Below are 57671 nucleotides of genomic sequence, written 5' to 3' on the forward strand. Positions count from 1 at the left end.
AATACGACCGCAGCATCGCCGAACGGTCGGTGCTGTCGGCTCGGCTCGATACCATCGCGAAGTATCTACGCGCGATCCCGATCCTTGCCGATATCCGACGTAAGGAAGCCCAACTGGCTGACTTGCCTGAGATCGCTTCACCGTCACGGACCTGGACGGGCAGCGTCGCCGACATGATCGAGACCGACGCCAGTCTGAGAACACGGCTATCTGCGAGTGTGGACGAGCTCGAGCGGGTGACGACCAAAATCGCCTCGGTCGATGTGGACGCGGTGATCCTGGCGATTTCCGAACGGGTTCGCGGTCTGGCCGACCGCAAGGTGCGCTACGTCTCGGCCGGTCTGGACCTGCCAAGTCGCAGGACCGAGCTGCAGATCCTCAACAATGCCGTGACGAGCTGCCTTGCTGCCCTCGGACGATCCTGCGAGCCAGAACCTGCCAGACTGCTCTTGCCTGCTGCAACCATCGGGGCTGTCCGCACCATGGTCGAGCAGCGATCCGGGATCGTTACTAGCGTGCGCGTCGCGCGCGACGAGGCTGCGGCAGCCGCTGATGCGCTTCAGGCGGCACGCGAGCGGGTTGGCGAAGAACGGGCCGTGCCCGAGCCTGCCAGGGCAAGACTGGCCTCGGCTGTGTCGACGGCAAGGGCGAGTGGGCACTTGAGGGAAATCAAGGCGGCACGCGAGGCCGTGGATGCCGGCGCAATTCGATGGGAGGCCGCGATCGCGCGCTTGCATCCCTGGTCGGGAGATGCTCAGGCATTGGCCAGGGTCGCCATTCCGAATGCTGGACAGCTTGGCGCATGGAAGGCGCTTGCAGCAGAGCTCGGAAAGAGCAGGGGCGTCGTTTCCGAACGTCTTGCCGAGCACCAGGACAATCACGACTTGCTTTCGGTGCGGCTGGATGCCCTTCGCTCCTCGGTCGATGTCAGCGACGATAAATCCGCCGCCGTCATTCGTCGCGCCCGGGAAGAGGCCTGGGCACGGCATCGCGATGACCTCACTGGGGACACGGCGGACGAGTTCGCGGCAGCACTGGCTCGAGATGACAGTGTCGGAGCAGGCCGTCTGGCCAACGCACGGGAGCTCGTTGAGATTCGCACGGCAAGCCGCAGCCTCGCTGAAACCGCTGCCACCATCGCGCATGCGCGCGCCCAACTTGCACGCAACAGCTCGGACCGGGAGGTCGTACTCTCGGAAATTCGCGCAGCGGCAAGAGAGCTATTCGGAGAGTGCCTGGAAATTTCCTCCGAACGACTGATTGAGCTGATCGAGAATCGCATTGCTGCCCGGATCGCAGCGCTCGTGACCTGGGACGAGATCGAGCTTGCCCGCAAGAAGGCCGAGCGGGCGGTTGATGAGAGGGACCAAATACGCCTGGAGCTGAGCGGGGCTCTGGCGAGTGTCGGCGTTGGTTCAGATCCCGCCGACAGCCTTGAGACGGTCATGGCCGTGGCAGAGTTGTTCCTTGACAGGCAATTCAAGGTGGACGCCGAGCGTACCGAGACGCTCAAAACGGTTAGCACACGGCACGAGGATCTTGCCGCCAGGCAGCGAGCCGTCGACGTTTCAGAGCGACGTGAGGACGAATGGCTGGCCGGCGTTGCCGAAGCGCTCAAGGGCACCTGGCTCGAGAGCGGCATATCGGCGGCCGGCGTCGGCAGCGTCCTCGATCAATTGGCTGAACTGTCCAAGAGTCTTCAAGACCGGCACGCCATGCAGCTCCGCATCGAGAAGATGGAGGCGGACAGAGAAAATTTCCTGGTCGAGGTCAATGCCGTTGCAGCCGAGGCGGGCGACGTGGCGGACAACGAAGAACCGGAACAGCTAGCGATCCGGCTTGCCGAGCGCCTGGAGCGTGCCGATCGTACGCGCGAGGCGAAGGCAAATCTCGTCAACGACCTGCAGCGCCTGCATGAAGCGCGTGAGATCCTCGATGGGGAGATTTCGGCACATGAGCGCCGCAAGAGCGAGGTTCTGAGCGTCTTTGGCGTGGCCACGCTGGCGGACGTCGTGCAACGCGACGAACTCCTGCGCAACAGGGATCGCCTGCGCGCTACGGTCGCCGAACTCGAGGAACAGGTGTCGGCCGAGCTCGCGGTGGAAGGGTTCGAGCAGGCGCGTTCGATTTTGGATGTTCTCGATCTGAATAGCCTGGCCATCGAGAAGGCTGAAGGCGAGCAAAGGCTTCGGAATCTTGACGGAGCGATACAGCAACAACTCATTCGGCAGACGCGAGCGGCCGACAAGCTGGACGATATCGGCGGCGACAGCGCTGTTGCCCGCATAGATGCCGATCGACGCACCGTCCTTCTGGAGATCCAAGAAAAGGCCATCCGCTACATCGAGCTGAAATTGGGCGTCATGGCCGCCGGGAACGCTCTGCGCGTCTATCGGGAGCGCCATCGATCCGGAATGATGGCGCGGGCATCCGACGCTTTCGCGCTTATGACGCGCGGCCAGTACTCAGGCCTGACAACCCAACCGGTCAAGGGTGGCGAAGTGCTCATCGCATTACAGCGCGACGGGCAGTCCAAGGTCGCGGACGCGCTGTCGAAGGGCGCGCGTTTTCAGCTTTATCTGGCCCTGCGGCTTGCAGGATATTACGAGTTCGCTCAGTTTCGGCCCTCCGTGCCCTTCATTGCCGACGACATCATGGAAACCTTCGACCATTTCCGGTCAGAGGAGGTTTTCCGGTTGTTTGGAGAGATTGCGAGTGCCGGTCAAGTAATCTACCTCACGCATCATCAGCACCTGTGCGAGATCGCCAAGACTGTTGTGCCTGGCGTAGCAATTCATAATCTCGGATGAGATTGGACTTTATTTGATGCGTTGCTGACATACCGTGCCGTTCGATGTTTTACCTTAGCTAGTCTAATCGACATTCCAAGCGCCGGCCTTCGCGTCCGCTTTGCGCCCAATGCACGAACATGAAGTAATCGCGGGAGCGGTGGCCACCAAAGCTGTGGCGGCGATGTTAGGAACTCTAGCCAGCTGGCTGTCCCCCGATAGGATGAAGAACGGGCTCACGATCGACACCGGGCCCAGGCATCGAACGGAGGACAGCCATGAAGCAGTATATCGGTCTCGACGTATCCATGAAAGAGACGGCAATATCGATCCGGCAGGACGGCAAGAGGATTTGGCGGGGCAAGTCGCGTCCGATCCGCAACTGCTTGCGGCGGTGATCCGCAAGCGCGCACCGCATGTCCGGCGGGTCGTGTTCGAAACGGGGCCGCTGTCGGTGTGGTTCTACCATGCGCTGACGGCAGAGGGGCTGCCGGTGATCTGCATCGACGCGCGGCATGCCAAGGCCGCGCTCGACATGGCCGCGAACAAGACCGATGCGAACGACGCCGATGGCCTGGCACATCTGGCCGAGGTCGGCTTCTACCGAGAGGTTCGGGTCAAAGGTTTCGACAGCATGCTGATCCGCACGCTGATCACCGCGCGGCGCCAGCTTCTTAAGATGCGTTTGCAGATATCCAACCAGATCCGTGGGTTGATGAAGACGTTCGGCCTCGTCGTGCCCAAGGGCGCCGGCAGCGTGTTCGAGCGCAACGTTCGCGACCTTCTGCAGGGGAAGACAGGCTGGCACGCATCGTTGCACCGATGCTTCAGGCGTGGAGTGATATGCGAATTCAAACAGCCGAGCTGAGCAAGCAGCTGGCCGCTATGGCGCGTGAGGACCAGCACTGCCGTCTGCTCATGTCAGTGCCCGGCGTAGGCACCGTCACAGCCACCGCCTTTACCGCGGCCGTGGAGGATCCGGCGAACTTCAGGAACTCGCGCGCCGTGGGTGCATGGGTGGGCCTGACTCCGAGGCGCTACCAGTCCGGCGAGGTCGATAATGACGGCCATATCTCGCGCCGTGGCGACAATCAGTTGCGCGGACTGCTATACGAGGCGGCCGCGGTCATCCTGAACCGGTCGACGGATACCAGCACCCTGCGAACCTGGGCGTTGGAGCTGACAGAACGGCTCGGCTTCAAGCGAGCGGCCGTGGCCCTGGCGCGCAAGCTGGCAGTGATCATGCATGCGATGCTCCGGACGGGCGAGCTGTTTGATCCGCACGGAGGAACGCAAGCCGCTGTCTGATACCTCGGTCGCTGGCCTGCGACAATTCCGCCATACCATTCCACCAACAGCGTTCTTACAGGACGCACCGAGCCGTCCCTGCCGGGACGTGGCTGAGATCATTCCGCGAAGCGGGAAGCAACTGCCTCGTTAGCAGAGTGCGTAACGAACATACGAAGATCTCACCTGCGAAACTCATCCTGCGGCGATCAACTTTGCATCGACCGCGTAGACGACCCTGTACCCGGCATACGAACGACCATCGGCAAAAAGGACGACTGCTTGCATCTACCCCCTTGACGGTCGGGCGATTAGACGACCCGCTTCGCGGGAAGGCGCGGTTGGCAATGCAGTATGGCAATCCTCGGCTTTGAGTGCCTAACTGCCTGACCAGACCATGGAGTTTCCTTCAACGAGAGGAACTCGCCATGGCTACCCTGCCGACCAATGCACCGATATCACCGCTTCGTCAGCTTTGCGTCGATCTTCTTTCAGTGGTTCGTATCCGGACACACCTTGGCTGAACAAAAGGCCCTTTATCCTGTTGACGTGGCTGATCCGCTCGTTCGTCAGCGCCTTCCGCTCCCGCACCAACCGGCGACGGTCTTCCTCCTCCGGCGTTGGCACTCGCAACATCGCGCAAACCCGAGGCTCGCCGCGGTTGTAGGCCAACAACGCTCGAACCAGTGCTTCCCCGTCGATCCTGTCGGTCTTGGCCCGTCGACGGCGACGCGATGTGGCAATGGATGCCGGGTCGACGACATAGCTCTCGATGCCTTCGCGTTCGAGGACCCGGTGTATCCAGAATCCATCCAGACCAGCTTCCTGGATTGATATGACCCGGAAGCTCTGCCCAGTCCGCACTTCCGCCTTTCGTTGCAGCTCTGCGACGTGATCGAGCAAACCCGGAATGTCGCCCCCGGACACGAGGTGTCTCGACATTCTCTCGCCCCCACCTGGCGAAAGCGAAGTCACGAGCCATTTTGAACGAGACAGTTCTAACGAGACAAATATTGCGGCAAGATCGACGCGGATAGCGGCCGGGGCTTTGGTGGTGTTGGCTTGCATGCTGACCTCCAGGTGATGTTTGGCAACTTCACTCTGGCAGAGCGCGGGTCGCCTTCCATCCCCATAGGACATCTTCACAATGTCGGCCGTAGCGACAGACCACATCACTTCCTGAAAGCCGACATTTCCTACGTCTGTCGAAGTTTTAACGGAGGGCGATAGCACTCCGCAGCCTTTGCGCTTGCTGAGGTTTTCGCTGTGTCCTGGCATGTTCGACCTCGACGGGGATTTGACAAACTCGTCCCCAGCTGAGTTGGATCCGGAACGACTGTTCCGTGATCTCATGCCGAGGTGCGGCCCAGTTTTCGAACCATGCGCCCGCGCCGATCTTCCTCGGGAATTTCTGGTCCTGGGCGTCGCGTTGTGAAGCAGCTCGAAGGCGAAGCTCTCCCTGTTGAAGTCTCTCTTCGAGAACCAGTATCCATGTATCCCGTCCGAAGCCAGATGCCATCTCCGGCAGCGTTTGCTATGCTGAGGGCCAGGGCTAGCTGCCGTGTGCCGCTGGCCCTCGGTCGAGATCGATCTTGATGAATTCGCCCGCGTGCCTATCCCCGCCCCGATGGATGGGAGGGTTTTATTGGCCTTTACCCGTCGATGCTCAAGGAAGGCGATGAAGTCGCTTGCGCAGCAGGGGAACGCAGCCTATCGGTCAGAGACGTAAGCGCAGCAGCGGGCGTTCCCAAATCAACGCTTCATCGACTTGTATCCGAAGGCGCCGTATCGCAGCCATCCCGCGAAGCAGTGGCCCGTTGGCTGAAGACGGTGGACGCGTCACCGTCGGCGATTGTAATGAAAGCCAAAAACTTAACGATCTGCTCAAGCAGCTCGATGTATTGATGCGCGAAGCCAAAACGCAGAAGGGGTAACGCATGACGACTTCTCGACAGGTATTGGGAATGGTTCAGAGCCATATCGCCGGGGATGGCGTTCGTTTTCTGTCGATCGCGGAGCAGATCGCGCTAGAGGCCGAAAAGGCCGGGCGAGGCAAATTCGCAGAGTCCCTGCATAAGTTCGTGATTGCCGCACGTAACGAAAAGACCTCGCGCACGATCCAATTGGCGAAGCCCCGGGGCGATCTCGCCGAACTCCTCGATGTCACATATCCGGACATCCTGCTTCCGGACGTCGTTCTGCGCCGGGATTTGCGTGATGGTATCGACCGCATTGTCGACGAGCACAAGCGACTTGTCGAACTCGAAGCTTACGGCCTGAAGCCGCGCCGCAAACTTCTTTTCGTCGGCCCGCCCGGCACAGGAAAGTCGATGACCGCTCATGGGATCGCTTCCGAGCTTGGACTTCCCCTCTTCACCGTTCAACTCGATGGCGTCATCACCAAGTTTATGGGTGCCTCCGCGTCCAAGCTGCGATTGATCTTTGAATCCATGACTGGGGTTCGGGGCGTCTATTTCTTCGACGAGATCGATGCGATCGCGGCAAGTCGGGCGCACGAGAACGACATCGGGGAGGCCCGGCGTCTGCTGAATTCGTTCCTGCAACTCGTGGACCGCGACCAGTCGCACAGCATCATCATCGCAGCGACCAATCACAGTTCCCTTCTGGATCGCGCCGTCTTCCGGCGGTTCGACAGCGCTTTTCGATACGAGCTGCCCACGGGTGACGAAGCGCGCCAGGTCATTCGAAACAACATCCTGGCGTTCGATGCGGGTTCGGTCGATTGGGAATCCATCGAGAAGCATACCAGTGCTCTGTCACAGGCAGATCTCGCGGCGGCCGCTGTCGATGCAGCGCGAAAAGCCGTGCTCGAAAACGGCGGAAAGCTTACGACCAAAGAATTGGTGTGGGCGCTTGAGGGACGGATGCAAATTCACTCGAACTAAGGGTGGCATCAGGTGTATTCGTGAGGCAGGGAATCACTCCAAGGATTAGGATATAGATGCCGCTTCAGCCTCATCTTCATCTACGAAACCTTACCTTGGCTGCTACTCCGTTTCGGCCTCATCGTAGCGGACGAACAAAGAGAGATCCGGCGACTATTCCGGATAGGGCGGGCCATGCCGGTGCCCTGAAAGCGAATTTCGCAAAGATAGCGGACCGTCTTGCGGAGCATACTCCCGCGCAGGAAGAAGCCGGAATCCCCAAGAACAAGCAGGGAGTGGTGATCACCGCCACAGGGTTCGGAACACAGAAGCTATGGATCGGCGAAATGAAGGCGTCCAGCCCTGGCGTTAGCCTGCTGTCCGTCTCGGCCGCCCACGATGACGAGCCTGCGTCAGCGAAACTGTTCGTGACAAGGAACAGCCTGGAGACGATTTCGAACCAGATCGACGCGTACTCAGCTTTTGAAGAGCGCCGTTCGAACGTCAGCTCAACCAAGAAACCTGCACGCTTTCAGTTGTTCGAAAGCACGTCGGAATTCAAGCCTGCTTCGCTGGAAGACATCTGGAGCGGACCTATCGACGACATGCCCAAGAGGAAGTCCGAGTCCGTCGAAACCTGGATCCGTTCCGACAGGGCGGCTTACTTTTATAGGGTGGCAGAGCGGCTGGGGATTTCCATCATCGGGAATCCTACAAAGTTCACGGACAGCATCGTCGTCGACATGACCCTGAACGCGGTCCAGATGCAGGCACTGCTGGATTGCACGGGAGCTGTCATCGAGTTCCGTCCCTCGTCCGATTTCGTGCACGATTACCGACGCGTGGACGGCGACGCACGCAATGCTATTTCGAATGCGGTCGCTCAACGGATCGTTCCCGCCCCAGCCGGCGCGCCTCGCACCGTAATCCTCGACTCGGGCGTATATGCAGCCAACCCGTTGCTGCGAGCCTCGATATCTCGGGCCAACCTCAAAACCGTGGATGTGGATTGGGGAACGGACGACAACAGCGGCCACGGCACCGCGATGGCGGGTGTGGCATTATTCCCGAACCTCGAGGCGGCTGCTACCTCTCGCGCGCCGATCATCCTGACGACCGCGTTGGAGTCCGTCAAGGTTTTCCGACCGTTGTCTTCCACGAACCTGATCGTTCCGCGCGACGCGATCCAGGAGGCAGTCAAACTGGTGGAGCGTGATTCCGGAGTGGAGCGTGTCTTCTCGCTGTCGGCGACAATTCCTGGCGAAGACGAGAGCGGACGGCAGAGCGCCACTTCGGCTGCCGTCGACCAGCTGGCATGGAACGACGGAGTTCGGTCGAGGCTTTTCTGCGTGGCGGCCGGCAATGTTCCCGTGAGCCGGGAGACGCCTTATCAGGTAGTTCATTACGGCGGGCGCAACGCGGATTTCCCGGTTCAATCTCCCGGGCAGGCAGTCAATGCGTTGTCGGTAGGCGCCTATACCGACAAGGACATCAGCGTCGGCACGCCGGTTGCGCCCAAGGGCGATCTTTGCCCGGTCTCGCGCACCAGCCAGAAGTGGGACAACAAGTACCGCACCTCCAACAAGCCGGACGTGGTTTTCGAAGGTGGCAACCACATTTTCGATCCCGGCAAGAAGACGTCGCGTGGTTCCGCCGACACACGCGTTTTGACGACGGGTCGGGCAGCCGGGCAGGAGTTGGATCTCACAGGCGAAACCAGTGCAGCGACAGCCGGGATCGCCGGTCTCGCGACCCGTGTACTTTCCCGATATCCTCAAATGCGATCGGAAAGCGTCCGAGGCCTGATCGTGAACGGCGCGTCTTGGACACCAGCGATGCAACGGCAGGCAGAGGGCGGCTCCGAAGATCGCAAGCGGGTACTCGACACGTTCGGCTGGGGAGTTCCGGACGAGCGGCACATTCAGGAAAGCGACAGCAACTCGCTTACTCTCGTCATTGAAGACGAAATCACCCCGTTCGAAACGCGAGACGGTCGATGCGGCCTCAAGGAAATGAAGTATTTCGACCTTCCGTGGCCAAAACGTGAACTCGGACGGATCGGCAATGCCGAAGTCAGGCTTGCCTGCACCCTATCGTATTTCATCGAACCCGACCCTTTGGCGGACAAACGCGCTAGGAAGGATCGGTACGCGTCGCACAGGCTGCGGTTCCAATTCAACCAGCCCGACGACACTGCCACAACTGCACAAAGTCGATTGAATCAACTCGTCGACCTGGATGACGACGAAATTGAGGTCCCGAACCTCGATGACGGTCGTTGGTTCATGGATTGGCGCCGCAGCGACATAGGTACCGTTCATAACAACATATGGACGGGGCCTGCGCACGAGCTGGCGGTCCGCGGCGGCGTATGTGTCTATCCAGTCAAAGGCTGGTGGGCTGATCGCAGTTCGCCCGAGTGTCGACGTTCCACACCGTTCAGCCTAGTCATCTCGCTACGCACCGCGCACGCCGACGTCGACCTTTACACTGAGGCGATGGCCAACGTGCCGGCCCACGCGATCATCGTTTCGACAAACGTATGAGCGCTGCCCAAGTATGGTCTCGACCATGACCGATGCTGCACTCGTATTCGAGGGTGCCGTGCCAGACGGTCCCGGAACTCACGTCCTGCTGATCGGCGTCTCCGCTTACGATCATCTGCTGGGAGGCACCGACGAGAAACCGCACCTCGCCAACGACATGGGGCAGCTGGCGTCGCCTGCCAAGTCGGCGCGCGCCCTCGCCGAATGGTTTCTGACGGAGTTCGAGAACGCCGACACTCCCCTTCAAAGCCTCTCGCTTTTGATCTCGGATCCTTCGCCTACGCCGTTCAGCTTTCCCGGGAACCTGAGCGAGCCGAAGGTACCTCCGACCGCGACGATCGGGAGCGTCACCGCTGCGATCGACGGCTGGCTCGGCCGTTCTGCGAAGTCTCCTGACAATATGGTGGTATTCTTCTTCGCAGGGCATGGTGTATCTTCATCGGACCCCCTGCTTTTCCTCCAGGATTTCGGGGCCCGGTCATTCGATAAATACGCGACTTCCGTAAATCTTGAAGACTTCCTCGGTGGAATGCGAACGATGGTCCCCGGAAAGCAGCTGTTCCTTATCGACGCCTGCCGGACAACGGAGAAGACATCCGTCGAACTCGCCGGCGAGCACCGGGGTGTAGGGCTGGTTTCCGCCGTTGACCCAACCGGAACCGGGCGAAAGCTGGCTCTCCAAAGCGTCCATCATGCTTCCACCGAATTCGCCGTGGCTTATGGGGCGACGGATGGGGTTAGTCTGTTCACCGAAGCGTTGCTTCGCGCTCTGCGCGGCGGAGGTGCGCAACCTCATCTGCAATGGCATGTTGGCACGAGTGGCCTGGAACAGGCGTTGGGAGCATATGTGTCACGGGCCGCGCAAAAGCACTCCGTGATACAGGTCCCGGAGAGATCGCGTGGCCAGTTCTTCAAGATTTCCAAGCCCGCGAAAGTGGACGTACCGCTCCATATCTCTCTCGATCTCGCCGAAGCCTGGGGACACCTGGACAACATGGAGGCGCGCTGTGCGACGGGCATCTCGGCGAGCTTGACCCACGATCCCGCGAATCCGATCGAGGAATGGTCGTGTGTCGTGCCTCTGCGCGAGCACATGGTCGCAGCCGCCTTCAAGCAGGGTGCTGCCTACAATCACGCAGCCGAAGTGGTGATGGTCGCTCCGCCGGAGACGGTCTACACCCTGACGATACAAGCCGGGGCCGTGCCATGAAGGGCACGTTGAAACTCTACTTCGCCCGTGGTGAAGGCATCCGGGATTTGCCGTCGGGTATCGCTGTCCGGATCGAGAGAGCGGTCTCCGAAAGCGATGGCGAAGCGACCGCTTGGTCAGTCCTCGTCCCTACGTCTCCTCACGGCCTCTCCGTTGAAGTCGATGCGGGAACCTACAGGCTACAGGCCTGGCTCCCATCCGGACAAATCCTGCAATGCAGGGCAAACGTGGAAGAAGCCTCCGAAACTCCGGTGGAATTGAGGCCGCCAATGTCGCGCGCGACCGCCGACACCCGGCACCGCCTCGGAATGTACAGGGTAGATCTCAGCAAAGAGTACGACCCCTTCGAGTTGCAGCCCGCGTTCACTTCCGGATTCGACGACGAACCGATGGAGACGTTGGATATATGCACAGAAACCCCGTCCTTCGTGTCCTGGACCGACGTACATGACCGCATTGTCGAAGTTGACGGAGAAATCGGGCACGGCTTGGACGTGAGTTTCGATGCTGGCACCAATGCCTTGTCCATCAGTGCCGGCGACGGCCATGACTACTTCGGGTCGCAGTTCGAACGTTGGTGGGTTCGTGTGCGTCACGATCGCGGGGAGAGCCTCGGAGTTCTGCCGCTGGCCTGGTTGGCCGGCGCGACCCAATCTCCCGGGGCTTCGGTTGAAGTCAGGTTCGAGCGGGTAAGTAATCATCTCGGCGTCACCGTACGCGACTCCAGACTGGATGCGTTGCTCGAGTATCTCAAAGCGGGCAGGCTTTCGGCCGCAGCGGCATCGGTCGCAATGTTCTCGGATGACAATACGATCGTTCATGCCATCCGGGACAAGCGTTCCAATCCCCTGGCGGCATGCGCGGCCGCCTATGTGAGCCTGGCGACGGCGGACAGGAAGCAGATCGAACACTGGCGGAACTGGGCGCCTAACTTGATGAATTTCTTTCCGTGGATGCCGGACGGTGCGATCATCCGAGCCTGCACGCTGATGGATGGCCCGGTCTCCAGCGATACGCGGTCCGAAATCCTTCAACTTGCCAAGGAAGCCTTTAACCGCGGGCTGCCGTTCTTCACTGTCGGGTTCAGTCACCTGCGCGACATCTTCACGATCTTCTCGGCTGACGATGCCGAAGCAAAGCAGATGTTGGGCCGCGTCCGCTCTATGAGTTCTCGATGCGAGATCAGCGAGGCCTTCACGACACTTCAGTTCCCACGTCATTGAAAGGGATGTCATGTTCCGCGTCAGGATGCTGCCTGCCGATGACGGCGACTGTCTTCTTCTGGATTACGGGACGGAGGATCGACAGCATCATATCCTGATCGATGGTGGACGTGGGTCCACCTACGCCGCATCGATCGTCCTGGCGCTGAAGGATATACACGGGCGCGGTGAACGCATCGATCTCCTCGTCCTCAGTCACATCGACGCCGACCACATCGAAGGACTACTGCCTCTGATCGAGGATCCTGACCTGCCAGGATCCGTGGCGCAGGTCTGGTTCAACGGTTTCGACCAACTATCGGATCTGGAAATCTTGGGGCCCAGACAAGGAGACGCCTTCTCGGACGGTCTTCTTAAACGAGCATGGCCCTGGAATGCCGACTTCAATGGCAAGGCGGTGGCAATCCGCGAAGCGAAACTGCCAGTTATTAACGTAGTAGGCGGGATGAAGATAACCCTCCTGACACCGACGATGAAAGCGCTATCCCGGCTACGCTCGGACTGGATCGAGTATCGTCAGTCCAAGACCCTGCCTGTCGATCCCGATCCAGTCGCAGCCGGGCTTGAGATCCTTGGCCCGAAGCTCGCGACCGTCCCTGGAAACGTCGCGGCGCTGGCGGACGCGCCGGATGTGGAGGACAGAACCGTCCCGAACGGATCGAGCATTGCATTCGTCGCCGAATTCGAGGGCCGACGAGTCCTGTTGGCTGCGGATGCCCACCCGTCGGATCTCTTGGAAGGGTTGCGGAAGCTCGACACCGAGGAGCTTCACCTGGTGAAGCTCTCGCATCACGGAAGCAAGGCGAACACGACCATCCCGCTGGTAAGGGCCATGGCAGCTAAGCGCATCGCGATTTCGACCAGTGGCGCTCGAAACCGACACCCGAACCCGGAAGCGGTCGCTAGGCTGATCCAATACGGTCCAAAGGAACTGCATTTTTATTTCAACTATCGGACACCATATACTGAGGTCTGGGATTCACAGGCCATGCGCGATGCCTTCGGCCACGAATGCTTCTTCGGCGAAGGATTCGAGATGAAGATCGACGTATGATCAAGAGGCGAGGCGACGCTCAGCCCTGATTCTTCAAGTTTTCAAACGCGGGATGTCCTGCGAGAGCGATGTCGCAGGCCCCCGTTCCGACCGCACGAACCATCCGTAAAAATTCCTGCGAAGGATTTTCTCGACATTCGGCATCTTAGCCTTCAGATCCTGCAAACGCTGGAACTGCGTCGGCTGCCGAATGGCAGCTACCCGCTCAGTGCTGCCCAACAGCAGACAGTCCGGTCACGGCACCAACAACGTCGTTCCAGTTCTCGACGAGCGCGCGGTCTTGGTACCGTGTCGAAAGGTTTGATCGCACATGCCGAAAATGTTTGCATGGCGCAATAGGTTTATATCGGCTCGTATATGGGGACTGCCGATATGGCAGCCTATATAGCGGTAATTGATATACAAACGTATATTGACACCCGTCATATACGGTCCTATATCGGGCTAGCTCATGCAGAATCGTATAGCCATGAAGATCAGAACAGCTCGCGACATTGGTATCCTGATCAAGGAGGCCCGCACCCGGCGCGGCCTGTCCCAGGCTGCCTTGGCCAAGATGATCAACACCACGCAGACGTGGGTGTCGTGGATCGAGAACGGCAAGCCCAGCGCCGAGATCGGCAACGTGCTGCTGGCGCTGACCACGCTTGGTGTGGAGCTGGACTTTCAGATCCCGCCGGCGCCGACGTCGGCTGCTGATCATCATCATAATGCCGATGAACGGCATGTCGACGATGACGACGACGAGATTCCCTACAAGCTCTAGGTGACGATGATCATGGTGAACCCCATCGACACCCTCGACGTCTATATCGCTGGCAGACCGGTTGGGTGGCTCCACCACCTGCAGGGCGGCAAGCTTTCGTTCTCCTATCACGAGGCATGGATGGAGGGCCGGGTGGCGATCCCGCTCTCCCTGTCCATGCCGACGATCACCAGGACCTACGAGGGCAAGGTCGTCGAGGCATTCCTCTGGGGTCTGCTGCCGGATAATGAGCAGACCCTCGCCAGATGGGCGCAGAGGTTCCAGGTCTCCGCGCGAAACCCGTTTGCCCTGCTCAAGAATGTCGGCCGCGACTGCGCCGGCGCCGTCCAGTTCCTTCGTCGTGGCGACCAGGTTTCCCGCGGCGAGAACGTGGAGTTGCTCACCGAGGCGCAGATCGGCGACCGCCTGCGCGACCTGCGCAAGGATGGTGCAGCGACCCGGCAAATCGGCGATCCTGGTCAGTTCAGTCTCGCTGGTGCGCAGGCAAAGACGGCGTTCCATTTCGACAAGGGCAGCAATCGCTGGGGGATCCCTCTAGGCGACACGCCCACGACACACATCTTCAAGCCGCCTTTGCCGCACTTGCACGGGCATACCGAGAACGAGCATTTCTGCCTGCAGCTTGCATCCAAGCTCGGCATGGACGCTGCACATAGCCAGGTTCTCGACTTCGCAGGCGAAAAGGCGATCGTTATCGAGCGCTACGACCGCCGCAACATCGACGGCAAGACCATCCGCATCCATCAGGAGGACATGTGCCAGGCCCTGTCGGTGATGCCGACGCTCAAGTACGAGAACCAGGGTGGGCCAGGTATCACGACGATCTCCAGAAAGGTGCTGTCGGCCTCCCTCGACCCCGTCCAAGACCGTCAGATCTTCATGGCCGCGAACGTCTTCAACTGGATCATCGCCGGCACGGACGCGCACGCAAAGAACTACTCGATGCTGCTCGGTGCCCAGGGCGAGGCCCGCCTAGCTCCGCTCTACGACATCTCGTCCATTCTGCCGCACCTCGGGGGAGAGATCCAATCTGAGATGCGCGACCTTAAACTGGCGATGAAGATCGACAGAGTCTATCCCATCGAGGAGATCATGCCGCGCCACTGGGGGCGCTGTGCGTCCTCAGCAAAGGTTGGCAGCGAGTACACGGTGCGGACGATCCGCCATCAGCTCGCGGTGATGCCCGATATCGCATCGGAGTGCGCCCAAGAGCTTCGCCAGGAGGGGATCATCCATGAGATCGTTGGTCGTCTCATCGACGCGATCGCGACGCGCATCAAGGGCTTGTCCCGGATCTATGGAGAGGAAGGTTGTGGAGGTTAAAGTCGGGCGGGGATAGCGGATCCACGGACTAGCCGGCGAAATGGACGGACCGCACACTGCCCACGGGATTCTCGCTCTAATAGCGCCCCGGCTCCGGGCCGGGTAGATGGCCGGTTTCGGAACCGGCCATCGGCAGCTTGAATGACGGAAATGGGGTCGGCTGCAGAACGGCAGCTTCCCGCCGAACGCGGTCAACTTTCTCTCCAGGAAATCTGACAATGCGGGCCTACGATTTGGCGTCGAGTTGTGGCGTTTTTCGACGGTCAGTATGATTTCCGGCGGTTGGAGATTTGTATCGGCGTTTGATGAACGGCCGCTGTTGGGTTCAAAGTGGATGGTCGCGTTGGTGTGTGGACAGCAGGCTTGCGGCGTCCCTCGATTGAGATCACCCGCAGGTTTTTGCTCTTGAGTTCATCCAGATAATCGGCCCACCACTGCATCATCTTGACGCGCTCGTCCCAATGCTCTGCCCGGGCGTAGGCGCGCCGAACGTCGTTGTTCTCAATGTGGGCCAGCTGCCGCTCTATCGCGTCCGGATGCCACTTGCCGCATTCGTTCAGCAGAGTTGATGCCGTTGCTCGAAAACCATGCGCGGTAGCTTCTTCCTTGCTATAACCCATACGACGCAGTGCGGCGTTAAGCGTATTGTCGGAAATCGGACGCGAAGCCGATCGAACACTGGGAAACAGCAGCGATCCATCACCAGAGATTCCTCTCAGTGAAGTCAGGACGCTGATCGCTTGCTTTGATAGGGGTATGCGGTGCGGCCGTCGCATTTTCATGCGTGCTTCAGGGATCGTCCACACCGAGCTTTCAAAATCGAACTCTTCCCATTCAGCGGCGCGAAGCTCGCCGGGGCGGGGAAACAGCAGCGCTATCAGCTTCAGACCGGCTCGGGTTGTAGGCTGTCCGTCAAATGCATGGATCGCCCTCAGCAAACCGCCCAAGGCCTTCGGATCGGTAATCGCGGCGCGAGACGTTACCTTCGGACTGATGAGTGCGCCTCTGAGGGCGAAGGTCGGATCTGTCTCGGCGCGTGCGGTCGCGATCGCGTATCGAAACACGCTGCCGATGGTGGAGCGCAGTCGCCTGGCCGACTCATATCGGCCGCGAACCTCGACGCGACGGAGGGCGGTAAGGATGCTGGCCGTATCGATCTCCCGAATGCACTTGTCGCCGATTATCGGGTAGGCAAAATCGAGCAGCCATTTGACCTTGCTGATCGTCCGGTCGGCACGTCCCTCCTTCTTTAGCTTGTCGACATATTCCTCCGCGATTGAGCGAAAGGAGTCCTTTGCCGAATCGGCCTTCCGCAAGCTGCGTTCCTTTCCAGGGTCGACGCCAGCTAGCAGGAGCCTTTTAGCATCATCGCGCGCCTCCCGTGCCTCGGCGAGAGAGATAAGGGGATAGCTGCCCAGCGCGAGCAGTTTCTGCTTGCCGTCAAAGCGGTAGGCGAGCCGCCAGAGGCGAGAGCCCGTGGGCTGTACCCATAGCTGCAGCCCGCCCCCGTCAGACAATTTCACGAGTTTGGAAGCAGGGCGGGCGTTTCGACATTTCACGTCGGAGAGGGGCATTCGTCAGGTCTCCCTTGGCTGTTTGGATACCATCAGGATGTCCAATACCAACGGAAATACCATCCCCCCGCCCCGTTGGACCAAATGCGCCCTAAGCGCTCCCTGTCCCGCTTAATTGCGCAATGCGACTGCAAAAGATCAACAATTCCAGGGGCTTGCAGAAACTGCAGCGTAGAAGGTTCGGCGAAAAGGAATGTCGGGAGAAGGGGGAATGGTGCCCAGAGGCGGATTCGAACCACCGACACGCGGATTTTCAGTCCGCTGCTCTACCAACTGAGCTATCTGGGCCTGTTCCGGCTAACGAACACTCGCGCTCCGGATTTCAATGAAAGCACCGTGGGCGCCCCTTGAAAGCGCGTGGGTTATAGCATGGGAATTCGGCCTGTCCAGCGCCCAGATGAGGATTTCCCGCAGGAAAAGAAGTGTCGCCCGATGGGCTGGTTTCCATGCCATGCGCCCTCCTATCTGGCGCTTGGCAGCCCCTTGCGGAAGTCGGATGGGGTCATGCCGGCCAGCTTGCGGAAGGATTTGTTGAAGGCGCTGAGCGAGCCGAAGCCTGAGTCCATCGCGACCCGCAGCACATTGGCGTCCTGATGCATCAGAAGCGCCTGCGCATAGCTCAGCCGCAACAGGTTGACATATTCGTTGAGCGTCATGCCGGTTGATTTCTTGAACAGGTTCATGGCGTATTTGGGGTGGATATCGGCGGCGGCCGCTATGTTCATGCAATCGATGTCGTAGAGGAAATTTTCGGCGATGAAATCGCACATGCGCCCGACATTGCGTGAGGACTGCTGGTCGAAGGTGCTCCCCGCCTCCTGCCCGGCGGCGTTTTCCGGCACCAGCCGATAGGGCTCGAACCGCACCCGCTCCAGCCGCAGCAGGAGTTCGTTGACGGCATGCTCGGTCTTGGCCGGATCGCCCGAACGGGCGTAGCGGTTCCAGCGGGCGAAATTGTCGTTGTCGGATTGATCGGTGGCGCTAGTCACCAGCGTCGCGCCCGTCATCAGCCGGTGGCGTATATCCGCCGGCAGGTGAAGCCGGAAGAAATGCACCAGCGGCAGGTGCGCGCCGGCATAGACGGCGTCGTCGCTCAAATCGTCCATTTGGTGCGGCAAGCCGCCCCAGAACAGGCACATCTCGCCGGCCGAGAGCGAGATTTCGTGCTCGTCCATGCGGTAGTGGACGGAGCCGCGGACGATGAAATTCACCTCGACCTGGGCATGCCAATGCGGCTTCAGCATCACCAGCGGATTGGTGTGGAACATCTGCAACAACAGCGGCAGGCCTTCCACGCTGCTGGCACCAGGCTGGTAAAACGGCCGTTCGGGCATCTTACTTTCCGCCAATTTCGTATTCCCTTTGTCGGGGACAGGCCTTTGCCGGTGCCTAGTCTAGCCAGGCTCGCAGAGAGAGCAAATGAAATGGGAGGATTTCAATGCGCATCACACTGTCCTGCGCCGCGCTCGCGCTTGTCTTGGGCTCAGCCCCGGCCCTCGCGCAATCCGGCGAAATCACCATCTGGAGCTGGAACATCGCCGCCTCGTCGCTGAAGGCAACGGTTGCCGGTTTCAACAAGGTCCATCCCGACATCAAGGTAACGGTCCAGGATCTCGGCAACCAGCCGACCTATGACAAGTCGATCGCCGGATGCGCGGCCGGCGGCGTCGGCCTGCCCGATATCGTGACCATCGAGAACGGCGAGGCCGAGAATTACTGGAGCCAGTTCCCCGACTGTTTCGTCGACCTGCACACGTTGGGCTACACGGCGGAAGACCAGAAGAAATTCCCCGATTTCAAGCGTACCGAACTCGAAGTCGGCGACAAGGCCTATGCCATGCCGTGGGATTCCGGCCCGGTCGCCGCCTTCTATCGCCGCGATTTCTATGAAAAGGCGGGCGTCGACCCGGCATCGATCAAGACCTGGGACGATTTCATCGCCGCCGGCAAGAAGATCCAGGCCGCCAATCCAGGGGTCTCGATGACCAATGCCGATTTCAACGGCGATAGTGAATTCTTCCGCATGATCTCCAACGAACAGGGCTGCGCCTATTTCGCCGAGGACGGCCAGTCGATCACGGTCAACCAGCCCAAATGCGTCGACGCCATGACCAAGGTCAAGGAGATGAAGGACGCGGGCATCGTCTCGTCGGCCGACTGGGGCACCAAGATCACCAACAACACCGCCGGCACCGTCGCCACCCAGGTCTATGGCGGCTGGTACGAAGGCACCATCCGCACCGAATCGGCCGGCGAAAACGGCAAATGGGGCGTCTACCTGATGCCGAGCCTGACAGCGGACGGGCCGCACGCCGCCAATCTCGGCGGCTCGTCGCTCGCCATCACTTCGGCATCGAAGAACAAGGAAGCGGCCTACGAGTATTTGAAATACACCCTCGGCACCAATGAAGGCCAGATCACCATGCTGAAGGAGTTCGGCCTCGTCCCATCGCTGGTCTCGGCCCTGAACGACCCTTACGTCAGCCAGGGCCAGCCCTACTGGGGCGGCCAGGCGGTGTGGAAGGATATTCTGGGCACCTTGCCCAAGGTCGTTCCGAGCCGCGGCACGCAGTTCCAGAGCGATGCCGAGATCATCGTGCGCGCCGTGCAGACCAAATACCTCGCCGGCGGATATCCCGACGCCAAGGCGGCACTCGACGATGCCGCCAGCCAGATCGCCTCGGCGACTGGGCTGCCTGTCAAGTCCTGACCTCCCAGGAAGGGGTCCGGGATGGCAGCTATGCCGTCCTGGACCCGCCGCTTGCACGCTTGCTTTCGACACCAGGGATGAAGGAGGACAAAAGATGCGCGACCGCAATGCCACGGCCTATCGCTTCCTTACGCCCTATCTCCTGATCTTCGCCATCTTCTGGGTGTGGCCGATCATCTCCTCGTTCCTGATCTCGTTCCAGGCGACACGCACCGTGCCGTGGCGCTTCGCGCCCGGTTTCAACTGGGGCCGGCTGATCGGCGACCCCGCCTTCTTTAACGCGCTGAAGAACACGCTGCTCATCCTCGTCATCCAGGTCCCGGTGATGATCGCGCTGGCCATGGTGATGGCGGTGCTTCTGAATTCGCCGCTGCTCAAGGCGCGCGGCCTCTACCGCTTCGCCTTCTTCGCCCCGGTGGTGGTCGGCGAGGTCGCTTATTCTGCGGTGTTCCGGCTGATGTTCAGCCTCGATTTCGGGATCGTCAACAAGCTCCTGAACGGCATCGGCCTGCCCAAGGTCGACTGGTTTTCCAATGTCACGCCGGCCATGGCGCTGATCATGATCGCGGTCACCTGGCGCTGGGCCGGCTACAACGCCATCATCCTGCTGGCCGGCATGCAGTCCATTCCCGAGGATGTCTACGAGGCAGCGACGCTCGACCGGGTAAGCAAGCTCAAGCAATTCTTCTACATCACCCTGCCGCTGTTGAAGCCGGTCATCGTCTTCTGCGCCGTGCTGTCGATCATCGGCACCATGCAATTGTTCACCGAGCCGTTCTTGATCACGGAGCGCGGCGGGCCGGGCGGCGGCACCGAGACGCTCGGTCTGCTGCTTTACCGCCAGGGCTTCCGCTCGCTTAATTTCGGCTATGCCTCGGCCGTCGCCTACACCATGGCCGGGCTGGCGATCGCCATCACGCTGGTGCAGCTATGGCTGACGAGGGAACCGAAATGAGTTCGCTCTCGTCGGCAAGACTGAAACGAAGCATCGCACTGCACCTGTTCCTGACCCCGCTGGCGCTGATCTGGTTGTTTCCGCTGTGGATGATGGTGGTGTTCTCGACCATGCCCGACAACGGCATATTCAGTCCGGGCATCGAACTGTTGCCGCGCGGCAATTTCGTCGACAATTTCAACAATCTGCAGCGCGACACAGACTTCGTCGGCGCCATCGTCATTTCCATTTGCGTGGCGGTGACCTACACCGTCTTGTCGGTGCTTTTGACCTCGATGGCCGGCTGGGCGCTGGCCCGCTACCAATTCTTCGGCAAAAGCGTGGTCGTGGCCATCATCCTGGGCACCATCACGCTGCCCTATGCGGTGGTGCTGATCCCGCAATTCATCATGGTGGCGCGCGACTTCAAGCTTGCCAACACCTGGGTGGCGCTGATCGTGCCGCCGCTGTTCAATTCGCTGGGCGTGCTGTTCATGCGCCAGAGTTTTTCGATGATGCCGGACGATCTGTTCGATGCCGCCCGCGTCGAGGGCGTCAAGGAGTGGCGGATCTTCGTCTTCATCGCCTTGCCGCTGGCGCGGCCGATGCTGGCGGCGCTCTGCATCATCCTGTTCCTCGCCTCCTGGAACAACTATCTATGGCCACTTCTGATCAACAGCCAGCCGGGTTCGATGACAGCACCCGTGGCGCTTGGCACGCTGATCGGCCTGACCAAGGTGTCGTGGGGCGGCATCATGGCGGGCGCGGTCATGCTGACCGTGCCGATGCTCATCGTCTTCGTGCTCCTGCAGCGTCATTTCATCGCCGGCATCGCCGCCGGCGCGGTCAAGTAAGGGGCAGAATGGCAACCGTCACACTCACCAATGTCGCCAAGCGCTTCGGTGCCTTCGAGGTCGTCCACGGCGCCGACATCGACATCGCCGATGGCGAGTTCGTCGTCTTCGTCGGCCCGTCGGGCTGCGGCAAGTCCACGCTGCTCAGGATGATCGCCGGGCTGGAGGACATCAGCGGCGGCGAGATCGCCATCGGCGGTAAGGTGGTCAACGATGTCGAGCCGGCCGACCGCGGCATCGCCATGGTGTTCCAGTCCTACGCGCTCTATCCGCATATGAGCGTCGAGCAGAACCTCTCATTCGGGCTGCGCATGACCGGCAACCCCAAGGCCGATACCGAGCGGCGGGTGAAGCGCGCGGCCGAGATCCTGCGCATCAGCGAATTGATGGATCGTCGTCCGAAGAAACTTTCCGGTGGCCAGCGCCAGCGTGTCGCCATCGGCCGCGCCATCGTGCGCGAGCCGCAAGTGTTCCTGTTCGACGAGCCGCTCTCCAATCTCGATGCCGAACTGCGTGTCCAGATGCGGGTCGAGATTTCAAGGCTGCACAAGGAACTCGGCGCCACCATGGTCTATGTCACCCACGACCAGACCGAGGCGATGACGCTGGCCGACCGGATCGTCGTGCTGCGCGCCGGCCATATCGAGCAGATTGGCAGGCCGCTGGAACTCTATGACAATCCCGACAATATGTTCGTGGCCGGCTTTGTCGGTTCGCCTAAGATGAATTTCATCAAGGCCCATATTGTCGGGCGTGATGAAAAAGGGGTCGTGGTCGAGCTGGCGGGCGAGGAGAAGACCCGTATCACGCAACCGTTGAAATGCGCAGGGCCTGAACTGGGTAGCAAAGTCATCGTCGGCGTGCGGCCGGAACATTTTGGCAGCGCCGGTGAAGGCGACGCCGACCTGACCGCCGCCATCGACGTGGTCGAGCATTTGGGCGGCACGAGCTTCCTCTATGCCCGAACGACCCATGGCGAGGATGTGGTGATCCAGCGCGAAGCGGCAAAGGTTCCCGACACCTCGGAGGTCACCGTTTCGATCCGCAAATCATACCTGTTCGACGAAAAGGGGCTGCGGCTGCGCTGACCGGCCGCCCCTTTCCAAGCCCGCAAGGAGAATGACATGACTGTATCAACGCCCATTCGCTGGGGGATTCTTGGGCCGGGCGGCATTGCCAAGGCCTTTGCCGATGGCGTCGCCGGTTCGCGCACCGGGAAAGTGGTTGCCATCGGCGCGCGCAACCCCGGCAAACCGGGTCTGGCCGAGAGCTTTCCCGGCGCCCGCATCCTCGACGGTTATGACGCTCTTCTCGCCGATCCGGAAATCGACGCGATCTATATCGCGGTTCCGCATCCCGGCCACGCGCAATGGGCGATCAGGGCGGCGGAAGCCGGAAAACACGTGCTTTGCGAAAAGCCGCTCGGGCTGACCGCGTTCGAGGCCGACGCCATGATGCATGCGGCGCGCAAGGCCGGCACCTTTCTCGGCGAAGCCTTCATGTACCGGCTGCATCCGCAGACGCTGCAACTGGTGGATCTGATCAAGTCTGGCGTCATCGGCGAGATCAGGATGATCAAGTCGAGCTTCGGCTTCGCCATGCCTGATTTCATGCCGGAGCACCGGCTCTACGCCAACGACCTCGCCGGCGGCGGCATCCTCGACGTCGGCGGCTATCCCGTGTCGATGGTGCGCCTCATTGCCGGCGCTGCCGCGGGAGAGCCATTCGCCGAACCCGACAAGGTGGTGGGCGCCGCCCACCTTGGCCAGTCCGGCGTCGACGAATGGGCCTCCGCTGTCCTGCATTTCCCCGGTGGCATCGTCGCCGAGGTTTCCTGCAGTATCTCGCTAAACCAGGACAACGTCCTGCGCATCTTCGGCACCAGGGGCCGCATCGAGGTGCCGGACTTCTGGTTCGCCGGCGGCGACCGCGATGTCGGCCTCGGCCGGATCAACGTGATCGGCGCCGACGACGCCGAAGAGACCATCAGCGTCAACGAGCAGCGCCATGTCTATTCCTTCGAGGTCGATGCCGCCGGTGAGGCGATCCGCGCCGGGCGGCAGGAATTCGCCTGGCCGGGCATGGGCTGGGCCGACAGCCTCGGCACCTTGCGCGTGCTCGACAGATGGCGCGCGGCGGTGGGGCTGGAGTACGAGATCGAGAAGGCCTCGCTGCGCACCGACACCATCTCCGGCCGACCTCTGCGGCACGGCGGCACCGCGATCGGCAAGCGCACCATTCCGGGCCTGCCGAAACCGACCTCCGTGGTGGCGCTCGGCTTCGAGGATTTCCGCACCTTCTCTTCTGGGTCTATCCTGCTCGATGCCTTTTTCGAGGCTGGCGGCAATCTGTTCGACACCGGCTACGTCTATGGCGGAGGCTACACCGAGACGTTGCTCGGCCAATGGCTGGGGAACCGTGGCGTGCGCGAGCAGTCGGTGATCATCGCCAAAGGCGCGCACTCGCCGCTCTGCTATCCCGACGTAATCGCAAAGCAGCTTGCTCAGTCGCTCGACCGCCTGCAGACCGACCATGTCGACATCTATTTCATGCATCGCGACAATCCGGACGTGCCGGTCGGCGAGTTCGTCGACGCCATGGACCGCGAGGTGAAGGCCGGGCGCATTCGCGGTCCCTTCGGCGGCTCCAACTGGACGATGCAGCGCATGGACGAGGCCATCGCCTATGCCGAGCGAACCGGCAAGCAGAAGCCCGGCGCGCTCTCCAACAATTTTTCGCTGGCCGAAATGCTGGAGCCGATCTGGGCCGGCTGCATCACCTCCTCCACCGACGACTGGAAAGCCTGGCTGACATCCAGGCAGATGCCGAACTTCGCCTGGTCGAGCCAGGGGCGCGGCTTCTTCACCGACCGCGCCGGGCGCGACAGGCTGGACAGCGAGGAACTGGTGCGGGTCTGGTACTCCGAGCGCAATTTCGGCCGCCGCGACCGGGCGATCGAACTCGCCGCCAGGCTGCGCAAGAGCCCGATCCATATTGCGCTGGCCTATGTCCTCAACCAGCCTTTCCCATCGGTCCCGTTGATCGGGCCGCGCACGCTGGGCGAACTGGACGACAGCCTGCGGGCGCTGGACATTGCGCTTTCGCCGGCCGAACTCGAGTGGCTGGACGGCGGCAGCCTGCACGCGGCCTGATTAGGTCTCAAGCGGCGTCAGGTCTCGTCGTCCGACACCCTGGCGCCGCGCCTGGCTGGCGTTCGCAAGCTGGCATACATGCCGGTGGTGCGGAACTGGCTGGGCGTCGTGCCATAGAGGCGGCGAAAGACCTTGGAAAAATAATTCGCGTCCTCGAAACCGCACAGGATGGCCACTTCCTTCACCGGCAGGAAGTCCGCCTTGGTCAGCAGTTTCGCCGCCCGCTGCAGCCGCTGCTGCAGAACGAACTCGGCGGGCGGCAAGCCTTCGCTTTCGGCGAAGCAGCGCGAAAAATGAGCCCGGCTCAGCCCGCTGATCTGGACCAGGTCCGCCACCGGCAGGGCTTTGTCGAGATTAGCGTTGATATGATTGATGACCGGCTGCATGGCGCTCTGTTTTTCGGCAAAGGCGTGCGAGCCGAACACATCGTCGTAGAGCGCCATCGCCGCCTCGTAGGCGATGGCCGAAGCAGCGCCTGGGGAAGCGGCCCCTTTGATAAGACGCAGACTGCAATCGGCGAGATGATCGATCGTCGCCGGCTGCAGCCGAAAGACCGGTCCGGACACGTCGAGGATCGACTTGTGGACGCGCAACGCCTCCTCGCCGTTCATCGAGATCCAGAAATATTCCCAGCGCTCGCCCCTGGCCAGCCAGTAGCGGTGGTTGTGCGGCACCAGCACCAGCAGCGTGTCGTTCGTCTGCAGGCGGTAATCGCGGTTTTCGTAGCGCAACCGGCCGGTACCGCCGATCGTATGCTGCAGGACGGTGAACGGTGTCTGACCGCGCTTTCGGCCGTCCCAATCATAGGTCACGTCCTCGCGCACCTCATAGCCCGTGCTCGTCGGCATGGCATGCAGGCGCTGGCGGCCGCGCGGCAGCGACACCGTCCGCATCGACTCTCCGTTGGCGATCAAATCCCGCAGCACAAAATTACCCCTGAAAGCATAATCCTTCTCTGGTCGCGCCCGCGAATAAGCGCATAATCGCGCCTGGAAGAACGCGAATAACCCGCGAACGAGGAGCGGGCGGGAGGAGAGAAAAGCCGGATTCCGGCTTGAACGGCATGCGCCCAAAAGGCGTGTGGCCAATTTTCTTCCCTTGCTGCTCCCTGCCTAGCATTCGATTGGACCGAGGTGAAGGTGATGAGTTTCAAAATCGCTATTATCGGCGCCGGCAGCGTCGGTTTCACCAAGAAGCTGTTCACTGACATTCTGTGCGTGCCGGAATTCAAGGGCATTGAATTCGCGCTGACCGATGTCAGCGAGCACAATCTTGCGATGATCAAGGCGATCCTCGACAGGATCGTCAAGGCGAACAAACTGCCAACGCGGGTGACCGCGACGACCGACCGCCGCGAGGCACTCGAGGGCGCGCGCTACATCATCAGCTGCGTGCGGGTCGGCGGCCTCGAAGCCTATGCCGATGATATCCGCATTCCCTTGAAATACGGCATCGACCAATGCGTCGGCGACACGATCTGCGCCGGCGGTATTCTTTATGGTCAGCGCAACATTCCGGTGATCCTGGATTTCTGCAAGGATATCCGCGAAGTCGCCGACACCAACGCCAAATTCCTCAACTATGCCAACCCGATGGCGATGAACACCTGGGCGGCGATCGAATACGGTAAGGTCGACACGGTCGGTCTCTGCCATGGCGTCCAGCACGGCGCCGAACAGATCGCCGAGGTGCTGGGCGCGAAATCGCCGCGGGAACTCGACTATGTCTGTTCCGGCATCAACCACCAGACCTGGTTTATCGATTTGCGGCTGAACGGCCGCAAGATCGATAGGGATGAGCTGATTGCCGCCTTCGAGGCACATCCGGTCTATTCCCAGCAGGAAAAGCTGCGCATCGATGTGCTGAAGCGCTTCGGCGTCTATTCGACCGAAAGCAACGGCCATCTCTCCGAATATCTGCCTTGGTACCGCAAGCGCCCCGACGAGATCACGCGCTGGATCGACATGTCCGACTGGATCCATGGCGAGACGGGCGGCTACCTCCGCTATTCCACGGAAACCCGCAACTGGTTCGAGACCGAGTATCCGCAATTCCTCGAAGCGGCGTCGAAACCGATCGACGCGTCAAAGCGCTCCAACGAGCATGCCAGCCACATATTGGAGGCGCTGGAAACCAACCGCGTCTATCGTGGCCACTTCAACGTCAGGAATGAGGGCGTGATCACCAATCTGCCACGGGACGCCATCATCGAGTCACCCGGTTTCGTCGACCGTTTCGGCATCAACATGGCCGCCGGCATCACCTTGCCGGAAGCCTGTGCCGCTACTTGCATGGCCTCGATCAACGTCCAGCGCATGTCGGTCCACGCCGCTATATCTGGCGACATCGATCTTCTGAAGCTTGCCGTGCTGCATGACCCGCTGGTCGGCGCGGTGTCGACGCCGGAGGAGGTCTGGCAGATGGTCGACGAAATGGTCGTCGCCCAGGCGCAATGGCTGCCGCAATATGCCCACGCGGTTCCGGCAGCCAAGGAGAGGCTGTCGAAATCCACCGTCAAGACGCGGGAATGGGCCGGTGCCGCTCGGCGAAGCGTGCGCTCGATCGAGGAACTGCGCGCCGAAAAAGCCGCGCTGAAACAGGCCGTCTGAGAACCGGGTGCGGCGGCGGATCCACGGGAGGCAGATCCACCGCAGTCTGCCGTCCAGGCAAGATACGAGCAGCAGCAAACGTCTGAACACGAGGGAGGAGATAATGAGGTACCTACGCAGCATTGGCATCGCCGCCGGACTGGCGCTGAGCGTGTCCGTTCCGGCGCTCAACGCTTTCGCTTCCGAGCCGACAGTCCCACCGGTTCCGGCGACGTTTCCGGCCGAGGGCAAGATCAAGTACGTGCCGCGCGACTCCATCCTGGAGTTCAAGGCGCTTCCCGACTATCACGAGCCCGATTGGGTCACGGAAAAATACGTCAAGGTCGGCAAGCTGCCGCCGGTGAAAGATCGGCTGCCGAAAGAGCCGCTTGTCTTCAAGACCGCCAACATGCCGGACGGCGTCGGCGTCTATGGCGATACGATGCGCCATGTCATCGGCGGAAGGCCCGAAGGCTGGAACTACGGCGCCGGCCAGACCCAGGGGTGGGGCGGCATCGACATCGGCCTTTCCGAGTGCCTGACGCGCACCGCGCCGCTGTTCCAGGTCGAGGCGAAGGACACCGAGCCGCTGCCCAATCTCGCCAAAAGCTGGGATTGGTCGGCCGATGGCCACAAGCTGACCATGCACCTCGTCGAAGGCGCCAAATGGTCCGACGGCGTGCCATTCAACGCCGACGACGTCATGTTCTACTGGGACGACGAGGTCATGGATCCCAACGTCTCGCCGCTCAATGGCGCCACTCAGGAAACCTTCGGCGTCGGCACGACGCTGAAGAAGATAGACGACTACACCGTCGAGTGGACCTTCAAGGACGCCTTCCCGAAGCAGCACCTCTACGCAATGGCCTATGGCACCTTCTGCCCCGGCCCCGCGCATATCTTGAAGCCGCGGCACCCGAAATATTCGAAGAACACCTACGACCAGTTCAAGAACGCCTTCCCGCCGGAATATATGAACATGCCTGTCATGGGCGCCTGGGTGCCGGTCGAATATCGGGCGGACGACATCATCGTCATGCGCCGCAATCCCTATTATTGGAAGGTGGACGAGAAGGGCAACCAACTGCCCTATCTCAACGAGCTGCATTACAAACTGTCGACCTGGGCCGACCGCGACGTTCAGGCGGTCGCAGGCGCGGGCGACTTCTCCAACCTCGAGCAGCCGGAAAACTTCGTCGCCTCGCTGAAGCGCGCGGCGGAGGCGAACGCGCCGGCGCGCCTGGCCTTCGGCCCGCGGCTGATAGGCTACAATCTGCGCCTGAACTTTTCCGCCAACGGCTGGGGCAACCCGGACGAGCGCGGCCAAGCGATCCGCGAACTGAACCGCAACGAGGATTTCCGCAAGGCCGTCACCATGGCGCTTGACCGCAAGGCGCTGGGCGATTCCCTCGTCAAGGGGCCGTTCACCGCGATCTATCCAGGCGGCCTCTCCTCGGGCACCAGCTTCTACGACCGTAAATCCACCGTCTACTATCCTTTCGACCTCGAGGGTGCCAAGGCCGAACTCGCCAAGGCCGGTTTGAAGGACACAGACGGTGACGGCATCGTCAACTTTCCTGCCGGTACCGCCGGTGGCAAGAACGTCGAAATCGTGATGCTGGTCAACAACGACTACACGACCGACAAGAGCCTTGCCGAAGGCGTGGTCGCGCAGATGGAAAAGCTTGGCCTCCGGATCGTGCTCAACGGGCTTAACGGCACCCAGCGCGATGCCACGCAATATTCAGGCCGCTTCGACTGGCTGATCCGGCGCAATGAGCAGGAGCTGACCTCCGTGGTGCAGAACACCGTGCAGCTCGCTCCGGTCGGCCCCAAGACCAGCTGGGATCACCGCGCGCCGGAAAGCGGCGAGGTCGATCTGATGCCTTTCGAGAAGGACCTCGTCGACATCGTCAACAAGTTCGTCTCGTCGGCGGATAACAACCAGCGCGCCAGTCTGATGCGGGACTTCCAGAAGATCTCGACCGAGCACGTCTACAATGTCGGCCTGACGGAATATCCCGGCGCCCTGATCGTCAACAAACGCTTCTCCAACATCCCGCAAGGCACGCCGATCTTCATGTTCAACTGGGCGGAGGATTCGATTATCCGCGAACGGGTCTTCGTCGCGGCCGACAAACAGGCGAAATACGAATTGTTCCCCGAAGAGCTTCCCGGCAAGCCTGGAGACAAGGGTCCGATGTAAGTCTAAGGGCCGATGCAAGTTTACCTCCCCTGACTGAGAGAGACCCGGCCGCGTCGATGGCGCGGCCGGGACAAACCAACCCTCCGGGCGCCTTTAAAGCGAGCGTCCGGCGAGATGAGGAAGCGGACCGTCCATGCTGCGATTCCTGCTCATGCGCATAGCGTCGGCAATCCCGGTTCTCGCTATTTTGAGCCTCGTCACCTTTGCCATTATCCAGGCGCCGCCTGGCGATTATGCCGACTACATCCGCTCGCAGCTGATCAACCAGGGCGGAGCCTCCTTCGCGGAGGCCGACGCGCAGGCCCAGGCCTATCGCGTCGAACACGGCCTCGATAAGCCGCTGCCCGTCCAGTACCTCAACTGGATCGGCGGCATCGTCACCCGTGGCGATTTCGGCTACAGCCTCTATTACAACAAGCCAGTGGCCGAGGTCGTCGGCGAGCGGCTGCCGCGCACGCTGCTGCTCGCGCTGGTCTGCCATCTGCTCGCCTCGGTGCTCGGCATCACCTTCGGCATCTGGGCCGCGACCCGGCAATACACCTGGATCGATTCCACGCTGTCGGCCATCGCCTTCCTCGGCATGACGGTGCCGCGCTTCCTGATGGCGCTGATCATCGTCTATCTCCTGGTCTTCCAGTTCAACGTATCGGAGATCGGCTCGTTCTTCTCGCCGCAATATGGCGGCGCGCCATGGTCGTGGGCCAAATTCGTCGACCTGGTCAAGCATGTCTGGCCGGTGGTGGCGATCGCCACCTTCGGCGGTCTCGCCTACAATATGCGTGTCATGCGCGGCAATCTGCTCGACACGCTCAACGCGCAATATGTCGAGACAGCCAAGGCCAAGGGCCTGACGGGCAGCGCCGTCGTCATGCGCCACGCCGTGCCCAATGCCTTGCATCCGCTCGTCATGTATCAGGGCGTGGTGCTGCCCTACATGCTGACCGGCGAGATCGAGACGGCGATCATCTTCGCGCTGCCGACCGTCGGTCCGGCGATCGTCGGTTCGATGGCGGTCGGCGATGTCTATGTCACCGCCACCTTCATGATGGTGCTGTCGGCGACGCTGATCGTCGGCAACATCATTGCCGACATGCTGCTCGTCCTGCTCGATCCGCGCGTGCGTCAGTTCGGGGAGGGCTAGATGCTGGCTCGAGAGCCTTCACCACCGCCACTGCCGGCCGAGCGATCCACAGTGGCGCCCGCACGCGGCAATGAGAGCTACATGGCGCTGGTCTGGCGCCGGCTGAAGCGCTCCTGGACCGGAATGGCCGGGCTTTGGCTGGTCGTGCTGCTGCTGGTGATGGCCGTGTTCGCCGAATTCCTGGCGCCGATGGACCCGAAGGCGACCGATGTCGGCTTCGCCCCCCCGCAACTGCCGTCCTTCCACGACAAGGACGGCAATTTCGTCGCGCGGCCGAGGGTCTATGCACTGTCGGATTCGGCCGATCTCGATCCGGTCACCTTCCAGCCCATCGTCGGCCCCGACTACGAGCACCCGAGGCTGCTTGGTTTTTTCGTCGAGGGCGCGCCCTACAAGCTCTTCGGGCTGATCCCGGCGAACCGGCACTTATTCGCCTCGACGGACGGCCAGCCCGTGCATTTCCTCGGCACCGACAAATTCGGCCGTGATGTGCTGTCGCGCGCTATACATGGCTCGCGCGTCTCGCTGATGATCGCGCTGACGGTGGTCTTCATCATCACGGTCATCGGTACCACGGTGGGCATGGTATCGGGCTATTTCGGCGGCCGGTTCGACGTCTGGATGCAGCGCTTCGTCGAACTGGTGCTCGCCTTCCCGCAACTGCCGCTCTATCTGGCGTTGACGACGCTGATCCCTGTCACCGCGCCGACCAATGTGTTCCTCGGCTTTGTCATCATCGTCATGTCGGCGTTGGGCTGGGCGCAGATGTCGCGCGAAGTGCGCGGCAAGACACTGGCGCTTGCGCGCATCGAATATGTGCGCGCCGCCATGGCGGTCGGCGCCACCGACCGGCGCATCATCCTGCAGCACATCTTCCCCAATGTGATGAGCCACGTGATCGTCGCCGTGACGCTGGCGATCCCGACGGTGGTGCTGCTCGAATCCTTCCTCGGTTTCCTGGGTTTTGCCGTCAAGCCGCCGCTGATCTCCTGGGGGCTGATGCTTCAGGACACCGCGACCTATTCCGTCATCGGTACCTATCCCTGGATCCTGACGCCGGTCGGTTTCGTGCTGGTCACCGTCTTTGCCTTCAACGCGCTCGGCGACGGCCTGCGCGATGCCGTCGATCCATATTGAGGGACAGGGATGACCATCGTACTCGCCGAGCCCTTCGCACCAGCATTCCGCCTCGATCATGATGGGCGCCAGGGAGAGCCCGTCATCGACGCCCGCAACATCGAGGTCGCCTTCAAGGTCGAGCACGGTGTCGTCAAGGCGGTCAAGGACATCTCATTCCAGCTCTATCGCGGCGAGACGATCGCGATCGTCGGCGAATCCGGTTCCGGCAAGTCGGTGACGGCGCGCACCGTCATGGGCCTGCTGTCGCGCCGCGCAACGGTCTCACCGAAATCGAGCGTCTGTTATGACGGACAGGACATTCTGAAATTCCCCGAGAGCGCCCGGCGCAAGCTGCGCGGCAACCGCATCTCGATGATCTTCCAGGAGCCGATGAGCTCACTCAACCCGATTTACACGGTCGGTAGCCAGATCGTCGAAGCAATCCGGGTGCATCGCAAGGTGAGCCGCAAGCAAGCCTGGGCGCGCGCTCTCGAGCTGCTGCGGCATGTCCAGATACCCGAGCCCGAGGCGCGGCTCAAACAATATCCGCACCAGCTGTCGGGTGGGCAACGGCAGCGCGTGATGATCGCCATGGCGCTCGCCAACGATCCGGACGTGCTGATCGCCGATGAGCCGACGACCGCGCTCGACGTCACGGTGCAGGCGCAGATCCTCAACCTGATCCGCAATCTGCAGAAAGAGCTGCGGATGGCGGTGATCCTGATCACCCACGACCTCACCGTGGTGCGCAAGTTTTCCGACTACGTATATGTGATGCAGCATGGCGAAATGTGCGAGCACAACGTCACCGAACGGTTGTTCGCCGATCCGCGGCATCCCTATACGCAGCGATTGCTTGCCTCCGAACCAAGAGGACGGCCGCAACCGTTGCCCGAGGGCTCTGGCACCATCCTCGAAGCGAATGGCGTTCGCGTTTGCTTCATGCTGCGCCACGGCACGTTCCTGAAGCCGGACTGGCGTGAACTGGTCGCCGTCGACGACCTCGACCTCAAGCTTTGCCGCCATGAGACGCTTGGGCTGGTCGGCGAATCCGGCTCCGGCAAGACCACGTTCGGCCAGGCGCTGCTCCGGCTGACCGACGCGAAACGCGGTGAGATCCGCTTCGATGGCCAGCCGATCCATGGCCTGTCGCGAGCGCAGATGCGGCCGCTGCGCTCGCGCATGCAGATCGTCTTCCAGGACCCGTTCTCCTCGCTCAACCCACGCATGACGATCGGCCAGATCATCGAGGAAGGGCTGGTCGTCAACAGCATTGGCGCGACACGGCGCGAGCGGGTCGAGCGGGTGCGCGAGGCGCTGGTCAGCGCGGGCATGCCGGGCGATATCCTGTCGCGGTTTCCGCATGAATTCTCCGGCGGCCAGCGGCAGCGCATCGCCATCGCCCGGGCCATCGCTCTGGAGCCCGAATTCATCCTGCTCGACGAGCCGACATCGGCGCTGGATCTCTCCGTCCAGGCGCAGATCATAGATCTGTTGCGCAAGCTGCAGGACGAGCGTGGTCTGAGCTATCTCTTCATCTCGCACGACCTCAAGGTGGTGCGGGCGCTGTGCCACCGCGTCATCGTCATGCAGCACGGCAAGATCGTCGAGCAAGGACCCGTCGACCAGGTCCTCACCAATCCCAAGACCGCCTACACCGAACGGCTCGTCAGGGCCGCTTTCGAGGTGGCCTGAACATATGCCGGAGGTTAACGTGGCAAGACATCCCAGGATCACTTTCATCGGCGCCGGCTCGACGGTGTTCATGAAGAACATCGTCGGCGACGTGCTGCAGCGCCCTGCGCTTTCGGGCGCAACGATCGCGCTGATGGACATCAATCCGCAGCGGCTGGAAGAAAGCGCCGTCGTCGTCAACAAACTGATCGCCACGCTCGGCGTCAAGGCGAGGGCCGAGACCTACACGGACCAGCGCAAGGCGCTGGCGGACGCCGATTTCGTCGTCGTCGCCTTCCAGATCGGCGGCTATGAGCCCTGCACCGTCACGGATTTCGAGGTGCCGAAGACATATGGCCTGCGCCAGACCATCGCCGATACGCTCGGCGTCGGCGGCATCATGCGCGGCCTCAGGACCGTGCCGCATCTGTGGAAGATTTGCGAGGACATGCTTGCCGTCTGCCCGCGGGCCATCATGCTGCAATATGTCAACCCGATGGCGATCAACACCTGGGCGATCTCGGAGAAATATCCCGAGATCAGGCAGGTCGGGCTGTGCCACTCGGTGCAAGGCACGGCGATGGAGCTGGCACACGATCTCGACCTTCCCTATGACGAGATCCGCTATCGCTCGGCTGGCATTAACCACATGGCCTTCTACCTGCAGTTCGAGCATCGCCAGCCGGATGGATCCTATCGCGACCTCTATCCCGATCTCGTGCGTGCCTATCGCGAAGGCCGCGCGCCGAAACCCGGCTGGAATCCGCGCTGCCCGAACAAGGTGCGCTATGAGATGCTGACGCGGCTGGGCTATTTCGTCACCGAGAGCTCGGAACATTTCGCGGAATACACGCCCTATTTCATCAAGGACGGCCGCCCCGATTTGATCGAGAAATACGGCATTCCTCTCGACGAATACCCCAAGCGTTGCGTCGAGCAGATCGAGCGTTGGAAGGACCAGGCGCAGGCCTACCGCTCGGCCCAGCGCATCGAGGTCGAAGAGTCCAAGGAATATGCCTCCTCGATCATGAATTCGGTCTGGACCGGCGAACCGTCGGTCATCTACGGCAATGTGCGCAACAATGGCTGCATCACCTCGCTGCCGCGTGATTGCGCCGCCGAAGTGCCGTGCCTGGTCGATGCATCCGGCATCCAGCCAACCTATATAGGCGACCTGCCGCCGCAATTGACGGCGCTGATCCGCACCAACATCAACGTGCAGGAACTGACGGTGCGGGCGCTGATGAGCGAAAACCGCGAACACATCTATCACGCGGCGATGTTGGATCCGCACACCGCGGCCGAACTCGATCTCGACCAGATCTGGTCACTGGTCGACGATCTCCTGGCCGCACATGGCGACTGGCTGCCGGCTTGGGCGCGCGTCAAACGCAAGAACGAAGCCGCCTGACCGGCGCTCGTCTACTTCGGCTCGTCGGCGTCCGGTTCTTCCTCGTCGTCGCGGGCCGAGATGACATACGCACCCTTCAGCCAGCGGTTGAGGTCGATGTCCTTGCAGCGCGTCGAGCAGAATGGATAGGTTTCGCGCGCCGATGGCTTGCCGCATTCCGGGCACGGGCGCTTGGGCCGCAGGGGCGTGACCTTGTCGTCGAGGCTCATGGTCGCGCGGACAACCAGTTTTGATGCGTCTTGAAACCTTCGCCCGACAGCAGCGCCACCGTCTCGTAGAGCGGCAGGCCGACAATGTTGGTATAGGAGCCGACGAGCTTGACGACGAAAGCGCCGGCCAGCCCTTGCACGGCATAGCCGCCGGCCTTTCCGCGCCATTCGCCGGACGCGACATAGGCGTCGATCTCCTCGCGCGGCAGCCGCTTGAAACGCACCCGCGTCTCGACCAGCCGCTGGCGCAGTTTGCCGCCCGGCGTGATCAGGCAGATGCCGGAATAGACCCGGTGCGAACGTCCGGACAACAGCCCGAGGCAGTTGGCGGCGTCGTCTAGCGTCTCGGCCTTGGGCAGGATGCGCCGCCCGACGGCGACCACCGTGTCGGCCGCCAGCACGAAGCTCGGTGCATGGTCCGTCTCGGACTTCAGCGACGCGAACGCCTTCTCGGCCTTTTCCTTCGACAGTCGTTTGGCCAGCGAGCGCGGATGCTCCGCACGCAGCGGCGTTTCGTCGATATCGGCTGGCAGGATGCGGTCCGGCTCGATGCCGGCCTGCTGCAAAAGTTCGATGCGGCGCGGCGAACCCGAGGCAAGCACCAGCTTTTGCAAAATGCTCATCGCTTTACCGGCCGGGCCTTGATCTTACTTGAAGCGGTAGGTGATGCGGCCCTTGGTCAGGTCGTATGGTGTCATCTCGACCAGAACCTTGTCGCCGGTCAGCACGCGGATGCGGTTCTTGCGCATGCGGCCGGCAGTATGGGCGATGATCTCGTGTTCGTTTTCGAGCTTCACCCTGAACATCGCGTTGGGCAACAATTCCGTGACGATACCCGGAAACTCGAGGACTTCTTCCTTCGGCATTCGATACCTTTGCTTGGATGGCGGTTCCAGCGCCCCGGCTGGAATTTCGGCGGAACCTATATGATAATCTGTCGCTTGTGAACACGCTTAATCGCCAGGCCTCGGAACGGTGAACCGGCTGTGGATCCGGGCTTTCAGCCGCTCGCGCACGTCGCGATAGCTGGCCATGATGTGTTCGCGCGTGCCGCCGGCATCGGTCGGATCCGGCGTCGGCCAGTATTCCACCTCGACGGCAAGCGAGCGCGTGAGTTCGAGCGCGGCATGGTGGGCCTCCGGCGCCAGTGTCACGATCAGGTCGAAATAGTCGTCCTCGAGATCGTTCAGCGTCCTTGGATGACGCTCGCCAAGCGACAGCCCGTCCTCGGCAAGCACGGCATCGACGAACGGGTCGCGCTCGCCGGCGCGCACGCCGGCCGAGGCGACGAAGACGGTGGCGGGCAGCATCCGGCGCGCCAGCTGCTCGGCCATCGGCGAGCGCACGGCATTCATGCCGCACAGGAACAGAACCGAGCGGGGCAGGGCGCCGGGGGCCAGGATCAGCCCCGCCAGTGCAGCACGCAGACCAGCGTGAACAGCCGTCGCGCCGTGTCGAAGTCGATGTCGATCTTGCCGGAGAGCCGATCCATCAGCGTCTGCGAGCCCTCATTGTGCAGGCCGCGGCGGCCCATGTCGATCGCCTCGATATGGCTCGGCGTCGAGGAGCGGATGGCGTCGTAATAGCTCTCGCAGATCATGTAGTAATCCTTGACGATACGCCTGAGCGGCGTCAGCGACAGGATGTGGGTGACGACGGCGGTGCCGTCCTCGCGTGCCACGGCAAAGACCAGGCGGGACTCGGCCAGCGACAGCTTCAGCCGGTAAGGACCTGCACCGCTGTCATTGACAGGCTGAAAACTATTCTCTTCGATCAGGTCGAAGATCGCCACCGCCCGCTCATGCTCGACATCGGGCGTCGAACGGCCGATCGACTCATCGAGTTCGACATCGATCAGTTTTGCGCGGGTTTGATCGGAGCCCGTCATACCGGCCTACATGTTCAGCCGTATGGCGACAGAGCGGCCATGCGCTTCAAGCCCTTCCGCCCGCGCTAGTGCGATCGCCGCCGGTGCCAGCACGCGCAACTGCTCCGGTCCGAGTTTGAGGACCGAGGTGCGCTTGACGAAGTCGAGCACGGACAGGCCCGACGAGAAGCGCGCCGAGCGCGCCGTCGGCAGCACGTGGTTGGAGCCGCCGACATAGTCGCCGATGACCTCGGGCGTGTGGCGGCCGAGAAAAACCGCGCCCGCGTTGCGCATCTTCGCCAGGAAGCCTTCGGCATCCTCGATGGCTAGCTCGACATGTTCGGCGGCGATGCGGTCGACCAGCGGCAGCGCGGCCTCGACCGTCGCAACCAGGATGACGGCGCCGAAATCGCGCCAGCTCTGGGCCGCCGTTTCCGCGCGCGGCAGGCTCCGCAGCTGGCGTTCGACCGCCCGTTCGACCGCCTTGCCGAATGCCGGGTCGTCGGTGATCAGGATCGACTGCGCCGACACGTCATGTTCGGCCTGGGCGAGCAGATCGGCGGCGATCCAGTCCGGATCGTTGTCGCCGTCCGCCACGACCAGCACTTCGGAAGGGCCGGCGATCATGTCGATGCCGACCGTGCCAAACACCTGCCGCTTGGCCGCGGCGACATAGGCATTGCCTGGACCGACGATCTTGGCGACGGGCTCTATCGTCTGCGTACCATAGGCGAGTGCCGCGATCGCCTGCGCGCCGCCGACGCGGTAGATTTCGGAGACACCCGATATATCCGCGGCCACCAGCACCAGCGGGTTGACGACGCCGTGCGGTGCCGGCACGACCATGACGATGCGCTCGACGCCGGCTACCTTGGCTGGCACCGCGTTCATCAGCACCGAGCTCGGATAGCTTGCCGTGCCGCCCGGCACATAGAGCCCGACCGCCTCGATCGCCGTCCAGCGCGAGCCGAGCTCGACGCCGGCGGCATCCGTGTAGCGTTCGTCCTGGGGCTTTTGCCGCTGGTGATGGGACCGGATGCGGTCGCGTGCGAATTTCAGCGCCTCGACCGTGGCCGGATCGGCCTCGGCATAGGCGCCGGCGATGTCTTCCGCCGAGACGGCAATGCCGAGCTTGGCGAGGTCGCCTCCGCCGAATTTCCGTGTGTAGTCGATCAGTGCCGCATCGCCCTCGGCACGCACGCGCGTGATGATGTCTCGCACCACGGCGTCGACATCGGCCGATACCTCGCGCTTGGTCGTGAGAAACGCGGCGAAACGCTGCTCGAAATCGGCGTCGGACTGGGCAAGCGTGATGGCCATCGTATGCTCAAGCCCTGTGTATCGGGCGCGACGTGGCTTCCCACGCGCCGCCAATATCGGCAAGGCGGGCCTCGATGCATTCGACATCCAGCATGATCGTGCCGCCGCCCGAAAAGATCAGTTCGACGATGCCCGCGGGCTTGCTGATCTCGATAAAGCTGATCGCCAGCAAGGAGAGAATTTCGGCCGGCTTGTCGCGGGCGATGCCGCTGGTCTTGGCGCCCAGCACCCGGTCGAAATGCAGCACGGCCTGCCGTCGTTCATTGTGCTGGCGAAACAGGCCGGATTTGGCCTCCCACACGAAGCGGTTCATGGTCAGCACGAACCGTTTGGCCTTGGGCAGGAATTCGAGATCCGAGACCTTCATCACGGCGTCCTGGAGATGGGCCGAGACGATGCCCAGATCCTGGTCGTCGAGCGCGATAAGCTTGAGGGCGGTCATCCGGATTTTCGACCTACAGGTTGGTTTCAGCCTCTGTTAGGCGGTCTTTCCGGTCGGTGCAACCACCCCACGACGTCCGCCCGAGGCATTGCCTCGGGTTTGCGGTGCGGGCGGACGGGCGGAGGCGCTACGAGCCGCCGTTGCTAGAAGCTGCTGCCGTCCGACCGTCAGGCGGAAATACGTTCGATCACCGCGCCGCAGTTGGACAGCTTTTCCTCCAACCGCTCGAAACCGCGGTCGAGATGGTAGACACGGTTGACCGTGGTTTCCCCTTCGGCCGCCAAGCCGGCGATGACCAGCGAGACGGAAGCGCGAAGATCGGTCGCCATGACTGGCGCGCCCTTCAGCTTCGCCACGCCGTCGACGATGGCCGTCTGCCCAGAAAGCGTGATGTGGGCGCCGAGCCGAGCCAGTTCCTGGACGTGCATGAAGCGGTTTTCGAAGATCGTCTCGGTGATGCGCGATTTGCCCTTGGCCATGGTCATCAGGCCCATGAACTGCGCCTGCAGATCGGTCGGGAAGGCCGGGAAGGGAGCCGTCGTCACGTCGACGGGTGAAATGCCGGCGCCATTGCGCTTCACGCGGATGCCGGAATTGGTCTGGGTGATCTCCGCGCCCGTCTGGGAAATCACGTCGAGCGCCGTCTGCAGCAGCTCCGGCCGTGCGCCTTCCAGCACGACGTCGCCGCCGGTCATCGCCACCGCCATGGCATAGGTGCCGGTCTCGATGCGGTCGGGGATGACGCGCACGCGCGCGCCCGACAGCGCTTCGACGCCGTCGATGGTGACGGTCGGCGTGCCGGCGCCGGAAATTCTGGCGCCCATCGCGTTGAGGCATTCGGCGAGATTGACGATCTCGGGCTCGCAGGCGGCGTTTTCAAGCACCGTCTCGCCCTTGGCCAGCGACGCCGCCATCATCAACACATGGGTGGCGCCCACGGAGACTTTCGGGAAGACATAGCGGTTGCCGACGAGGCGGCCGTTCCGGGTCTTGGCGATGACATAGCCGGTATCGACATCGATGTCGGCGCCCAGTGCCTGCAGGCCTTCGAGGAACAGATCGACCGGGCGCGTGCCGATGGCGCAGCCGCCGGGCAGCGACACCTTGGCCTCGCCCATGCGGGCCAGCAGCGGGCCGATCACCCAGAACGAGGCGCGCATCTTCGACACCAGTTCGTAAGGCGCCGTCGTGTCGACGATGTTGCGGGCGGAGAAATTGATGGTGCGCGAATAGCCCTCATTCTGCTTCTCGCGGCGGCCGTTGACCGAATAGTCGACGCCATGATTGCCGAGGATGCGGATCAACTGCTCGACATCGGCCAGATGCGGCACGTTTTCCAGTGTCAGCGTGTCGTCGGTTAGAAGCGAGGCGATCATCAGCGGCAGGGCGGCGTTTTTCGCGCCCGAGATCGGAATGCTTCCGGCAAGCTTGTTGCCGCCGACAATTCTGATGCGATCCATTGGAGACTGTTCCTCTCGGCCAGAAAAGGGCCGGTTCAATCGTTTGAGTATCGGCCCGTCTAGACCATTGACCAATTTGGTTCAAGAAATAGGATTTCGCCCATCACGGCCTAAGAGTGGCCGATTTGAGTTAATCTTTCTTCATATCCTTGGCCGCGCCGAGCCCGTCGGGCCGCTGGTCGGCCTCACCTGTCCGGCGCGAACGCGACTGCGCCTTGCGCTTCTGCAGATTGGCGCGCAACTGCTCGGCGAGCCGGTTCTTGCGGGTTGTTCCGCTGTTCCTTGGTGGATTTGTCTTGTCGTTCATTGTCCCGCCACGGCTGGCGACCAGCCAACCCGCTTTCAGGGATAGCCAACATTGTGGCGCCGCCATGTCAATAAAACCTATCCGGCAAAGCCATTCACAGAAGCGTTGTTCTTGGCCTTGCGCTTGCCGGTTCGATATGGCAGAAGCCCCGCCATCAGCGGCTGCGGTAGCTCAGTGGTAGAGCACTCCCTTGGTAAGGGAGAGGTCGAGAGTTCAATCCTCTCTCGCAGCACCAGTCGCCCTACAAACAATGCAGCCTGTGACACGGTCTTTTCGTCTTTCCGGCACGGACAGGCGATGAAGCCACGGCAGGCGCCGGAATCCGTGGATTGCCCACGGCGTTTGTTCCCTTTGCGCTACCGGGATGATCTAGTGCCCCTTCCCATTCCGGGCATGGGTGCCGAGGCCGTACATGCAGATATTCGAGGCCATCAAGAGCGATCTGTATCGCTACACGCGCAGCAGCGACATCGTGACGTTGTGCCGGCAATATCTCACGAATCGGGGCTTCAACTACATGGTCTGGCACCGGATCGCGCAGTCGGACAATTCCGTCGTGTGCCGGATAGCCCGTCTCTTCCTGTCGCTGAAGATGAGGAAATTCGGCATACAAATCCCCGTGGAGACCAGCATCGGGCTTGGCTTCTACATCGGCCATGGCGGCCCGTGCGTGGTCCATCATACGGCAACGATCGGCAACAACTGCAACATATCCCAGTATGTGACGATCGGGGCGACGCTTGGCAAATCCGCGTCGATAGGGGACGAGGTCTATATCGGCCCAAACGTGTGCATCGTAGAGGAGGTCACGATCGGCAGCCGCTCGCTTATCGGCGCGGGCGCCGTTGTTACCAGGGACATTCCGGCAGGGAGCACCGCGGTCGGCGTTCCGGCGAGGCCGATCGACAAGGCGCGGCAGCACAATTTCATCACCAATCGATGGCCGTCGGCAATGTGAACTGGCCTATGGCGCTTGCCGGTGGCACGCCCTCATCGGTCGAACGCATGCTCGGCATGACACGATTCGTTAACCAAGATGCTGTTCTTCGACATGATGGTTTGTCGGACTGCTGCCTGTCCGCCTGATCGACGAGCCTTTCGTGAACACCGATTTTGTCTCAGCGGTCAAGTTTTCCAACCTGTGGGAAGGCAAGGCGCATCTGCTCGACAAATCGGGCCATGCGCCGTTCTGGGATTCTTCGGACCGCTTCACCCCGATCTTCGCCCGCTTCCTGGCAAGCGTGGATCAGACATAGACCCGCCGCAAGGCCACCGACCAGCCGCCATCGACCGGAATGAGTACAGCCCTGCCGGCCGCGTTGCGCTTGACAGGCGAGGAGGGCTGCGCGGGGTCGTTGGCAAACGCATGCCTGTGCGGCTATTACGGCAAAGATGCGGAGGGCAGTCAGCTTTTCCGTTGGAGTGCGACATGACCGTATTTACACGCCGCGGACTTCTGAAAACGGCAGCGTTTGCCGGCGTGAGCGGGCTCGGGCTTGCCGCCATGGGCAGGATTGGCGGCTGGGCCGCGGCCACGCCTGACCCAGTGATGCTGCGGACGGCGAAAATCCAGGCGAAGCTCATCGATGTCGGCCAGACCAACAATGTGCTGACGTACGGCAACGCGGGAATGCCGCCGGTGCTCAGGATGAAAAAGGGCGAACCCTTCGCCGCGCGCCTCGTCAACGCCATCGATGATCCGACGACCATCCACTGGCACGGCATTCGCCTGCCGAACAAGATGGATGGCGTGCCCTTCCTGGTGCAGCCTTACGTCTACACCGGCGATCATTTCGACTATGCCTTCACGCCGCCCGACGCCGGCACCTTCTGGTATCACCCGCACTGCAACACGCTGGAGCAGATGGGGCACGGCCTGACCGGCGTGATCGTGGTTGAAAACCCGAACGATCCGAAATTCGACGCCGAATTTGTCCTCAACCTGCGCGACTGGCGCCTTGGCGACGACGGCCAGTTCATCGATCAGTTCCGGCCGCGCGATGCGGCGAGAACCGGCACCTACGGCACGGTGCGTACCGCCAACTGGCTCGATCAGCCGCAATATGACGCTCCCGCCGGCGGGCTGGTGCGGCTACGCCTCGCCATTACCGATGTCACCCGCATCCATGCGTTTCGGGTCGACGGCGCCGAAGTGATCGTGATGGCGCTGGACGGCAATCCGGTGCCGGAGCGCTTTGCGCCCGATGCCTTGCTGCTTGGACCGGGACAACGCATGGAACTCGCCATCCGCATGCCCGACGATGAGGGCGCGATCGCCAGCCTGCGAGACGTCAGGGGCACCAAGCCCAAGGTGCTGGCGACGCTGCGCGCGACGGGCAACTCGCTCAAGCGGGACCTTCGCGACGTTGCCCCGCTGGAAGTGAATCCGGTGGCGGAAGTGGATCTCGGCTCGGCCCAGCATATCTCCCTGTCGCTCAGCGCCACGGCGCAGAACGTTCCGAGCGACAGCATCTGCGGTTCGCTCGGCTACAGTTTCTGGGCGATCAACAAGGTGCCGTGGCCGGGCGATACGCCCGATCCAACCGCGCCGCTGGCCGAGCTGAAGCTCGGCAGGAGCTATGTCATCGACATGGAGAACCTGACGCCGCAATCGCATCCGATGCATTTGCACGGCATGAGCTTCAAGGTTTTGTCATCCTCGACGCGGCCGGTGCGGCCGTTGATTTCGGACACCTATCTCATCCAGCCCAATGAGAAGGTGAGCCTTGGCTTCGTCGCCGACAATCCCGGCGACTGGCTGCTGCATTGCCACATCATCGAGCACCAGAAATCGGGCATGACGAGTTACGTCAGAGTGGTCTGAGCCGAGCCCACCGAAGGCCGCATTGTCAGCGACCTACTTGCGCTCGATGATTCGGTGTTGCTGTTGATGCGGAACGCGGTCCATGACCCAGTTCAGGATGTGGCGATCGGCAGGATTGCGCCGAGGCGAGATGCGGCACCGAAATGCCGGGAACGCCGAAGGATTGAGACTGTTCGCAACAATGTCAATTGGCAGGCCTTTGGGCCAATCGACCAAGGCCAAGACGCTTGTTTCGCGTCATTTTCGTTGGAAATCGCCGGTCGCGAGCGGTTTTGTTGGCACAGGGGACCGGTCCCTGCTAATTCGCCTCCAAACCAAGAAGCTGTGGACATCCCGCATGACCAATGTCGCCTTGACCGGGCTTGCCCGCGATCTCGCCAGACGTGCCGCCGAGGGCCGCCCGGTACGCATAGGCGTCATCGGCTCAGGCGAAATGGGCACTGACCTGGTCACGCAAGGCATGCTGATGCCCGGCATTGCGGTTTGCGCCGTCTCGACCCGGCGCCCGCACACCGCGCGTGACGCCATCCGCATCGCCTACGGTGACGAAGCGATGGCGGTCGAAGCCGACACCGCGTCGAAAGTCACCGCGGCCATCGAGGAAGGAAAAATAGCCATCACCTCGAACGAGCTGCTGGTCACCAACCCATTGATCGACGTCGTCATAGACGCCACCGGCAAGCCAGGCGTCGCCGCCGATTTCGACCTGATGGCGATGGAGCACGGCAAGCACCTGGTGATGATGAATGTCGAGGCCGACGTCACCATCGGCTGTTACCTCAAGCAGCAGGCCGACCGGCTTGGCGTGGTTTATTCGGTCGGCGCCGGCGACGAGCCGTCGAGTTGCATGGAACTGATCGAGTTCGCGTCCGCACTCGGCCTTACCATCGTCTCGGCCGGCAAGGGCAAGAACAACCCGCTCAACCACGATGCCGTGCCCGACGACTATCGCGAGGAAGCGACCCGCCGCAACATGAACCCGCGCATGCTGGTCGAGTTCGTCGACGGCTCCAAGACCATGGTCGAGATGTGCGCCATCGCCAACGCCACTGGGCTGGTGCCCGACGTGCCCGGCATGCATGGTCCCAAGGCCGACCGCGATGATCTCGTCAAGGTGCTGATCCCGCGCGAGGATGGTGGCCTCCTGCTGAAAAAAGGCGTCGTCGACTACACCATCGGCAAGGGTGTGGCGCCCGGTGTCTTCGTCATCGTCGAGGCGACGCATCCGCGCATCGTCGAACGCATGGACGACCTGCATATCGGCCGCGGTCCCTATTACAGCCTGTTCCGGCCGTACCATTTGACGTCACTGGAAGTGCCGCTGACCGCCGCTCGCATCGTGCTGTTCGGCAAGCCCGACATGGTCCCGCTGCCGCGGCCGGTTGCCGAGGTCTGCGCCGTCGCCAAGCGCGATCTCGCCGCCGGCGAAATCTTCGATGCGATCGGCGAGGCCTGCTATCGCTCCTGGACCATGACCGTCGGCGACGCGCGTGCCCAGCGCGCCGTGCCGGTCGGCCTGCTCGAGGGCGGCAAGGTGCTGAAGCCGGTCAGGAAAGGCGAACTGCTGACCGCCGACAATGCAACGCCAGACCGGACGACCAGTCTGTTCGCGCTGCGCCGCCTGCAAGACGAGATGCTGTACGGAAACAAGCCCGTTGTGGCGCTGTCATGACAGTTGCCCCATATTGCAATGGCAGATGACGCTGAGGATCGATCAATGAACCTCCAGATCAGGGACCCGCGTGCACGTGAACTGGCACAGCGGCTCGCCGCCAAACGCAAGATTTCGATGACCGAGGCGGTGATCGAAGCTCTTGAGTCCGAACTGAGACGGGTAAATGGACGCGCTCCGTTGGCGCGGCGGCTGGCTGCCATCGCCGATGAACTCAAAGCCAGAGCTGGCCAGGGCGGCCCGGCCCGTACACAAGGATGAGATCGATGAGATGTGGGGCCACTCCTGATGTTTGTCGATACCTCGGCGGTCGTCGCAATTCTTTCGCTAAAAGGAGATGCTGGCGAGTGGAGCAACCGCATCTCGGTAGCACCTCGCAAGATTACTTCCGCGCTGGTGGTGCTCGAGGCGGCTATGCGGCTTTCAACTATGCTGGCCGTCGAGTTGCTTGTCGCTGAAGTGGCGATAGAGGCTTTTCTGCGCGAGTGCGAAATCGAAATCGTTCCCATCGACGCCCGCGACGCCAAGCTCGCGGTCCAAGCTTTTCAGACTATGGAAGAGGACGCGGACATCGCGCCCAACTCAACCTGGCCGATTGCCTGTCCTATGCATGCGCAAAGAGCCGCGGCTCTGCTCTGCTCTACAAAGGCAACGACTTCTCGCATACCGATCTGGCCTAGGGAGTCTGCTCTATTTCCCTAGTTCGATCGACCGCAGCCGCGCCGCGTCCACCGCCTCGGTGAGCAGATTGGTCAGCCGGTCTTCGTCCATCAGCACGCCAAGCGCCGCCGCCGTGGTGCCGTTGGGGCTGGTCACCTGCTTGCGCAGCACGGCCGGGTCCTCGCGGCTTTCGGCGGCGAGCGATGCGGCGCCGTAGACGGTCTGCATGGCGAGCAGCCTGGCGGTCGCCGCCGGCAGGCCGGCCTTCTCGGCGGCCACCGTCAGCGCCTCGATGAAATAGAAGATATAGGCCGGACCCGATCCGGACACGGCGGTCACCGCATCCATAAGGCCCTCGTCGTCGATAGTGGCCACTTCGCCGCTGGCCGACAGGAGGTCGGCGACGAAGCGCTTGGCGTCGGCGGAAACCAGGGGATTGGAAAACACCACCATCATGCCCTTGCCGATGGCCGCCGGCGTGTTGGGCATGCATCGCACAACGGGGGCACGGTTGCCGAGGATGCCCTCGAAGGTGGCGGACGGCGTGCCGGCGGCAATGCTTACGAAAGTAGTGCGTCCGTCGCCGAAGCGCTTGTAGGCGGCGGTGACGTCGCGGATCACCTGAGGTTTCACCGCGATGACGACCAGATCGGGCACGGCATCCGCCGGAATAGCTCCGGCATCCGCTGCCGCGCCGCAGCCAAGCGCCACTGCGCGATCGCGCAGCTCGGCATTGGGCTCGACCACGAAAACCGCCGAGGGTGCAAGCTTGCCGGACTTCAGCCAGCCCGAGAGCATGGCGTAACCCATATTGCCGCAACCGGCGAGAACAAGCCTGATCGTCATCGAGAGCCCTCCGAGGAAAGGCCATGACATAGACGCTCGCGTATCGGTGGGGAAGCCCTCTCAGGACCGCTGAACAGGCGTGCGCACCGCGATCGGTCGCAACGACACTTGCCTCAGGCCCAGCACGCCGAGCACGAAGAACAGCCAGACCGGATCGCCGCGATGGAAGAAGAAGCTCTCGAGAAAGGCGTTGAGTGCGGTGAACAGCACCACCATCATGAAGAAATCGCCGAGATAGATGTTCTCCTTGCGCGGCGGAATGCGCATATAGTCGCGCAATGGTACGATGAGGAAAGTGTAGACCGCTACGCAAAGGGCAGGGATGCCCATCAGCACCGCGATGTCGAGATAGCCGTCATGGCCGTGCACGATGGTCCTGATGTCCCACGGGCGATCGAAGGGTTGGTCCTGGTTGAGCAGCAGCGGCGTGCCCCAGAAGCTCTCATAACCGTAGCCGGTCCACGGCTTCTTCGCCAGCATCGAGCCGGCGAACTCCCACAGCGTCGTCCGGCCGGTATAGGTGAGGTCGGGGAAGTAGATGGCCGCCAGATGCTTCACCGGCGACAGGAAGACGATGCCCAGCGTGCCGACCGCCGTGGCAATGATCGCCAGCATGAACAGGATCGGCGTACCGAGCCGCATGCCCATCAGGCTCGGAAACATCACGATCAGGATCGAGAACGGCACCAGCCCGGCGGTGGTCTTGGAGCCGGTGTGCAGCATGAAGATCATCGCCGCGCAGAAGATACCCGCGCCCCACCAGCGCTGGCCGCGTCGGTAGAGATAAAGCCCGGCGAAGCTGAAGCAGGCCATGATCGGGCCGGCGATGTTCTTGTGGGTGAACACGCCGCGCCACAGGCCGGCATGTTCGGGCTCCTGCGAGTCAGCCGTGTGCATCGCCTCGTGCGGAAAGACGATCAGGCCGAGATAGGACAGGCCCATGACCACGACCGCGGTGAAGATGATGACCCTGGAGAAGGACTCGGCGTCGCGGGGTAGCGCCAGGATCGTTGCCATCGTCAGGATGCCGATCATGGTGAAGGACGCCGCGCGCATTGCCGAGGGCGGATCGGTCGCCAGCACCACCGACAGGAAGAAAAAGCCCAGCATCAGTATCCAGGACGGGCTGAGCAGCGAGCGCACGACGCGCGGATCGGCGAAGGCCATCAGAGCGAAGATCGAAATCCCGCCGAGCGAGCCGAAGCCGAGCTGATTGACGATGTCGCCCCCTTCGCCGATGAGTTCGGCGCCGGCCGGCTGGAACGGGCGGAAGGACACCATGATGACGGTGAACAGCAGCGCGGCGATCGCGGTCGCCACACCCGCGCGCGTGAACGCGGCGCTGAGCGGGGCGCGCTCAGTTCTTCTCAGGCTGGCGGTATTGCTCATTGGCGTATCCGAATTCGGCCAGCACGCGGCCGAGCGCCACATGGATGGGGTAGATGGCCACCGCCGGGGATCCCGTGCGCGCCAGCCGCATGATGCCGCGAAACGGCGAGGCGGCAAGCAGCGCCAGGCTTCTGGCGAATACCTTGGCGCCGGCGAACGGCATGCCGGCGCGCCTCTTCTTTTCCACCAGTGTCGAGATGACACCGTTGCGCAGGCTGCGGGCGCGGATCCAGTCGGTCTCGACGCGCCGGGCCGGAACGGTCTCCCGCACCTTGGCTTCGGCGCACCAGCCCAGCACGAAGCCGCGTTGCGCCGACCGGCTGAGAAAGTCGGAATCGCCGCCGCCCATGAAATTGAATCTGAGATCGAGGAACGGCGGCCCCATCGCGGTCAGCACGTTGCGCCCGACCAGAAGATTGCCGGACGAATAGAGCGCGGGCACTCGTCCCGTCTCCCGGTAGGGGGGCGCGAAGACGGGATGCTCGGCCCATTTGGCATGGGCGGGTTCGGCAAAAACGGGCATCTGCGGGCCGCCGACGACATCGGCGCCGAGCGTTTCGGCGGCGTGGCACATCCGCTCCAGCCATTGCGGATCGGCGATCTCGTCATCGTCGATGACCAGCAGGTGCTTGAAGTACGGGAACTGCAGGATCGCCGTCCGCCAGCCGGCATTGTAGGCGCTGCAATTGCCGCGCTCATGCGCGATGATGACCATGCCCGGTATCTCGCCGCGCTCGAACAGCGGCAGCACCGCCTTGGCGCCCTCCCGCGCCTCGGCCTCGTTCTCGATGACAATGACGGCAAAGCACCTGTCGGTTTGCTGCGCGCGAAGCGACGCCAGTGTCTCCAGCACCTGCCGCGGCCGCTTGAAGGTCGGCAAGGTGACGATCGCTTCGACGGCCTCCACGTCGAGCAGGCGGGACCGTCCCGCGATCGATACCGAACCGTCCAATGGCAAAGGGATCATCCGTGTCCAGCCGCGTCGTGAGTCGCGTTCTGGTAGCACCACGATGATAAGGTTTCGTTAATCACCTTGCACGGAGAGGCCCGCCAGACATGGGATTTGGGGCGTTGATCGTGCTCGTTTAATCAAGGGTTCACCGCGCTTTGCTACCGGCTACAACACAGGATAGGTAAGATGCATCTGCTGTTCGCCACATCGATCGTGCCCGACGGTGCTCTCTCCTCGGGCTACGAGATAGCCAACGCCGCGATTATCGCCGCCCTGCGGCGCGCTGGCGCGCGCGTCACGGTCATTGGGTTCACCTGGCCCGGGAAAGCCGCGGCCGATCCCGAAAATACCGTGGTGCTGGGGGCGGTCGACGTGCGCACCGAAAGTGCTTCGCCGCTGCAAAAGCTTGCATGGGTCGGCAAGGCGATTTTTTCAGGCCTGACCTTCGCGTCGGTCAAGTTGCGTGCGGTGTCCGGCCACGATGTTCAGGCCGCCCTCGAACGAGCCGGTCCGTTCGATGGTTATGTGCTGAATTCCGTGCAATTTGCCGGCGCTTTCGAACGGGTCTTCGAAGACCGACCTTCGATTTTCGTCGCCCACAATGTCGAGCACCTCTCGGCGCGGGAGAACGCCGTTGCCGCCCCCGGCATTTTCCAACGCCTGCTGTTTCGGCGCGAGGCAAGGCTGCTCAAGCTGGTTGAAGAGCGCCTCTGCCGCCGCGCGCGTTTTGTCTTCACGTTGGCCGAGGAGGATCGCGTGGCACTTGGCGTCGCCTCGGATGATCGTTCGGCGGTGCTGCCGCTGGTGACCGGCGCCACGGCGCCAGCCCGGAAAGGCCGGCGCGCGATCGACTGCGACGCGGCCCTGATCGGCACCTGGACCTGGCAGCCGAACCGCATCGGCCTCGACTGGTTCCTGGGCAAGGTGGTGCCGCATCTGCGGCCTGGTTTCCGCATCCGCATAGCGGGTCACATGCCTTCCGGCGTCACCTCCGCGCATCCGGGCGTCGAGTTTGTCGGCCGTGTCGCGGATGCCAGGGCTTTCGTGCGCGGCGCGGCCGTCATCCCGCTGATCAGCACCGCGGGCAGCGGCGTGCAGCTGAAGACCATCGAGACCTTCGAGCTTGGCCTGCCCTCGGTCGCCACCAGCCGGTCGCTGCGCGGCATCGACCATCGCCCCGACAATTGCGTCGTCACCGACGATCCGGCCGGCTTCGCCAAGGCCCTGGAGGCCGCCGCGGCCGACATTCACGATGTCGATGGCAGCACCTTCCATCGCCGGCAGGTCAAGGCGCTCGACGCCGCGGTTCGTGTCGGTCTCGAAAAAATCGGCGCCGTGCGGCAGGAGGTGCTTGCATGAACATGCACGCCGCCCGCGCCGCGTTCGGCTTTGACAGCCTGAAGGCAATCCTCGGCATCCCGGTGCTGGCGATCCGCTGGGACGACGCGATTGCCTTGCTGAACCGATTGATCGCCGAGCAGCGCTTCACCAAGGTCAGTTTCCTCAACGCCCACAATGCCAATATCGCCCACACCGACCCGGTGTTCGCCGAGGCGCTCGACGATTTCCTTATCCTGCCGGACGGCATTGGCGTCGATCTCGCCGCGAAGCTTCTCTACGGCGCGCCGTTTCCCGACAATCTCAACGGCACCGATTTCGTGCCGGCCTTCTTGCAGGCTTCCAAGAGGCCGCTGACAGTGGGGCTGCTCGGTGCGACCCGTGTCAACGCCGAGGCGGCGTCCGTGAGGCTGGCGGCACTTGCCGTGCAGCACGACTTCGTGGTCATTCACGATGGTTATTTCTCCCCCGCGCAGGAGCCGGAGATCATCGACCGGATCGCAAAGCTACGGCCTGATATGCTGCTGGTCGCGATGGGCGTGCCGCGCCAGGAATTGTGGATTGAACGCCACATCGACGAACGCCATTGCACGCTGCCGATCGCGGTCGGCGCGCTGCTCGATTTCCTGAGCGGCTCGGTGCCGCGCGCGCCGCTGTGGATGCGCCGCGTGAGGCTGGAATGGCTGTTCCGTCTGGCGGTCGAGCCCGGCCGGCTCTGGCGCCGCTACGTGGTCGGCAACCCCCTGTTCCTGTGGCGGGTCGTCAAACAGAAATGGTCGCGCGGCGCCGAGGGCGTCGCGGATGCTCCAGGAGAGTTTCGTTGAACAAGCGGTTCGTCCCAGACCCGCTGGCCGGCCCAGGCCTGTTGCCGAAGACGCCGACTGCAGCGGTTGTGACGGCAAGCTACGCCCCGGATTTCGGACGCTGCCGACTGCTGTGCGAAACGCTTGACCGGCATGTCTCGGGTGCCGCGCACCACTACATTCTGGTCGAACATCGCGATCTTGCGCTTTTCCGCCAGTTGGAGACCAGCCGCCGTTCGATCGTCGACGAGCGGGATCTCCTGCCGCGCTGGCTGCGCGCCTTCGACGATCCGCTCAGCCTGTTTCGCCGCCGCGTCTGGCTCAGCCTGAAGACCCAGCCGCTGCGTGGCTGGCACGTGCAGCAACTGCGCCGTATCGCCATATCGGCGCACGCAGGGGAAGACGTGCTGATCTTCTGCGATTCCGACGTCGCTTTCCTGAAGGCCTTCGATTGCGGTGCCTTCTGGCGGGATGGCAAGGCGCGTTTGTTCCGCCGGGACGGCGTGCTCGCCGATGACGGCCATGACGAGCATCGCTTGTGGTCGCGCAATGCCGGAACGGCACTTGGCATCGATTCGTCCCGGACATCGGTCCATGATTATATCTCGACGCTGATCGCCTGGCGCCGCGACACGGTGCTTGCCATGTGCGGCCGGATCGAAAAGGTCCATGGCCGCGACTGGGCCGAGGTCATCGGCTCGGCCCGCAAATTCTCCGAATGCATGATCTACGGACGCTATGTCGACGATCTGCTGGACGGAGCCGGCCACGTTCACGGTTCGGAAGAATTCTGCCGCGTCCACTGGACGGGCGAGGCGCTGTCGGACGACGAGTTCCGCCGCTTCGTTGCCAGCATGGCGCCAGAGCAGGTGGCGATCGGCATGCAGTCATTCATCGGTACCGATGTCGGCCGGATCCGACGCCTGATCGGGGTTGATCGCTGATTGTCCTAGATTGCCTTGGCCGGTCTGCGCAGCGCCGAATAGGTCAGCAGCATGGACGCGAGATAGAGGAGCAGGAAGACGATGTTGAGCGACAGCACCAGATCAGATGTTTCGGAAATGGTGGTCAGCACATAGGTCAGCAGCAGCGCCTTGAGGGCGGCGAGCAGGCCGAGATTGAGCGCCCGCACCAGCGTCTGGCCGCGCGCGAAAAGAAGCTCGGCCTGGTATTCGACCAGGTTGCGCAGTCCAGGCACGCAGATCGCCAACGCCACCAGGGGTGCGGCCTCGGAAACATTCCTGCCAAGCGCGTTGGGAAAGAAATGCAGCACGATGCCAAGCGCTGCCAGCGCCAGCGTTGAAACGAGGAACACGCCGCCCTCGATGCCGCTCTTTACCGCAAGGCGCGACAGCAGCTCCGGCGCACGCATCATGCGCTGCACGAGCATCATCGAGAAGGTGCGGATGGGGATCGCCGTCAGGTCGACGAGCCGCATGATGATGGCATAGATGCCGGCCAGATGTGGGCCGCCGATCGCCAGCACCAGAAGCTTGTCGAATTCCGATTGCAGGTAGAACAACACCTCCGCGCCGGCCACATAGATGGAATCGGCGAGGCGCCGCAGATAGAGTTCGATGCGCAGCCGCAGCCGCTGGCGTGGATAGAACCAGCCGAAAGCCAAAAGCAGCGAGGCGGCGTTGGCCCCTATGTAGAACCACGACCACATCCAAATGCCATGCTGTGGCGAGACCATGAACAACACCGCGCCAAGCGCCCGCAGTGCGGTGGCCAAGATCGCCAGTACGGCTGCACGGCCGAATTTGCCCAGCCCGTTGTTGACGATCAGCGCCACTTCCACCGGCCGCCACAGCAGCGCCTCGGCAAAAACGATCGCCGTGAATACCGACAGCGGCACGGTGCCGGCAAAGAAGATCAGGTAGACGCCGAACGAGGCCACGCCCAAAAGCGGCAGCGAGGCGGCGCCGAGCAGCAGGAAACCCGCAGTGAACGTGCCGATCAGATTGGGGCGGATGGTGGCGGTGCGGTAGAGTGCCGAAATGAAACCGAAGGCGAGAAGTCTCGACAGCATGACGCCGGCCGCCGAGGCGGTGGCGAACATGCCGAACTCTGCGATCGACAGCGTATTGGCGAGCGCGATGAAATAGGCGAGTGAAAACACCAATCGCCCGCCGGCGCCGCTGATCGCCGAAAAATAGTCGCGCGCCAGCCCCCGCCGTTCGGCCATGAAGGTGCCGATCCGCGCGAAGGTCCGCCTTTGCGGTATGTCGCTGGCCTCAGTCATACGTCGAGGAAAATGCATAGGGTGGAAAGTTTAACGCGCCGTTCTGAAGCTTTCAGCTGTGTTGAGAATTGTTGCAACCATAACGTGAATACCGCGATCGTCTCCCGGAAATTAACCTTTTGTTTCCTATGCCTGTTTAGCGTGGCTTAACGAATGGCCGACCGCCGCTGCCAAGCGGCCAAGAGTAAAGCTCCACGACAATGGTCGACAGGGAAAACCGTGAAGACTGGAAGCGCGAGCGCTCCTTGCTGGCGCTTGGCGAAGCCGTGCGTGGCGAGGAGGATGCTTCGCTGGTATCGATAGGAGACCGCGCGGACCCCTCATGGCGCGAGGATGCCGCCACGCGCCATCGCCTGGCCCGTTCCCGTCGCGAGACGAAGGCGAGCCCGCCTCGGTCGGCAGCCGATAACGCCGAACGGTCTCGCCTGGACGATGAGCAGCCGTTTGTATCCGAGGGCGCCTGGCTTTCGCGGGGGGAAACTGGCACCGGCGATTTGCAACCCGACATGCCGCCAGCAACGCCCGCCCCGGAGGAATCTTCGGGCACGGGTGGCGCCGTTGAGGCAATCGGGTCCCGCGCTACGGGCGGAGCTGACCCGTCCTCCAATGGCGGGACCGACAGTCAGCAATGGAAGCCGCTGATCGATCCGATGCTGGTCGTTCGCGGCGTTGCCAGGTCGAAGCTGCTGATCGTTGCGACCACGATACTGGGCGCTGGACTTGGCGTCGCCATCGCCTTGTCGATGCCGAAGAAATACGAAGCCACGACCGAACTGATCATCGAGCCGGGTGACCTGAAGCTCTCCGATCGCGATCTTACCCAACCGGTAGGCCAGCCCGATGCCGCGCTGGCCGTCGTCGAAACCCGGATCAAGATGCTCACCTCGGGCACCGTTCTCGATCAGGTCGTCAAGAATCTCAACCTCGTCAACGATCCGGAATTCAATGGGCAAGGCTCCGGCGGCCTCGGCGTCATGTCGCTCATCCGCTCGATCGTGTCACGCAACGATGGGCCGGGCGGCGTCGATGAGGTTCGCCGCCAGGCGCTGGCTGTCGGCAATCTGGCCAAGAGCCTGTCGGTCGAACGCAGCGGCAAGACTTTTGTCATTTCCGTCAGCGCCGTAACCCAGAATGGCGACAAGTCGGCGCTCATTGCCAACACGACGAGGACCGTCTTCCAGCAGGAAGCCGCCAAGTACCAATCCGACATGGCCGGACGCGCGACGAACGAATTGACGTCCAAGCTCGATGATCTGCGCAAGGGGGTCGAGGCGGCCGAGCGCAAGGTCGAGGATTTCAGGGCCACGCATGGTCTGGTCGACGCGCAAGGCCATTTGATCAGCGACGATCAAATGCTGAAGCTCAACGAGCAGCTCTCGGTCGCCCGCGCCCGCACGCTGGAACTCAATGCCCGGGCGGCGTCGGCGCGTTCGCTGGACGTCAATTCCGTTCTGACCGGCACGTTGCCGGAAGAGATCAACTCCAACACCATGAGCGATCTGCGCTCGCAATATGCAACGCTGAAGCAGGAGGCCGATCGTGCCGCGGTCCGGCTGGGACCGCGTCATCCAGAACTCCAGGCCCTCGACGCCCAGATCGCGGGCGCGCGCGAGCGCATCGCGGCTGAACTGCGCCGCATCGCCTCTTCGCTGCAGGTCGACTTGAAGCGCGCGGTTCAGCTTGAACAGGACCTCGCTTCCCGGCTGGCCCAGGCGAAGGTCCAAAGCGGCGACGTCAACAGCGACCTGGTGGCCCTGCGGGAACTGGAGCGTGAGGCCACTGCCAAGCGTTCCGTCTACGAACAATATCTCTTGCGCGCCAAGGAGACTGGTGAACAGACGGGCATCAACACGACCAACATCAATGTGATCACTCCCGCCCAGGCCCCCCTCGAGCCAAATGGACCCTCACGGGCCTTGGTGGCGCTCGCCGGCCTGCTGCTTGGCCTTGCCGCCGGCGTTGGCCTCGGCGCTCTGCGCGGTACCTATGATAGCCTGCGCGAGACGGCAAGCTCGCGCTCACGCCGCGAGCGCAAGGTGGACGAACGCAAGTTGGGTGACCAGAGAGCGCCTCGCGAGGAGCAGCCATTCCGGGCGGAGCCTCCGCCAGAGCCGCCCATGTCGGCAACGCCTGTGCCGCCGCCGCCCGCACCACCGCCGCCGGTCACGCGGACCGAGGCCGCTCGCGCCGAAAGCTCCGGGAGGATCGGCGCACTCATGTCGAGACTGCGCAAGGCCATGTCCCGCAAGCCGTCGGCCGAAGCCGACGACGACATCTCCCGCGGGTTAGGCCTACCCGCCTTCGCCGACAACGGCCGGCCTGTCAACGCTCCGCTATTTCCTGGCCATCCGGAGTCCGGTTTCGGGCCTCGGCAGGCGGCCGGCCTGGATTATTCGCAGTCACCCTTCCAGCCGGGCGCCGACGCCGGGTATGGGCAGCGGATGACCTTGCCTTCGCGCTCGCCGCTGATGCCGCAACAGGCAACGTACCCGGCTCCGCCGTTGCCGTCCTCTCCCTATGCACAGCCGTTGGGCTATCTTCAGGCGCAGCCCTGGTCGCCGGCGGGGCATCCCTCCATTCCAGCGGCGGCGGGACCCTATGCGGCCCAGATGCCGTATCCGCCGCCCCCCGCTCCGACGCAGCCCTCGGCCGCTCCGCCCGCGGGGCCGATCCAAGTCGAGGAGGGTGGCGAACAAGCATCGGTCGAAGAGATTCGCGCCAGCCTGCGTGAATTCCGCGAAGCGGTCCGTGAACTCACGGAAAACCGCACCCGTCGCCGCTACTTCTGAGCCACCAGATAGGGGGCGGAGGCCGAACAAAACCGTGCCGGTTTCGCGTAAACGGCATGGGAAGGCGCTTTGACGGGGTTGCGAGCTTGTATTTTCGTGACAATGCCGCGCTGCAGATTGCCTGCGCCGCGGCATTATGTTCTCGAAGCGGCGTTGAGCGGAACGATGTTGAGGGTGGCATGGCCGAAGTGATTGACGGAAAAAGCGTTGCCGAAGACGTGGTGCGGATGGTCAAGGCGCTTACCGCCGAGCTGGTCGCCAAGGGCAAGGCCAAGCCAGGCCTGGCCGTGGTCATCGTCGGGGAGGATCCTGCGAGCCAGGTCTATGTCGCCTCCAAATCCCGCACCGCCAAGGAATGCGGCTTTCATTCGCTTCAGCATACGCTGCCGGCGGAAACGTCCCAAGAGGCGCTGCTCAAGCTCATCGCCGAACTCAACGCCGATCCCGAAATCAACGGCATCCTTGTCCAGCTTCCGCTGCCCGCCCATGTCGATGCCGGCAAGATCATCCAGGCCATCGCGCCGCAAAAGGACGTCGATGGGTTCCATTTCATCAATGTCGGCAAGCTCGGCACCGGTGAACTCGATACCGCTTTTGTTCCCTGCACGCCCGCCGGCTCGATGCTTTTGATCGAGCGCGTGCGCGGCAAGGATCTGTCCGGCCTCAACGCCGTCGTCGTCGGCCGCTCCAACATCGTCGGCAAGCCGATGGCCAATCTGCTGCTTGCCGCCAACTGCACCGTCACCATCGCGCATAGCCGCACCAAGGACCTGCCGGCGCTTGCCCGCACCGCCGACATTCTTGTCGCCGCCGTCGGCAGGCCCGAGATGATCAGGGGTGACTGGGTCAAGCCTGGCGCCACCGTCATCGATGTCGGCATCAACCGCATTCCGGCGCCCGAGAAAGGCGAGGGCAAGTCGCGTCTCGTCGGCGATGTCGCCTATGCCGATGCGGCAAAGTCGGCCGGCGCGATCACCCCGGTGCCCGGCGGTGTCGGGCCGATGACCATTGCCATGTTGATGGCCAATACGTTAGCTTCGGCCTACCTTGCGGCCGGATTGAAGCGGCCTTCCTTCTGAGCCCGGGTTGACCCTGAAAGCCGCAACTTTGCCGAACCCCACCATTTCCCCGGAACGGCCGGTCACGAATGATCCCGTTCAAGGCGGCAGGCAGTTCGCTTTCCTGCTGGTCGACAAGTTTTCCATGTTCTCGCTGGCCGCCGCGATCGATACGTTCCGGTCGGCGAACCGCCTGCTCGGCCGCGATTTCTACGGCTGGACCACTGTGTCGGCCGACGGGGATCCGGTGATGGCTTCCAACGGCCTGCCGCTCAAGATCGACTACGCCGTCGCAGACCTGCCGCCGGTCGATATTCTCTTCGTCTCGGTCGGCTTGACGACGGAATTTCCGGGCAAGAGCAAGGTTCTGGCGGCCTTGCGCAGCTGGGGCCGGCGCGGCAACGCGCTTGGTGCCTTGTCGGTCGGATCCTACCTGCTGGCCGAGGCCGGCCAGCTCGAAGGCTATCGCTGCACCATTCATTGGGAAAACCGCGCCGGCTTCGTCGAGCGCTTTCCTGACATCAACTGCACTGGCAACGTCTTCGAGATCGACCGCAAACGCTACACCTGCGCCGGCGGCACCACCTCGATCGATCTGATGCTGGAAATCGTGCGTGGCGATTTCGGCTCCAACCTCGCCAATGGCGTCGCCAACCAGTTCCAGCACGAGCGCATCCGCTCCGCTGGAGACCGCCAGCGCGTCGGGCCGGAGCGTGACCTGACGGGCAAGTCGGAGAAGTTGCGACGCATCGTCGAACTGATGGCCGACCATCTCGACGAACCGCTGTCGGCGGTACAACTCGCCAAGTCGGCGGGCCTCTCGGTGCGCCAGGTGGAGCGGTTGTTCCTGCGGCATCTCAACGTCACGCCCGGACGCTACTATATGCGGCTGCGGCTGGAGCGGGCACGCGAATTGCTGCGCCAGACCAACATGCCGATCCTCGACGTGGCGATCGCTACCGGCTTCACCTCGCATTCCTATTTTGCCCAGAGCTATCGGCTGCAATTTGGCCGCCCGCCCTCGGAAGAGCGCCGCACGACATA

47 protein-coding genes, 2 tRNA genes and 3 pseudogenes (2 of these 52 only partly in view) are annotated in these 57671 nt (G+C 62.4%); 34 read left to right on the forward strand and 18 right to left on the reverse strand.

All coding sequences use genetic code 11. The features are described from left to right. Positions 1-2810 carry the 3' portion of an ATP-binding protein gene (locus AC3CB8_RS11290; protein ID WP_488377306.1) on the forward strand. Its footprint begins 661 nt before the window's first position, so the window shows 2810 of its 3471 coding nt (coding positions 662-3471); the start codon falls outside the window, past its left edge; the stop codon is at positions 2808-2810. A gap of 257 nt (positions 2811-3067) precedes the next feature. Further along, a pseudogene (locus AC3CB8_RS11295) lies at positions 3068-4097 on the forward strand (IS110 family RNA-guided transposase). Between the two features lie 453 nt (positions 4098-4550). Here the strand turns inward: AC3CB8_RS11295 and AC3CB8_RS11300 are convergent. Then, positions 4551-5144, reverse strand: a pseudogene (locus AC3CB8_RS11300) (IS110 family transposase); the annotation flags it as partial. A 594-nt stretch (positions 5145-5738) separates the two neighbouring features. Between AC3CB8_RS11300 and AC3CB8_RS11305 the strand changes: the two are divergent. The 8 genes and pseudogenes from AC3CB8_RS11305 to AC3CB8_RS11340 form a co-directional block, all read left to right on the forward strand. Next, a pseudogene (locus AC3CB8_RS11305) lies at positions 5739-5840 on the forward strand (hypothetical protein); the annotation flags it as partial. 173 nt (positions 5841-6013) lie between these two features. Continuing rightward, positions 6014-6982, forward strand: a complete 969-nt coding sequence (locus tag AC3CB8_RS11310) for an AAA family ATPase (RefSeq protein WP_352687936.1) — start codon at positions 6014-6016, stop codon at positions 6980-6982. A 278-nt stretch (positions 6983-7260) separates the two neighbouring features. Beyond that, positions 7261-9507: a S8 family peptidase gene (locus tag AC3CB8_RS11315; RefSeq protein ID WP_488377307.1), complete on the forward strand. Its 2247-nt coding sequence runs from the start codon at positions 7261-7263 to the stop codon at positions 9505-9507. A 25-nt stretch (positions 9508-9532) separates the two neighbouring features. Then, on the forward strand, positions 9533-10717 hold the full coding sequence (locus tag AC3CB8_RS11320; RefSeq protein WP_352576285.1) for a caspase family protein: 1185 nt from the start codon (positions 9533-9535) through the stop codon (positions 10715-10717). After that, positions 10714-11940: a hypothetical protein gene (locus AC3CB8_RS11325; protein WP_352687939.1), complete on the forward strand. Its 1227-nt coding sequence runs from the start codon at positions 10714-10716 to the stop codon at positions 11938-11940. The genes AC3CB8_RS11320 and AC3CB8_RS11325 overlap by 4 nt, the downstream gene beginning before the upstream one ends. Positions 11941-11950: 10 nt before the next feature. Continuing rightward, positions 11951-12994: a ComEC/Rec2 family competence protein gene (locus AC3CB8_RS11330; RefSeq protein ID WP_352726701.1), complete on the forward strand. Its 1044-nt coding sequence runs from the start codon at positions 11951-11953 to the stop codon at positions 12992-12994. Between the two features lie 469 nt (positions 12995-13463). Beyond that, positions 13464-13760, forward strand: coding sequence for a helix-turn-helix domain-containing protein (locus AC3CB8_RS11335; protein WP_352576291.1), 297 nt, complete (start codon positions 13464-13466; stop codon positions 13758-13760). Between the two features lie 12 nt (positions 13761-13772). Next, entirely contained in the window at positions 13773-15083 is a 1311-nt protein-coding gene (locus AC3CB8_RS11340; RefSeq protein WP_488377308.1) for a type II toxin-antitoxin system HipA family toxin, read from the forward strand. A gap of 263 nt (positions 15084-15346) precedes the next feature. Here the strand turns inward: AC3CB8_RS11340 and AC3CB8_RS11345 are convergent, their stop codons facing one another. The 3 genes from AC3CB8_RS11345 to AC3CB8_RS11355 all read right to left on the reverse strand — a co-directional run bounded on the left by AC3CB8_RS11345 (position 15347) and on the right by AC3CB8_RS11355 (position 17991). Then, positions 15347-16657 (reverse strand): tyrosine-type recombinase/integrase, encoded by a 1311-nt coding sequence (locus AC3CB8_RS11345; protein WP_352687942.1) that lies wholly within the window; start codon positions 16655-16657, stop codon positions 15347-15349. 212 nt (positions 16658-16869) lie between these two features. After that, positions 16870-16945 (reverse strand) — tRNA-Phe (locus AC3CB8_RS11350). Between the two features lie 173 nt (positions 16946-17118). Further along, positions 17119-17991 carry a helix-turn-helix domain-containing protein gene (locus AC3CB8_RS11355; protein WP_031241158.1) on the reverse strand — a complete coding sequence of 291 codons (873 nt, stop codon included), beginning with the start codon at positions 17989-17991 and terminating at the stop codon, positions 17119-17121. A gap of 104 nt (positions 17992-18095) precedes the next feature. Here AC3CB8_RS11355 and AC3CB8_RS11360 point away from each other — a divergent pair, with 104 nt between their 5' ends. The 5 genes from AC3CB8_RS11360 (at position 18096) to AC3CB8_RS11380 (ending at position 24307) form a co-directional block, all read left to right on the forward strand. Next, entirely contained in the window at positions 18096-19367 is a 1272-nt protein-coding gene (locus tag AC3CB8_RS11360) for an ABC transporter substrate-binding protein (protein WP_023783730.1), read from the forward strand. Between the two features lie 94 nt (positions 19368-19461). Next, a complete protein-coding gene (locus tag AC3CB8_RS11365; protein ID WP_023772766.1) occupies positions 19462-20322 on the forward strand; it encodes a carbohydrate ABC transporter permease in 861 nt (286 codons plus the stop codon). Next, on the forward strand, positions 20319-21155 hold the full coding sequence (locus AC3CB8_RS11370; RefSeq protein WP_023772767.1) for a carbohydrate ABC transporter permease: 837 nt from the start codon (positions 20319-20321) through the stop codon (positions 21153-21155). Before AC3CB8_RS11365 ends, AC3CB8_RS11370 begins: the two co-directional genes overlap by 4 nt. Positions 21156-21163: 8 nt before the next feature. Further along, complete coding sequence (locus AC3CB8_RS11375; protein WP_352550353.1) at positions 21164-22243, forward strand: ABC transporter ATP-binding protein; 1080 nt, start codon at positions 21164-21166, stop codon at positions 22241-22243. Positions 22244-22279: 36 nt separating this feature from the next. Then, positions 22280-24307, forward strand: coding sequence for an aldo/keto reductase (locus AC3CB8_RS11380; RefSeq protein WP_023772769.1), 2028 nt, complete (start codon positions 22280-22282; stop codon positions 24305-24307). A gap of 17 nt (positions 24308-24324) precedes the next feature. Here the strand turns inward: AC3CB8_RS11380 and AC3CB8_RS11385 are convergent, their stop codons facing one another. Beyond that, positions 24325-25200 (reverse strand): AraC family transcriptional regulator, encoded by an 876-nt coding sequence (locus AC3CB8_RS11385; protein WP_084056461.1) that lies wholly within the window; start codon positions 25198-25200, stop codon positions 24325-24327. A 249-nt stretch (positions 25201-25449) separates the two neighbouring features. On the opposite strand from AC3CB8_RS11385, the gene melA (AC3CB8_RS11390) reads away from it, so the two are divergent. The 6 genes from melA (AC3CB8_RS11390) (at position 25450) to melA (AC3CB8_RS11415) (ending at position 34446) form a co-directional block, all read left to right on the forward strand. Beyond that, positions 25450-26916 (forward strand): alpha-glucosidase/alpha-galactosidase, encoded by a 1467-nt coding sequence (gene melA, locus AC3CB8_RS11390; RefSeq protein WP_023772771.1) that lies wholly within the window; start codon positions 25450-25452, stop codon positions 26914-26916. Between the two features lie 103 nt (positions 26917-27019). Further along, the gene (locus AC3CB8_RS11395) at positions 27020-29101 is read left to right on the forward strand and encodes an ABC transporter substrate-binding protein (protein ID WP_023795662.1); all 2082 of its coding nucleotides are present in this window, start codon (positions 27020-27022) and stop codon (positions 29099-29101) included. 133 nt (positions 29102-29234) lie between these two features. Then, a complete protein-coding gene (locus AC3CB8_RS11400) occupies positions 29235-30242 on the forward strand; it encodes an ABC transporter permease (protein ID WP_023772773.1) in 1008 nt (335 codons plus the stop codon). Continuing rightward, a complete protein-coding gene (locus tag AC3CB8_RS11405) occupies positions 30243-31379 on the forward strand; it encodes an ABC transporter permease (protein WP_023783727.1) in 1137 nt (378 codons plus the stop codon). 9 nt (positions 31380-31388) lie between these two features. Then, the gene (locus AC3CB8_RS11410; RefSeq protein ID WP_352565939.1) at positions 31389-33056 is read left to right on the forward strand and encodes an ABC transporter ATP-binding protein; all 1668 of its coding nucleotides are present in this window, start codon (positions 31389-31391) and stop codon (positions 33054-33056) included. Between the two features lie 19 nt (positions 33057-33075). Beyond that, positions 33076-34446, forward strand: a complete 1371-nt coding sequence (melA, locus tag AC3CB8_RS11415; RefSeq protein WP_352565937.1) for an alpha-glucosidase/alpha-galactosidase — start codon at positions 33076-33078, stop codon at positions 34444-34446. Positions 34447-34457: 11 nt separating this feature from the next. Here melA (AC3CB8_RS11415) and yacG read toward each other — a convergent pair whose 3' ends face one another. The 9 genes from yacG to AC3CB8_RS11460 all read right to left on the reverse strand — a co-directional run bounded on the left by yacG (position 34458) and on the right by AC3CB8_RS11460 (position 40051). Further along, positions 34458-34655: a DNA gyrase inhibitor YacG gene (gene yacG / locus AC3CB8_RS11420; RefSeq protein ID WP_023772777.1), complete on the reverse strand. Its 198-nt coding sequence runs from the start codon at positions 34653-34655 to the stop codon at positions 34458-34460. Beyond that, a complete protein-coding gene (locus AC3CB8_RS11425) occupies positions 34652-35278 on the reverse strand; it encodes a Maf-like protein (RefSeq protein ID WP_015316264.1) in 627 nt (208 codons plus the stop codon). The genes yacG and AC3CB8_RS11425 overlap by 4 nt, the downstream gene beginning before the upstream one ends. A gap of 24 nt (positions 35279-35302) precedes the next feature. After that, on the reverse strand, positions 35303-35521 hold the full coding sequence (gene infA / locus AC3CB8_RS11430) for a translation initiation factor IF-1 (protein ID WP_006329283.1): 219 nt from the start codon (positions 35519-35521) through the stop codon (positions 35303-35305). Between the two features lie 87 nt (positions 35522-35608). Beyond that, positions 35609-36070: an arsenate-mycothiol transferase ArsC gene (locus AC3CB8_RS11435; protein WP_084567531.1), complete on the reverse strand. Its 462-nt coding sequence runs from the start codon at positions 36068-36070 to the stop codon at positions 35609-35611. Next, entirely contained in the window at positions 36058-36543 is a 486-nt protein-coding gene (locus tag AC3CB8_RS11440; protein WP_023772779.1) for a UPF0262 family protein, read from the reverse strand. The genes AC3CB8_RS11435 and AC3CB8_RS11440 overlap by 13 nt, the downstream gene beginning before the upstream one ends. A gap of 6 nt (positions 36544-36549) precedes the next feature. Beyond that, entirely contained in the window at positions 36550-37842 is a 1293-nt protein-coding gene (gene hisD / locus AC3CB8_RS11445) for a histidinol dehydrogenase (RefSeq protein ID WP_352550222.1), read from the reverse strand. A gap of 7 nt (positions 37843-37849) precedes the next feature. Next, positions 37850-38284: a DUF2948 family protein gene (locus AC3CB8_RS11450; RefSeq protein ID WP_023772781.1), complete on the reverse strand. Its 435-nt coding sequence runs from the start codon at positions 38282-38284 to the stop codon at positions 37850-37852. A 167-nt stretch (positions 38285-38451) separates the two neighbouring features. After that, entirely contained in the window at positions 38452-39744 is a 1293-nt protein-coding gene (gene murA / locus AC3CB8_RS11455; protein WP_023772782.1) for a UDP-N-acetylglucosamine 1-carboxyvinyltransferase, read from the reverse strand. A 130-nt stretch (positions 39745-39874) separates the two neighbouring features. After that, positions 39875-40051, reverse strand: coding sequence for a hypothetical protein (locus tag AC3CB8_RS11460; protein WP_352565935.1), 177 nt, complete (start codon positions 40049-40051; stop codon positions 39875-39877). 160 nt (positions 40052-40211) lie between these two features. Between AC3CB8_RS11460 and AC3CB8_RS11465 the strand changes: the two genes are divergently transcribed. The 7 genes from AC3CB8_RS11465 (at position 40212) to AC3CB8_RS11495 (ending at position 45249) form a co-directional block, all read left to right on the forward strand. After that, positions 40212-40286 (forward strand) — tRNA-Thr (locus AC3CB8_RS11465). A gap of 177 nt (positions 40287-40463) precedes the next feature. Then, on the forward strand, positions 40464-41009 hold the full coding sequence (locus tag AC3CB8_RS11470; RefSeq protein WP_023772802.1) for a serine O-acetyltransferase: 546 nt from the start codon (positions 40464-40466) through the stop codon (positions 41007-41009). 142 nt (positions 41010-41151) lie between these two features. Continuing rightward, complete coding sequence (locus tag AC3CB8_RS11475; RefSeq protein WP_023783722.1) at positions 41152-41307, forward strand: hypothetical protein; 156 nt, start codon at positions 41152-41154, stop codon at positions 41305-41307. Between the two features lie 173 nt (positions 41308-41480). Then, positions 41481-42875 carry a multicopper oxidase family protein gene (locus AC3CB8_RS11480; RefSeq protein WP_352565933.1) on the forward strand — a complete coding sequence of 465 codons (1395 nt, stop codon included), beginning with the start codon at positions 41481-41483 and terminating at the stop codon, positions 42873-42875. Positions 42876-43212: 337 nt separating this feature from the next. Further along, positions 43213-44547, forward strand: coding sequence for an NAD(P)H-dependent oxidoreductase (locus AC3CB8_RS11485; RefSeq protein ID WP_023772806.1), 1335 nt, complete (start codon positions 43213-43215; stop codon positions 44545-44547). Between the two features lie 45 nt (positions 44548-44592). Then, positions 44593-44808: a type II toxin-antitoxin system VapB family antitoxin gene (locus AC3CB8_RS11490; protein ID WP_352565931.1), complete on the forward strand. Its 216-nt coding sequence runs from the start codon at positions 44593-44595 to the stop codon at positions 44806-44808. A gap of 27 nt (positions 44809-44835) precedes the next feature. After that, on the forward strand, positions 44836-45249 hold the full coding sequence (locus AC3CB8_RS11495; RefSeq protein ID WP_352565929.1) for a PIN domain-containing protein: 414 nt from the start codon (positions 44836-44838) through the stop codon (positions 45247-45249). Here AC3CB8_RS11495 and proC read toward each other — a convergent pair. Genes proC through AC3CB8_RS11510 form a run of 3 tightly spaced genes read right to left on the reverse strand, consistent with a single transcriptional unit; the run spans position 45238 to position 48409 of the window. Then, complete coding sequence (proC, locus tag AC3CB8_RS11500; protein WP_352565927.1) at positions 45238-46053, reverse strand: pyrroline-5-carboxylate reductase; 816 nt, start codon at positions 46051-46053, stop codon at positions 45238-45240. The genes AC3CB8_RS11495 and proC overlap by 12 nt on opposite strands. 60 nt (positions 46054-46113) lie before the next feature. Next, the gene (locus AC3CB8_RS11505) at positions 46114-47442 is read right to left on the reverse strand and encodes an O-antigen ligase family protein (protein WP_352565925.1); all 1329 of its coding nucleotides are present in this window, start codon (positions 47440-47442) and stop codon (positions 46114-46116) included. After that, positions 47411-48409 (reverse strand): glycosyltransferase family 2 protein, encoded by a 999-nt coding sequence (locus AC3CB8_RS11510; protein ID WP_352565923.1) that lies wholly within the window; start codon positions 48407-48409, stop codon positions 47411-47413. Before AC3CB8_RS11510 ends, AC3CB8_RS11505 begins: the two co-directional genes overlap by 32 nt. A gap of 171 nt (positions 48410-48580) precedes the next feature. Here AC3CB8_RS11510 and AC3CB8_RS11515 point away from each other — a divergent pair, with 171 nt between their 5' ends. From AC3CB8_RS11515 to AC3CB8_RS11525, 3 genes are read left to right on the forward strand one after another with little or no spacing between them, the layout of a single operon-like run. Continuing rightward, positions 48581-49753, forward strand: a complete 1173-nt coding sequence (locus AC3CB8_RS11515) for a glycosyltransferase family 4 protein (RefSeq protein WP_023795655.1) — start codon at positions 48581-48583, stop codon at positions 49751-49753. Then, positions 49750-50556: a WecB/TagA/CpsF family glycosyltransferase gene (locus tag AC3CB8_RS11520; protein WP_352565920.1), complete on the forward strand. Its 807-nt coding sequence runs from the start codon at positions 49750-49752 to the stop codon at positions 50554-50556. Before AC3CB8_RS11515 ends, AC3CB8_RS11520 begins: the two co-directional genes overlap by 4 nt. Continuing rightward, on the forward strand, positions 50553-51479 hold the full coding sequence (locus tag AC3CB8_RS11525) for a DUF6492 family protein (RefSeq protein ID WP_352565918.1): 927 nt from the start codon (positions 50553-50555) through the stop codon (positions 51477-51479). The genes AC3CB8_RS11520 and AC3CB8_RS11525 overlap by 4 nt, the downstream gene beginning before the upstream one ends. A 5-nt stretch (positions 51480-51484) precedes the next feature. On the opposite strand, the gene AC3CB8_RS11530 is transcribed toward AC3CB8_RS11525, so the two are convergent. Beyond that, complete coding sequence (locus AC3CB8_RS11530; RefSeq protein ID WP_023772814.1) at positions 51485-52780, reverse strand: lipopolysaccharide biosynthesis protein; 1296 nt, start codon at positions 52778-52780, stop codon at positions 51485-51487. Between the two features lie 200 nt (positions 52781-52980). Here AC3CB8_RS11530 and AC3CB8_RS11535 point away from each other — a divergent pair, with 200 nt between their 5' ends. The 3 genes from AC3CB8_RS11535 to AC3CB8_RS11545 form a co-directional block, all read left to right on the forward strand. Then, positions 52981-55569, forward strand: coding sequence for a GumC family protein (locus AC3CB8_RS11535; protein WP_352594980.1), 2589 nt, complete (start codon positions 52981-52983; stop codon positions 55567-55569). A 179-nt stretch (positions 55570-55748) separates the two neighbouring features. Then, positions 55749-56648, forward strand: coding sequence for a bifunctional methylenetetrahydrofolate dehydrogenase/methenyltetrahydrofolate cyclohydrolase FolD (gene folD / locus AC3CB8_RS11540; RefSeq protein WP_352565914.1), 900 nt, complete (start codon positions 55749-55751; stop codon positions 56646-56648). 28 nt (positions 56649-56676) lie between these two features. After that, positions 56677-57671, forward strand: partial view of a GlxA family transcriptional regulator gene (locus AC3CB8_RS11545; protein WP_032922464.1) — the 5' portion only. 4 nt of this gene lie beyond the right edge of the window; 995 of the gene's 999 nt are visible here — the first part of the coding sequence; its start codon is at positions 56677-56679; its stop codon lies beyond the right edge, outside the window.

The organism is Mesorhizobium sp. P160927 (genome assembly GCF_057766385.1).

Coding starts and splice junctions, on each gene's coding strand:
- AC3CB8_RS11310 (WP_352687936.1), top strand. CDS start 6,014: ATGACGACTTCTCGACAGGTATTGGGAATGGTTCAGAGCCATATCGCC.
- AC3CB8_RS11320 (WP_352576285.1), top strand. CDS start 9,533: ATGACCGATGCTGCACTCGTATTCGAGGGTGCCGTGCCAGACGGTCCC.
- AC3CB8_RS11325 (WP_352687939.1), top strand. CDS start 10,714: ATGAAGGGCACGTTGAAACTCTACTTCGCCCGTGGTGAAGGCATCCGG.
- AC3CB8_RS11330 (WP_352726701.1), top strand. CDS start 11,951: ATGTTCCGCGTCAGGATGCTGCCTGCCGATGACGGCGACTGTCTTCTT.
- AC3CB8_RS11335 (WP_352576291.1), top strand. CDS start 13,464: ATGAAGATCAGAACAGCTCGCGACATTGGTATCCTGATCAAGGAGGCC.
- AC3CB8_RS11340 (WP_488377308.1), top strand. CDS start 13,773: ATGGTGAACCCCATCGACACCCTCGACGTCTATATCGCTGGCAGACCG.
- AC3CB8_RS11345 (WP_352687942.1), bottom strand. CDS start 16,657: ATGCCCCTCTCCGACGTGAAATGTCGAAACGCCCGCCCTGCTTCCAAA.
- AC3CB8_RS11355 (WP_031241158.1), bottom strand. CDS start 17,991: ATGCCCGAACGGCCGTTTTACCAGCCTGGTGCCAGCAGCGTGGAAGGC.
- AC3CB8_RS11360 (WP_023783730.1), top strand. CDS start 18,096: ATGCGCATCACACTGTCCTGCGCCGCGCTCGCGCTTGTCTTGGGCTCA.
- AC3CB8_RS11365 (WP_023772766.1), top strand. CDS start 19,462: ATGCGCGACCGCAATGCCACGGCCTATCGCTTCCTTACGCCCTATCTC.
- AC3CB8_RS11370 (WP_023772767.1), top strand. CDS start 20,319: ATGAGTTCGCTCTCGTCGGCAAGACTGAAACGAAGCATCGCACTGCAC.
- AC3CB8_RS11375 (WP_352550353.1), top strand. CDS start 21,164: ATGGCAACCGTCACACTCACCAATGTCGCCAAGCGCTTCGGTGCCTTC.
- AC3CB8_RS11380 (WP_023772769.1), top strand. CDS start 22,280: ATGACTGTATCAACGCCCATTCGCTGGGGGATTCTTGGGCCGGGCGGC.
- AC3CB8_RS11385 (WP_084056461.1), bottom strand. CDS start 25,200: ATGCGGACGGTGTCGCTGCCGCGCGGCCGCCAGCGCCTGCATGCCATG.
- melA (WP_023772771.1), top strand. CDS start 25,450: ATGAGTTTCAAAATCGCTATTATCGGCGCCGGCAGCGTCGGTTTCACC.
- AC3CB8_RS11395 (WP_023795662.1), top strand. CDS start 27,020: ATGAGGTACCTACGCAGCATTGGCATCGCCGCCGGACTGGCGCTGAGC.
- AC3CB8_RS11400 (WP_023772773.1), top strand. CDS start 29,235: ATGCTGCGATTCCTGCTCATGCGCATAGCGTCGGCAATCCCGGTTCTC.
- AC3CB8_RS11405 (WP_023783727.1), top strand. CDS start 30,243: ATGCTGGCTCGAGAGCCTTCACCACCGCCACTGCCGGCCGAGCGATCC.
- AC3CB8_RS11410 (WP_352565939.1), top strand. CDS start 31,389: ATGACCATCGTACTCGCCGAGCCCTTCGCACCAGCATTCCGCCTCGAT.
- yacG (WP_023772777.1), bottom strand. CDS start 34,655: ATGAGCCTCGACGACAAGGTCACGCCCCTGCGGCCCAAGCGCCCGTGC.
- AC3CB8_RS11425 (WP_015316264.1), bottom strand. CDS start 35,278: ATGAGCATTTTGCAAAAGCTGGTGCTTGCCTCGGGTTCGCCGCGCCGC.
- infA (WP_006329283.1), bottom strand. CDS start 35,521: ATGCCGAAGGAAGAAGTCCTCGAGTTTCCGGGTATCGTCACGGAATTG.
- AC3CB8_RS11440 (WP_023772779.1), bottom strand. CDS start 36,543: ATGACGGGCTCCGATCAAACCCGCGCAAAACTGATCGATGTCGAACTC.
- hisD (WP_352550222.1), bottom strand. CDS start 37,842: ATGGCCATCACGCTTGCCCAGTCCGACGCCGATTTCGAGCAGCGTTTC.
- AC3CB8_RS11450 (WP_023772781.1), bottom strand. CDS start 38,284: ATGACCGCCCTCAAGCTTATCGCGCTCGACGACCAGGATCTGGGCATC.
- murA (WP_023772782.1), bottom strand. CDS start 39,744: ATGGATCGCATCAGAATTGTCGGCGGCAACAAGCTTGCCGGAAGCATT.
- AC3CB8_RS11460 (WP_352565935.1), bottom strand. CDS start 40,051: ATGAACGACAAGACAAATCCACCAAGGAACAGCGGAACAACCCGCAAG.
- AC3CB8_RS11470 (WP_023772802.1), top strand. CDS start 40,464: ATGCAGATATTCGAGGCCATCAAGAGCGATCTGTATCGCTACACGCGC.
- AC3CB8_RS11480 (WP_352565933.1), top strand. CDS start 41,481: ATGACCGTATTTACACGCCGCGGACTTCTGAAAACGGCAGCGTTTGCC.
- AC3CB8_RS11485 (WP_023772806.1), top strand. CDS start 43,213: ATGACCAATGTCGCCTTGACCGGGCTTGCCCGCGATCTCGCCAGACGT.
- AC3CB8_RS11490 (WP_352565931.1), top strand. CDS start 44,593: ATGAACCTCCAGATCAGGGACCCGCGTGCACGTGAACTGGCACAGCGG.
- AC3CB8_RS11495 (WP_352565929.1), top strand. CDS start 44,836: ATGTTTGTCGATACCTCGGCGGTCGTCGCAATTCTTTCGCTAAAAGGA.
- proC (WP_352565927.1), bottom strand. CDS start 46,053: ATGACGATCAGGCTTGTTCTCGCCGGTTGCGGCAATATGGGTTACGCC.
- AC3CB8_RS11505 (WP_352565925.1), bottom strand. CDS start 47,442: ATGAGCAATACCGCCAGCCTGAGAAGAACTGAGCGCGCCCCGCTCAGC.
- AC3CB8_RS11510 (WP_352565923.1), bottom strand. CDS start 48,409: ATGATCCCTTTGCCATTGGACGGTTCGGTATCGATCGCGGGACGGTCC.
- AC3CB8_RS11515 (WP_023795655.1), top strand. CDS start 48,581: ATGCATCTGCTGTTCGCCACATCGATCGTGCCCGACGGTGCTCTCTCC.
- AC3CB8_RS11520 (WP_352565920.1), top strand. CDS start 49,750: ATGAACATGCACGCCGCCCGCGCCGCGTTCGGCTTTGACAGCCTGAAG.
- AC3CB8_RS11530 (WP_023772814.1), bottom strand. CDS start 52,780: ATGACTGAGGCCAGCGACATACCGCAAAGGCGGACCTTCGCGCGGATC.
- AC3CB8_RS11535 (WP_352594980.1), top strand. CDS start 52,981: ATGGTCGACAGGGAAAACCGTGAAGACTGGAAGCGCGAGCGCTCCTTG.
- folD (WP_352565914.1), top strand. CDS start 55,749: ATGGCCGAAGTGATTGACGGAAAAAGCGTTGCCGAAGACGTGGTGCGG.